Source organism: Planococcus salinarum (assembly GCF_007004625.1).
Classification (GTDB): domain Bacteria; phylum Bacillota; class Bacilli; order Bacillales_A; family Planococcaceae; genus Planococcus; species Planococcus salinarum.
In genome coordinates this window covers 1-57,671 of the sequence record NZ_VIFV01000014.1, presented here as the reverse complement: position 1 = coordinate 57,671, position 57,671 = coordinate 1, and the positions used below count along the sequence as shown (strand labels likewise).

The following is a 57,671-nucleotide window of genomic DNA, read 5'->3' as shown; positions in this document are numbered from 1 at the left end:
AGCATATCTTTATCTCCGGTAATGATCGTAAAGTCCACTTCATCTTCCCATTGTTTCGTGAAGGATCCGATAAAATCATCGGCTTCAATTCCCTTTTCTCCAAAATTGCGCCAGCCCAATTGTTCGGAAACACTTTTCGCCAGATCAAATTGATGCAGCATATCTTCAGGCGGTGCCGGCCGATTCGCTTTATAGCCATCAAACAAATCAGTTCGGAACGTATGGGCCCCCATATCCCAGCATACTGCCATATGAGTCGGTTTCATCATTGTTTTGGCAGCAAGGACGTGTCGCGTAAACCCTTGCACTCCGTTGGTCGCGAGCCCTTCTGATGTCCTGAAGTACTGGCCGACTGCGGAAGTCGCGAAGAAGGAACGAAACAGTAAAGCCATGCCGTCAACCAATAATACATGTGGTCTTTCCATAAAACAATTTCCTCCATTCATTTATTCCCATAATCCATTATACGCTCTTCAAACATAAAAAACTGCACTTCCATGGCCGGATTATAATCCGGCTGTGGAAGCGCAGTTCAAGTCTGCGGTTTTATCGTTTCCGTTTTATTGCTTTGTATTCAAGGTTCATCGCTTTGTAGAAAGCACCCATCATGAGGAGCATAATGATTGAAAACGGGAATGCCGCAATGATCAGTACGGTTTGCAGTGTATTCAAACCACCCGTGGACAAGAGAATCACAGCTATTGAAGACTGGGCAACTCCCCAAGTCAATTTCACTGCATTCTGCGGATGAAGTGAGCCATTCGTTGTCTGCATGCCGAGAACAAATGTCGCTGAATCCGCTGAAGTGATGAAGAAAGTAGTAATCAATAATACAGCTACGACCGACATCAGAATGCCGAGCGGCAATTGTGAGAACGTGGCAAACAGTGTTTCTTCAGGCATCAGTCCTGACATATCAAAACCGCCGTCCTGTACGTCGATTGCAGTCGTACCAAAAGCCGAAAACCAAAAGAAGCTTACTAATGTCGGAAGCATCAGAACACCGAATAGGAACTGGCGGATTGTCCGACCTTTCGAAATACGGGCGATGAATATACCGACGAATGGCGCCCATGATATCCACCATGCCCAATAGAAGATGGTCCAGCCATCGATCCAGGCACGATTTTCACCATCGATCGGCGCCGTACGGAAACTCATTCTGACCAGATTCTGGAGATAAGTTCCGAGCGTGTCCGTAAACATATTGAATATAAGCAAAGTCGGTCCCAAAATGATGACCAATACCAGCAAGAGTACTGCAAGAACCATATTGGTATTGGATAAATATTTAATCCCTTTGCTTAACCCAGTCCAAGCTGAAAACATGAATAGTACTGTTACTACACCAATGATGACGAGCTGTGTAACAAAACTGCCCGCCGTAATGCCGTCAAACATATAAGCAAGACCACCATTGATTTGAATTGCACCAAATCCAAGTGTGGTCGCTACGCCTACGACTGTCGCAAAAACAGCGATAACATCAACAAACGTTCCCCAGACACCTTTCATCCGGTCTCCGAAAAGAGGTTTCAGGGTCGCTGAAATCAGCCCAGGCTCTCCTTTACGGAATTGCGAATAAGCCAGTGCCATTGCGACTACTGCGTATATGGCCCAGGCATGTATGCCCCAATGGAAAAAACTGACGCGCATGGACTCACGGAATGCCTCCGCTGTTCCTGGTTCAGCTGTTGCCGGGTCAACCGCATAATGCGAAAGCGGTTCAGCCGCTCCCCAGAATACGAGCCCAATTCCCATGCCTGCAGAAAATAACATGGCAATCCATGTAGCAAAAGAAAATTCCGGTTTATCCGTGTCTTTGCCCAGTCTTACCTGCCCCATTGGACTTATGAGGAAAAACAGACAGAATAGTACCATGACAGATACGATCAATAGATAATACCAGCCAAACGAGTTGGTCAGGAACGTTCTCATACTGTCTGTAATTGACGCGAAGCTATCCGGAGCCAGCGCACCATAGCCTACAGCCAAGGCGACAAGCGCAAGCGCTATCCAGAAAACATTTGTTACCTTTTTCATGCAAAGTCCCCCTTTTTCATTTTCTGTTCACAAGATTTCATCTTGACTTCAAAATCAGCATGCACAGAGTTACGGATTCAATCAACAATATTCAAGACTACGGAAAATAGATGGTGAAGTCAAGTCTGCCCTCTAATCTCTTCTAAAATATGTATGCGAAAAGACCACTTTATATAATACCCTGTCCCCGTTTCAATAAAACAAAACTGGAATTCGAAGCTATTTAAAAGACAGACTTTTCTCCTGGTTTTTTCTAATATTGTCGCTACACTTTCAGGCAAGCCGGACATTATTCCATGTTTTCATGTGCTCAAAGGAGCAGGTAAATCCCATTGGAATTCAAGTCATTTTTTTGCTGAACCTCAATTATTCTGTCATCACCTTTCAAAAAAACTCTAAATGGTAACCACCGTAACGCTGCTAGGTTTGTAATTATCCAGTTGCATAGCAGACAATACTATTATAGCGATTTATTTTTATGATCTCCACTTCCGATTCCTGTAAACCTATTGCAATTGGTTTCGGAGAATCACTATCAGCTGTTATTATTGAATAACCAGATTATCCTAACACCTTTAAAAGTCGGACTTTCAGAAAAATTATCCAAAAAGACACAGCCACATCATTTTCGGACGCGGCCGTGTCTTTTGTTTGTAACAGAAACATTCAGGCATCCATTTCCATCGATTTTTTATAAGCCTGCAAATAGCCGATTTCAGCAGGACTTCCCATCTGCGGTGCGCCCATCGCCCGGTGCCAATGCGGATAAATCGGTGCAGGTCGCGCAACTGACTCGATTTTGTCATGCTCTTCCTTCGTCAATTGAATATCAAATGACGCAATATTTTCTCTCAGCTGCTCTTCATTTCGTGCTGCGATTACAATCGGTCCGACGTTCGGACGGTCCTTGACCCAGGTGTAAGCGATTTGCGGCACGGAGGCATTGTGATTCTTCGCTACTTCCTCCAGCGCGTCAATCACCCGGTAAAGCCGCTCCTGGTCCATCACCCATGGCTCCGGCCATCCACCACCCTGACGCGTATCTTCCGGCGCTTCCTTACCTCTTCCGATTTTCCCGTTCAGCAAGCCTTCACCAAGCGGGCTCCAGATCATTGAACCGACACCAAGCTCGGTACCTGCCGGCAGAAGTTCGTACTCCGCTTCCCGCGCTTCCGGCGTATAGTAAATTTGTTGCGTGATCGGCGGAATAAAACCCGCCTGTTTTGCGTACGTGTGTGTCTTAGCAAGCGCCCAGCCACTGTAATTCGAAACGCCCCAATGGCGGATCTTCCCTGATTTCACCAGTCCGTCCATCGTTTCGACCGTTTCTTCGACCGGAGTCTGCCCATCCCATAGATGCACAAAATATAAATCGAGATAATCCGTGTCAAGACGCTCCAATGACTGATCAATGGAAGTCAGGATGTTATTGCGTGAAGCTCCCTGGCCATTTGGATTTTCACTGAGGGGAAAACCTGTCTTCGATGTGACCAGCACTTCATCACGCCGGCCTTTGATCGCTGCACCAAGTACTTTTTCCGCGTCACCTTTTGAATAAAGATTTGCTGTATCAAACATATTGATACCGGCTTCCAGAGCTATATCCACCATCCGGCGCGCTTCATCTTCCTTCACATTGCCCGCTGCTTCAAAACCGTTTGTTCCACTGAAAGGGATGGTTCCCAATATATACTTAGGAACCCGGAGACCTGAGTTGCCAAGATAAATATATTCCATCGAATCCTCCTCAAAAATTATTTTTGCTAATTGATGACAGTAGTAATCTACCCGGCATTTTCATCATCGAAACGGGACAAAACATCTTGGCATTCTCCGGTCACATAAGAAAACAAACAAAAAACGCCAAAACCCGATTAAAGGTTTTGGCGTTCTTATGTAGCTCCATAAAATCTATGGAGACGGCGGGAGTCGAACCCGCGTCCAGAAACTCAGCTACTTGAGCATCTACGCGTGTAGCTTACTTATTAGTCAAGGTTTTATAAGTTAGGGGGTATTACGTTGATACGAACTCGGTTCAATAACATCCAAAATCATTTTGCTATTATATAGTAGGTAAATTCAAAGTAGCTTAGAAATATTAATCAATAATATATATTACTCTTAGTTACTGTCGTTCTAAGAAGGAACTATAATCATATATTGCTTCTCTTGTTCTAGAGAGAAGCATTTTTGAAGAAATTGTTTTTAGTATATCTTCCTGATAGCTTGAGTCCCTCTTAAAATAGTTACTTACGCTAGATACTTCATTAGCTGCTAGTAGAACCCCATACCTTTCTTCAATTATTACTGTCAATTCTACTAATAGTTCTTTTATTTTCTTATCCAAATCATCTTCTTTATAATTCGAGATAAACTTTCCGTATTCAAAAGTCGATTCACTAAGTATGCTAGGATCATCAACAGCATCTCTAATATTATCGATATCTTGATTTTGAATACGATATAAAATTCCAAGCACAGCTATTAAAATGAAATTACCATTCTTTAGAATGTCCTTCGCTGTCCCTTCCAACAAACCTTCTTCTTTCTTCATTTCATCAGTAATTCGTTTAAATCGACTATAGAGGTCAATTAAATCAATAATGAAATTCAACTTGTCTGGTGAGCGCGAATAGTTCTTTTTGAAAATTGAAGCATATACATTAGCGCTTTCAAACAATACTTTTTTATTAGATCGTGCCGTACCCGGTCTCTGCATTACAAACGCAAGAATTAATTGACCAAACTCTTCATTCTTTATTCTTACTTTGTTGCTTTTTGGTTTCTCTCCTCGCTTTATTTGAAAATCGATCCCATGTGTATTTAAATCCCTTCTTAAAGTCAGCATTTCTGGTGTGTTAGCTTTCAGATCACTAGCTTTAATTGGTTTTTGAGAATTTGTAGTCTCGGCAATTTTAGTAAAGAATTGGTTAATATCAGAAGGCTTTGCTTGTTTTTGATAAACCACTTTACAGGGGATATAAAATTCTTGACTATTTGAGCCTTTATATTCTCCAAGTCGGTTTGTGGTTTGGCCGCCATTTACAATTGAAAAGTCATAGAGAGAAATTTTATTTCCATCAACCGAAAAATCTTCTGCAGCTATAATCAATCCATTATTGTAAAACCAAAAGTTCTCTCTATCATTATCTAGAGTTTCATTTATACCTTTATCAACCAATTTATGTGAAATGTACTTTCTAATGTTCATGTCAAATAAGCCCTTATCTTTAAATAATTCATACATTTCAATAAGTGACTTAGAACTTAAGTTTATCATCACACCGTAGTTTTCTTGAGATTCAAATTCCAAAACATTATTAGGCTTATCAAGGGCAGCTTTATATTCCCTTACTTTGGTGGTAGTATCTTGAATATTTGCAATCTGTGTATTTATTAATGGCTCGTCTGTGATTTTTATTAAATCTTCCAAATCGCTAATTGAGGAATTTTTTAGTTTCCGTTCGAAATTCTTTTCATCAAAATTACCAACGTAAATTACATGATATTCAATTTGTCCATTATCAGGTAGTCGATCTAAGTTCTCTCTCAGAACTCTTTTTAATTTGCTGCTATAAGCTCCGGTATTATGATTTCTAAAAGCTTCTACTGTTGTATCCATCTTTCTTATTGCATCAAGAATTTCATCTGATGATAAACTTGAAGTTTTGCACTGGATGAGTGATAAAATCTCTTCCTCATCATCATAAAAAACTAAATCAATACCCCCATCATTTGTTCCATTAGTAAGGTGATCATCGATATTACTAGTAATAGCCGAAAGTTCTTTTTCCTTATAGAAAATATATTGTAAAGCAAGTATTTCAAAAGCATCTTCATTTTTCAGTTTTTTATTTTCAAGCTCAAAGTGTTTAATAATACGATTTTGCTCATTCTGATAATTCCCCATTTTTTCCCCTCCACTATATTATTATTTTAATCTAATTATTCAAAATGTGTAATCTCAATATTATAAATTTCAAATTAAAAGCGCAGTAAAAAACAAAAAGCCTCTAAAATGATCATGTGATCGAACACATTAATGGCCTCAATGTTTTATTCTTGTATTAAGAAAGGAGTGCGGCAGATGAAAAATATAAAAATCGAATTCGGTGTCAATTTAAGAAACGCCAGAAAAGCTTTAAATCAAGGAGAAGGAAAGAGCCAAGTAGATTTTGCGGCAGATGTTGATCTTACTAGACCAACAATTTCAAGATTTGAAAATGGTTTCGGTAATCCTACATTGACTCAAATTGAAAAACTAGCAAATGCGCTAAACATTGAGCCTGCAGATTTATTAAAAAGAGATTGAGGGGAGATTTTAAATGGATATTTTTCGCCAAGCTGAACTAATCGAAGATGTTTTTTGTAAAGCTTTATCGACAAATGACGACAGCGGCAGACACGGTGTTTTGATTCCTGTATTTGCATATCATCTGTTCCCTTCATTCACTACTTTTGATCCTGCCGTCCAAATTAATTATGAAGAGCCTATTACTACCATATGGCCTCAAATGAATGCACGGGATATCAAAGCAAGCAAGTGGAAACATTACCATCGATATCCCGAAAGAAGGATGACTTCTTTACAACCGGAACTATTGAATAGCAAACCTGCTGGAAGCATGCTTGTAGTAGGAAAATACAAGAATCGTTCCGAATATGAATGTTTAGTTATCACGCCAGATAACCCTCAATATATGGAAATCGGATCTAAATTCTTGCTTGATAATGAAAATGAAGAGCGGCATTTCACTGGAGCAGCAATTATTCCAATTGAAGAATTTTTAAAGGATGAAAAAGAAATTACTCCATTAGACGAACTGATGGAACTTTTTGAAAATGTTAGCGCTCAAGGCTTTATTGAAAATAAAAAAGATGGCGATACTGGTATCGGTTTCACATTTGAAACACTTCTCGGTATTAAGTCCAACTCCAGTAAGACCCCAGACTATAAAGGAATCGAAATTAAATGTTCCCGATCCAAAAAATCTAAAGAGAAAAGAACTTCACCTAGCGGAAAACAAACTTTATTCTCGCTTATTCCAAATTGGGATACTGTGAGCAGCCGCCGAGGCCTCATAGAAAGGTATGGAGTCGATGATCCATTGAAAAATCGTACCAGCATATACTGCACTATAAAAATCCTTCCTAACTCTTATGGATGGAATTTAGAAATTGATGAAGAAAGTCATATTATTTATGTTTGCAATAGAGGGCAGCGTGTTGTTTATTATACAATGGACGATTTACGCGATGCCCTTGAAAGCAAACATAGAGAAAGTGTGTTCATTACAGCGGAAACAAGACTTAATGGAAATAATAAAGAAGAGTTTCATTATGATTCTCTTACCCATTGCAGAGAAGTCCTATTTTCCGAATATCTTGCATTGATAAGGGAAAATTTAGCTGGCCTCGATTTTGCCATCCATATGAAAGATGGAAAAGTTCGAGACCACGGATTTTTGTGGAGAATGGACAGTAAAAAGTACTTGCTTCGTTTATTCAAGTACGTACAAGAAATCAAATAGTTTCACTTTATACCAGAGTACTAGCCATAGTATTCTGGTTTTCTTGTCTTAAAGCAACTAATACTTGTTGGGCAACAGCTTTTGCAAGCAAAGGAGGAACTGCATTTCCTACTTGAGTATATTGAGGGACTTCTACCCTTCTTCTAGGACCGCCAGTAGTTCTTTTCCCTCTGAAAAGCAAACTATCGTCGAAAGACTGCAGTCTAGCTAACTCCCTTACTGTAGGAATCCGATTTTCAAACGGAACAATAAAGTCATCCGGTAAAGTAAGTACTGTTGGTGCTGGTGAGTTTCTATCATACCTGTACCTATTTCCTTTTTTAGAAGTAAAAATCTTAACAACACTCGGACTCGCTGATGCATTTTGCAAAGCTTGAGCTAAGCTAGTCAAATCTTCATATTCTTCTTGTGCATTAAAGCACTCCATTAGTAAATCTGGATAGTTGAAAAGAGCATCTTCTATACCCTCATTTAAAATCCTTAATGTTAATGCAGTAGTATTTTCACCTTCACGATATAAACTAAATCGCTGAGATACAGCTAGACTATGCCTAGCTATTTCATGATTTTGAAAAGGTCCAATTTGTTCTATAGGTTGCCCGAATTCAATACCATGTCTATCAGCTCTTAAAATTCTCGGTGTTCTTCCCGCAATAGAATTGAGTTGATAATTTGTAATTTCATACCTTTGATCTTGTGAAAGAACTAAATCGGAAATTGCATCTTGCACATTTACTATTTCTCTAGGTGTATCGGTGAAATCCGGATATTGAATAGGGGTTTGATCATTTCTATAAGCCATAAAAATTGCTCTTTTACGTCTTTGAGGTACACCAAAGTTACTAGCATCTAAAACTTGAACTGGAAGCACTGTATATCCTATGGCCGTTAGCTCACCTTCGAGTATGGCTGTAACTAATGTCTCTTCTGGATAAGTTTCTTCTGTTACACCTACAAAACCATCTAATCTTGTATTCAAAAATCCCTGTACATTTTCCATTATTACGTATTTAGGTTGTACTTCATCTATAACACGAATATACTCCCTGAATAGCATATTACGGGGATCATTCCTTGTTCTTCTTCCCGCTAAACTAAAACCTTGGCAAGGTGGTCCTCCAAAAATAGCATCAATTTCTGGCACTTCATGTCCCTGAAAAATTTGGAGATTTTGAATAGAATTAAATATGAAATCACCATTTAACTGAGAAATATCAGTTCTATGGAAAAAAGTGTTATGTCCTTGGTGCAATCCTAATTGTTCATGCCTATGCGTATATGTGTTTTCAACATCCTCACTTATATCGCTTGAAAATAAAATATGAAATCCAGCTTGGATTAATCCTTCGCTCATTCCCCCTGCACCACAAAATAAATCGATTGCGTATGGCATCTGAATAGCCTCCTTATTGATTCTTACTATATCTCATTATATATAGAAAAGCCTGTAAAAGTCCAGGGTTTTCTTTGAGTTAAATTTATATTATACACTCATCCTAAACCTAAAAGCCAAAAGCAGTTTTCTTACCTCCTGTTCTTTCACAGTCTTTTAGCATTTTCAATAAATAGTATGGTATCTGCTATTACATAGTCGAAATCTTCTTTTATTTCGTGTTCCCATATTCTTTTAATATTCCATCCTTTACTTTCATAGTATTCATTAACAAGTTTATCTCTCTCTCTGTTACGCATTAGTTTTTCTTTCCAAAAATCAGGATTACTTTTTGGAAGATGACCATGTATATCACAAAAATGCCAAAAGCAAGAATCTACAAAAATAACGACCTTATACTTTTTTATAGAAATATCAGGTTTTCCCATTAAAGACTTTTCATTCTTCCTAAATCGTATTCCGGCCTTCCATAGTTCTTTTGAAACCATATTCTCAAGCTTAGATTGTGACTTTACCGATCTCATTATATTTCTTCTTCCTTCTTCAGAGAACTTCATATCTCACCTCTAAAAATGATTTTCTAAACTATTCTAGTTCTCATTATAATACCAATCACAGAACAAATGTTCCAATAATACACATGGCAAAGATTATTATTGAGAGTGGATTAAGAAATCCTTCCCCTAAATCATTCGAATCTTTCAATAACGGATTAATAATATATTGACACTGTTTAGTTGTTGTTGTATATTAACAACAACAACTAAAATTGGAGGCGATTACTTGAAAACTGTTCGGTTAAATTTATCAGAAACAGAGTATAGCAATGTCTATGATCTTGCCTTAGAAAAAGGGTTCGCTAGTATTCCTGAATATTTAAGATACCTATTATTTAATGAAAAACCTGAAACATTGGTTGACTTTGAAGAACTTATAGCTATTTTTGAAAGTGCAATAAAAACTAGAAAAGATAATAATGAATTTAGGGTTCGTGACTGTTATGATAAGCAAATGTGGTCAAATATAGGTATCACAGAAAGAAGAACATTAGGTCGAATGATTATTCGAAAAGTAGAAAAAGGCGGCTGGTTACCTATTGTTGCAACATCTAAAGATTCCGGAAATGCTCAATGGTACATGAAAAGGGGGGAATAATTTTGAAGCACACATATATACGGCTACTACCTGAAGAAATCCAATCAAAAATTTGTAATGATGTCTATAAAGCACTTTATGAAGAAGGGTTTAGAGGAGAAGAGTTAGAGGAATCAATTGATACTGCAATGGCAAGTAAACTTTTTGACTTAGAAGATACAATAGACATTTCAAAGTATATTACAAATAATGCTTAAACTAAGAACTACGAAAATATGTCTTGTACCTACATTGACCGTAATTGGTTTTGAGCAAATAAAAGATAGATTTTATTAAGATTACTATAAATTGTATTTTGATATTGTAGTGATTGAATTTCAGTTTCAATCACTACGCTGCATTAAACATTGTAAAAGTCATAGTCAGAGAATTATTCTTCTGATACTCCTACGCCCCCACTTTTAAACTTCTCTTTAGCAATTTTATACTGGTACTCAGCTTCTGCACTTCCCCATGCTGCAGTGTATTCCTTGTGAATCCACCTTGTACAATAATTCTTTACAGTTGTGTTATTTATTTTAAAGTGGACAAAATATAATATCTCCTTTTCATGTAATACTTTTAGATAGTCTATTACCGACTTCCGATTTATCTTGGTATTCCTTGCCACAGTATCGATAGAGACATACGACATTGGTTTATTACTTATGGTGTAATATATATAACCAACCATATTAAGGTATACTGCAAATATTTTGGGTTTATAATCACTTTTCAACATTACTATTTTTTGTATATCCTTGTAATGGATTTTAGCAAAGTTAAATTCTTCATCTTTACCAGTTGGTTTAATGAAATAGTTATTAGCATGCTTTAAATCATCAGACATTTCTCCATTTATACTTTCATAAATTTCTATATGTCCCGTCTGTTGTAATCTCAATAAAGAGGCTTTTGTTCTTAATTTCGTTGAACTCTGTCCAGTACTCATACCAAGAAATTTCATTAAATGATTAACTCCTGTGTATGCAAACCCTTGGAAATTATTAGCCATAGACTTGATTACAGCTAAATAATATATGTCTACTTCACCATTTTTCCCTAAATGTTTAGTTTCTATCAGTGACTTAGACAGCTTGATAAATGATTCTTCCTTCTCTAGCTGTATTGATGTTTTTACTTTTGTTTCCATGATTATATTCTCCTTCTTCTCTTTTAATTATTTTGAGTAATATTCAAATATTGTTTTCGGTTCAAAAGGAGGCATCGCCGACCTTTTGGCCGCTACATTTCATCTATTATAAATTCTTCTATCTGTTATTCTTCTATCTATTCCTTATTGAAAATCACTAGAATGACTAGAAAAATACTGTAAGATCGCAAGTTTAGGGGTCACTTGTTTTTAGGGTGTAGTATTATTAATAGATACTAAAATTTAGGTGTAGTTTGTCTAGAAAACGGTAAACTACACCTATTTTTTGATACCTATTTGCAAGAACAGATTAGATAGATGATTGGTCAAGACACTTTAGTTTGACTTCAGTAAAATGAGCATTGCCAATGGAGGTAATTACTTTATCAAAAAGACCTTCTTTTATCTGCGAAGAATACTTTTCCAAAAGCATTGGTCCCAAAGTTTTCCTTGGCATCCCCTTTAAGACCTCTATTAAGATCTTAATCCCTTTAGCCACATTACATGCCTTACATAATATCCAAGCATTGTCTTCGATACTTCCGGTATTAGGACGACAGATGTATTGTGGTAACTTATGGTCTACCTGTAAGTTGGTAGTACTTTTACAGATTTGGCAGTAGTGTCCGTATTTCTTAAAAGTTGCTTGCTTTTGGTCACTTGTAAAGTCACCGCCGTTAGCGCGCCTTTTCTTTTCTCGGTTATTGTTACACTCCCTGCAAGCACTAGTTAATCCATCGGTTTTACTTCTGTCCTTGCTAAACAGATCCTCTGTTTTACTTTTTTTACACTTACTGCATGTTTTCAACATACTTTTCGAGCAGGGATTAAACCCTCTCTCTCACACATATATAATCTTTCTACTCTTTCCTCTCTTTCTATATTTAAATTTATTGCTACCCGAATGTTAAACCACGCAAAAAAAGGAGAGAATTAAACACTCCCCCCGTTTGAATGCACACTTGTCCCTTTGCAATTAACAGACATAAATAAGCCGTTAAATATTAATACAAAAATATGGAAACAAGCATGCCCCCAAATGAGGCGGTAGCATTTAATTCTCTCCTATCATAATTAAGCGTTCAAATAAAATTATTTATTTAATATTATCACTTTAGGAAACATTAGACAATAGCATTTTTATATACCAAATACCTATTTCTTAACACAAAGACAACTTATTTTCAAAAACGCTTTGCTGTTAATGACTTAAAATCACAAGTATTGATTCTTTCTCGTAAATAACAAGAGAAATTCAAAGGTAATTAACTTTTCAATAGAAGAAAAAGTTATCTTTATCCTTTTCGTATCGGAAAAAATAGTACTTAATGTAGTGTGGATGAACGCACCTCGGTAACTGCGCATTGAAAGGCGGGCTAAATATGTCGGATTCACCCCCCTCTCTATGCCTATTTAAAATTTAGAGTAGATCTTTGAATAAAAGATTTCAACTGATAATGTTAACAATAATTCCGTAAGCTACTTACGACTTCATCAATATCTAAATGTAAATATTTTGTTGTTATAGCTAAATCGGAATGCCCTAAAGCTTTACTTATTAGAGCTATGTTCGCTCCCTTGTTTAGTAGATTTTTTGCATACCCCCTACGGATAGCATGTGCATTAATATTTTCAATTCCAAATCTCTTAGAGTATTTATTTAGTTGCTTAGAAATTGCACAATTTGATGATTTACTTGTGTTCATAGGCAAGCCGTTCTGTGTAATAAAAATATTTTTGTTTTCTCGGCCGTAATACGGTCTAATATTATCATTCAAATGAATTAAATCTTTAAACATCTTTGCAAGATCTTGAGAAATTGGTAACTTAAGAAATTGATGATTTTTGAGAGTAGATCCATCTAAATTAAGAGTCAAATTATTAAAGTCAATATGATTTTCTTTTAACTCCCCGAGTGTTCGAATACGAATACCCGTGCTGTACATTGTGAGAATAGCAACGCTATCTCTAAAACCAACAAAAGTTGTCTGATCAATTAAACTAAGTAAGGTATCAACGTCATCTTCATTAGTACCTTTCTTAACTTGCTTATCAATCTTAATATGAACTGAACTCCAAAACTTTTTCTTGAACCATCCATTATTGTAAAACTTGCTCAATACCGCCTTGATAGACTTCAATCTTATTAGTTTTGTTTGCTGCGTTACTTGTAATGAACTCAGGTAGTTATATATCGTATCTATAGTAATATCTTCCACATATTTTAATTCATTATATTCTACAAACTGCTTGAAAATATAACGATAGCTTTCAATAGTGCGTTCTCGGTTTCCTGCTACTTGCATTTGTTGAAACACTATTTCCAGTGCATCAACAATTTGCATACCTTCTTTATCTTTATCATCTACTTTTGTTGATCTTCTTACGGTTTCCATATTTGCTGCGAACATACCATGTTTTCTTCCATTAGACATAACAATTCCTCCTAATCTATGAATTAGAAGTTATCGAACTGAGTCCCCAATTATGTTCAGGCATGAAAATAGGGATATTGCAAAGGAGTTTAACTCCCGTACAATATCCCTAACTTCCTTAAAACCTTGATACCACTGAATGTAGCTCCATAAAATCTATGGAGACGGCGGGAGTCGAACCCGCGTCCAGAAACTCAGCTACTTGAGCATCTACGCGTGTAGCTTACTTATTAGAGTTTCATGCACCGATCTGCCAATAAGCGGGCGTCCCGGGCACTAACTTGAGAATCTCTTACAGACAGTTCAAGTGGCGCTGTCTGTCGTATCCCACTAAAGTTGAGCTCTACATAGCCACATGGGCGATGGATACATAGAGCAGATCCGAGCTTACGCTGCGAATGCTAGGTTTTGGTTTGTTTTGCCAGTTGTTATAGTTACGTTGGTGACGAAGCCGATCCTCCGACGCGCAACCCAAGCCCTGATCATCCCTGTCGAATCCGTAACGTCCCCTCATTATAAGAAGACACGGGAAGAGTATGACTCTAGCGTGCTTGTGTTATAAACCAATTATAAGACAAAGATGGTCAGACTTCAAGCTTAACGACTGCGTTCTTTCATCGCACGGTCAATTTCCCGCTTGGCGTCTTTTCTCTTCAGATCTTCGCGCTTATCGTAGTTCTTCTTCCCTTTACCGACACCGATCAGCACTTTGGCGAAACCATCCTTCAAGTACATCTTCAACGGAACAATCGTAACTCCCTGTTCTTTTGTGTGAGACTCGAGCTCCCGGATCTGCTTTTTATGCAGCAGCAATTTGCGTGAACGTGTTGGATCGTGATTAAAGATATTTCCTTGGTCATAAGGGCTGATATGCATGTTGGAAATCCATGCTTCACCGTTTCGGATGCGGACGAATGCATCTTTCAATTGCACTTTGCCGTTCCGGGCAGATTTAATTTCTGTGCCCTGAAGCACAATGCCTGCTTCCATTGTTTCTTCAATAAAGTAATCAAAACCGGCTTTTTTGTTCTGGGCAATTACCTTGCCTGATCCTTTTGCCATCTATTCCACCTCATATTAGTTGAAAGGAGCGGCCGGAGCCGCCCCCTGCTCATTACTTTTTGCGCTTTGTTTTCTTAGCAGCGCCTTCATAAAACTTCTTCTTTGGATTCTTCCCTTTGCGTGTTGGTCCGCCGCCGTCTTTCTTTTTGCCGTCGCGTCCCACTTTGCCGCCGCTGTCTTTTTTTGCAGCGCTGATGACTTTTGGTGCGTCTTTACGGGTACGGCGCACATTCTGCGTCATGCCGACTATTTCAAAATCAATTGCCGATTCTTCCGGTTTCACACCGATGACTTTGATTTCCACTTCGTCGCCGATACGGAACTGGCGGTTGCTGCGTTCGCCGATCATCATCATCTGGCGGTCGTCGAAACGGTAGAAATCATCGGTCATGTTGGAAACATGGACAAGGCCTTCAATCGTGTTCGGCAATTCCACAAACAAACCGAAATTAGTGACCGAAGAGATGATTCCTGTAAATTCTTCGCCGATCTTATCTGCCATGAATTGCGTTTTCTTCAATGCATCCGTGTCGCGTTCCGCTTCCACTGCACGTCTTTCGCGTTCAGATGTGTGGGTTGCAATATCGTCCATGTTGGCGTCCCAATGTCTCAACGTCGCTTCGGAAAGATCTTTTTCAATCAGATACGTGCGGATTAACCGGTGGATAATCAAATCTGGATAACGACGTATCGGTGACGTGAAGTGGGTATAGAATTCAGTCGACAGCCCGAAATGCCCCAGGCTTTCAGAAGAATATTTCGCCTGCTGCATGGAGCGCAGCATCATTGTTGAAACAACCGGCTCTTCCGGTTTGCCGGCCACCGATTCCACGATTTCCTGCAATGCCCGCGGATGAACCTGGCTGCCGGTTCCTTTCACCACGATACCAAAATTTGTGACGAATTCAAAGAATCGCTGCAGTTTTTCCGGTTTCGGATCTTCGTGTATGCGATAAAGCGCCGGCACTTCCATGTGATGGAAATGTTCAGCAATAGTCTCGTTGGCCGCCAGCATGAATTCCTCGATCAGCCGCTCAGAAACTGTCCGTTCCCGGACGACCACATCTGTGGGAGTTCCCTCTTCATCCACCAGGACTTTCGATTCCTTGAAATCAAAGTCAATGGCGCCGCGGCGCATGCGTTTATTGCGCAGAATATCTGCAAGGTCCTTCATCAATTCGAACATGGGTACAAGTTCACTGTATTGCTCTTTCAGTGCCTGATTGTCCTGTTCCAAAATTTCATACACGTCTGTATAAGTCATACGGGCGGAAGTCCGTATCACGCTCTGGAAAATTTCATGCGAGATGACTTCCCCCTGGTCGTTGAAAATCATTTCACAGGATAGCGTCAAACGATCTACCTGTGGATTCAAAGAACAGATCCCGTTCGACAGACGGTGTGGAATCATCGGAATAACGCGGTCCGTCAAATAAACGCTTGTCGCACGGTCGTACGCTTCCCGGTCCATTTCCGATCCTTCCGTAACATAATGGCTAACATCTGCAATGTGGACGCCGAGTTTATAGGTGCCGTCTTCCAGTTTCAACACCTGAACAGCATCGTCCAGATCTTTTGCATCCGCTCCATCAATGGTAACAATCTGTTCCTCGCGGAGATCCCTTCTGTTATCCAGATCCTTCGCTTCAATTTCTTCCGGAACCGCATTTGCTTCATCAAGCACGGTCTGCGGAAATTCGATTTCAATGCCGTATTTATGGATGATCGACAGAATATCGACGCCTGGGTCGTTTTTATGCCCCAGAATCTGCTTGACCATACCGGTTGCCGACTTGCGGCCCTCCGGCCATCCGGTAATTTCCACTACCACTTTATGGCCGTCAATCGCGCCGAGCGTATCATCTTTGGCAATAAAAATATCCATGTTCATCTTTTTATCATCGGAAACGACAAAGCCAAAGCCGCGGTTGTCCTGGAACGTGCCGACAACCTGTGTCGTACCGCGTTCGAGAATACGGATGATAGCACCTTCACGGCGGTCGCCGCCGGATGATTCTGCAATCCTCACCATTACTTTATCTCCATTAATGGCGCCGTTCACTTCCGTCGGAGGGATGAAGATATCATCATGTCCCGGTTCATCGTATGCCACAAATCCAAAACCGCGCGGATGGCCGATAAACTTGCCGCTCATCAGGTTCATACGCTCCGGCACTCCGTAGCGGTTGGCACGCGAACGCACCAGCAATCCTTTTTCTTCCAATTTAACTAAAGTCTTCACCAATTCTTTAAATTCATCAGCATCTTCAAAACCGAATTGTTCTTCGATTTCCTGAACCGTCAAAGGTTTGTATGCATCTTCCCTCATAAACGACAGTAAGCGCTGATCCAACGATATCTCATTATTACTCATTTCAATTCCTCCTTCTGGCAATCTCACACGCTCCAATCGAGCGATTCGAGAAATTCCAATACATCTTCATGCAATTGTTCTTTTTCTTTATCAAGGGTGATTACATGCCCTGATTTTTCGTACCATTTAATCCTTTTATCAAACGATTCCACAGTATCATAAATAATATTCGCGGAATTCGTATCGATGACATTATCCAGAGAACCCTGCACGACGAATGTCGGGGCATACACATGATCCGCATGCTCCCGTACGTCCTGCACCAATTCACGCAGGTCTGAGAGTGACGGCATGCCATGTTCCCGAAGGTCCTTTATTTCTTCTTCTATAACATCGTCTTCTTTTCCTTCAAGCTTTTTATAATTGCGGGCATAATGAATGACACCTTCGAACAACAGATCGGTCGATTTCATGATCATCGGCGAACACATCGTCACGACGCCCTTCACAGGAAATGTATACCCTGCTTTCAAAGATAATACGCCGCCGAGCGATAATCCGCCGATTGCGATTTCCGTATACCCTTCATCTTTCAGCTTCTGATAAGCCTGTTCTACATCTCGCCACCAGCCCTCCGGTCCGCTTTCAACCAGCTGTTCTGGATCGACGCCGTGGCCTTCCAAATGCGGTGCGAGTGAAGTGTAGCCCTTCTTCTCCAGAAAGCGCCCCAGCATCCGCACATCAGCGGAGTTGCCGGTAAACCCATGCAGCAACAGAACCGCTCGCGGTCCCGCCTTGAAGAAAAATGGCTTTGGTGGTGAAACTCTCATGCAAATCCCTCCATAAATTAATATCACTATGATTTCCGTTCCAGGTGGACGCTTTCCGCGGGAGTGGCCTGAGCCTCCTCAGTCGCATTCGCTCCTTGTGGGGTCTCAGGACTCACTCTATTCCCGCAGGAAACGGTTTGCGCTTGCGCAAATCGTTTGCGACGAAGCAGCATAGCGATGCAGGAGCACCTCTTTGCCCTTCGCCACCTTCCACTACAATCAGTAATTTTAAATGGTTTATTCAAGTTTTGAATTTTTTCAATTAAAACTTTGCTTAGATATGAAGCATAACAGCGCAGACGCCTGCGGAACCAGCGCAGTGCTGAGATCCACTCGGGCGAAGTGAAACGAGACCGAGTTAGCTCAGCGCAAGCCCGCGGCAAGCAAGCTGTTATGCGAAATATCGGTTTCCAACAACTTCTAAATTACCACTATAAAAGAAAACGCCCAACCAGTGTATTGGTCAGGCGATTTAATCATCCACTTTATACTTTCGTTACGGCGATAGCCAAAATAAAGAATAAGGCAGCAAGTACAATCGTTACACGATGAAGGACAAGATCAAGTCCCCGAGCTTTTTGCTTGCCGAAAAGTTGCTCAGCTCCACCGGAGATGGCTCCTGAAAGACCAGCACTTTTCCCTGATTGTAATAATACGACAACGATTAATGCGAGCGATACGATGACGAGTAAAGTCATTAACAACGTATGCATAAATTCCACCTCCTGAATAAAACCTTCACAACAAGAATAAGTTTACCAAAAATTGCGACCTGTGACAATAGCAATAGAAAAAAGAGGCATTGCCTCTTTTTTTCTATTTATTCAGGTTGTAGAAAGTTTTCACGCCGAGGTATTTAGCCGTGTCGTGCAATTGGTCCTCGATGCGCAGCAACTGGTTGTATTTTGCAACGCGGTCTGTCCGTGATGGTGCACCCGTTTTGATCTGGCCGGCGTTCGTTGCAACTGCGATGTCCGCAATTGTTACGTCTTCCGATTCACCTGAACGGTGGCTGATTACGGCTGTATAGCCTGCGCGCTTCGCCATTTCGATGGCATCGAACGTTTCAGTCAATGTGCCGATCTGGTTCACTTTGATCAGGATTGAATTGCCGATGCCCTGCTCGATTCCCTGCGCCAATTTTTTCGTGTTGGTAACGAACAAATCATCTCCAACCAATTGAACGCGGTCGCCAAGACGCTCCGTCAATAATTTAAAGCCGTCCCAGTCATTTTCATCCAATCCGTCTTCAATCGAAACGATCGGGTATTTATTGGCAAGCTCTTCGTACCAGTCGACCATCTCGGCAGACGTTTTGACTGTGTTGTCACCAGCGAGCGTGTAAACCCCTTTTTCTTTATCGTAAATTTCAGAAGCCGCCACATCCATTGCGAGCAGTATATCTTCTCCTGCTTTGTAGCCGGCTTTCTCGATGGCAATCATGATGGTCTCAAGCGCCTCTTCGTTTGAACCGAGGTTCGGTGCAAACCCGCCTTCATCTCCAACAGATGTATTGTAACCTTTTTCTTTCAATACTGTTTTCAGGCTGTGGAAAATCTCAGTTCCCATACGCAGCGCATGGCGGAACGTTTCTGCTCCCACCGGCATTATCATGAATTCCTGGATATCCACGTTGTTGTCGGCATGTTCACCGCCGTTCAGGATATTCATCATTGGGACCGGTAATTGCTTGGCGTTGAATCCACCCAGGTATTGATAAAGCGGGAGGTCCAAGTAATCTGCAGCTGCATGAGCTACTGCCATCGAAACCCCAAGAATCGCATTTGCGCCGAGGCGGCCTTTGTTTTCGGTACCGTCAAGCTCAATCAGTGCCTGATCGATTGAAACCTGGTCCAAAACGGAGTAGTTTTCTTCGAGCTCTTCAGCGATTTCATTGTTTACGAAATCAACGGCTTTCAATACACCTTTGCCCATATAACGGTTTTTGTCGCCGTCACGGAGTTCCACTGCTTCGTGTTCGCCCGTTGAGGCACCGGATGGAACGATTGCGCGGCCAAAAGCTCCGCTTTCAGTAAATACTTCCACTTCGACAGTTGGATTTCCCCGTGAGTCAAGAACTTCGCGTGCTAAAATATCTGTAATGATTGGCAATTAAAACAGCTCCCTTTAAAATAGTGATTTTCCGGTCATTTCAGCCGGTTGTTCGATGTTCAGTAACTTCAATAAAGTCGGCGCCAAATCGGCGAGAACGCCTCCCGGCCGCAGTTGTACACCGGATTGGGTGACGATAACCGGAACTTGGTTAGTCGTATGTGCCGTCATTGGAAGACCCTCTGTCGTCAGCACTTCGTCCGAATTTCCGTGATCGGCAGTTATGATGGCTGTACCGCCCTTTGCGTGCAAGGCATCGACAATTCTGCCCAAACACTCATCCACCGTTTCAATTGCCCGAATCGTAGGCTCCAGCAATCCACTGTGCCCAACCATATCAGGGTTCGCGAAATTGAGGATAATTGCATCATGAGCTTCCGCTTCAATCTGTTCAATCAGTCTATCCGTGACTTCATAGGCACTCATTTCCGGTTGAAGGTCATACGTTGCGACTTTCGGCGAATCGACAAGAATCCGTTCTTCTCCTGGAAAAACGCTTTCCCTACCACCGCTCATAAAGAAAGTGACATGAGGATATTTTTCGGTTTCCGCTATTCGTAATTGCGTCAATCCATTGGCCGAAATCACTTTTCCGACTGTATTTTCAAGGTTCACGGTCTCGAAGGCGATCCGTGTCGGCAATACATCACTATAAATAGTGAACGATACGAAAGTGAGATTGAATGGATGGTTCGCACTTAATGGAAAACTTTGGAACCCTGTGGTCAATAGGGCCGATGTCAGTTGGATGGCCCGGTCCGGCCGGAAATTGAAAAAAATCAGAGAGTCTTCGGACTTAATCGTTGCAACCGGCTCCCCATTTTCTTCTATATAAAACGGCACCACGAATTCATCCATCACGCCCTGATCATAAGACTCGATGACTCCTTCACTTGCAGTAGAGGCATTTAATCCAATTCCGTCCACTAATACGCGATATGCACTTTCCGCCCGGTCCCAGCGTTTGTCGCGGTCCATGGCGTAATAACGGCCGCTGATCGACGCAAATTTGCCGATGCCGATTTCCGCCATTTTCTCTTCCGTTTTTTCTATATATTGCAGCGCAGTTTGCGGTCCGACGTCCCGGCCATCCAAAAAGCCATGGACGTATACTTGATTCAGTCCGTGCTGTTTTGCCAATTCCAATAATGCAAACAAATGTTCATAATGGCTATGAACGCCGCCATCCGATAATAAGCCCATCAAATGCAGATCTGAACCATTCGCTTTGGCTTTGGCAATAGCTTCAAGAAAAGCGGGGTTCTGAAAAAAGTCGCCGTCCCGAATTGCTTTGTTGATCCGGGTGAGGTTCTGGTAGACAACTCGCCCTGCACCGATATTTAAATGGCCGACCTCTGAATTCCCCATTTGGCCCTCTGGCAGGCCGACCGCTTCACCGGATGCAGTCAGCAATTCATGGGGATAACTGTTCCAGAATTTATCAAAATTCGGTTTATTCGCCTGGGCAACAGCATTGCCGAAAGTTTCCTTCCGGCAGCCGAAGCCGTCCAGAATGATCAAAGCCACAGGATGTTCTGTGTTATGCATTTGCACCAGCCTCCAATAATTTAAGGAACGACTCTGCTTCGAGGCTTGCTCCTCCCACCAAAGCACCGTCAATATGCTCCATATTCATAAGTTCTTCAATATTCGCCGGCTTAACACTCCCGCCGTATTGGATACGGATCGCATCTGCAGTTTCCGAATTAAATAATGATGAAATTTTCTTTCTGATGAGGCCGCAAACTTCATTGGCATCATCTGCTGTTGCGGTCTTTCCTGTTCCGATTGCCCAGATAGGCTCATAGGCAATGACAAGCCCGGCCGCCTGATCGGCAGATAACTGCGCAACCCCTTTTTCCACTTGTGCTTCCACAACGCTGCCTGTTTCCCCGTTTTCACGCTGTTCGAGAGTTTCTCCTACACATAATATAGGTACCAGACCATTTCCAAATGCAGATACTACTTTTTTATTTGCAGACTGATCCGTTTCATTGAAATATTGGCGGCGTTCGGAATGGCCGATGATAACATATTCAACGCCCAGATCTTTTAATTGAGTGGGACTGATTTCCCCTGTAAAAGCTCCTTCTTTTTCCTCGTGCATCGTTTGTGCGCCAATTCTCAGGTCGGTGTTTTCAGCAGTTTTCACTAATGACTGAAGGAATAAGGCAGGTGCACAAATAACAGCATCCACTTTTTCAGCTGACGGCAAAGCTGTTTTCACTTCCTCCACAAAGGATGTTGCTTCTGAAGCATTCTTATACATTTTCCAGTTTCCTGCAATAATCGGTTTTCTCAAAAAGACACTCCCTTTCTAATAATGGTCCCAGTTGGCAGACAGTTTTTATTTTTTATCGGTCAATGCGCTCACACCCGGCAATTCCTTGCCTTCCATGAATTCCAGCGAAGCTCCGCCGCCGGTTGATATATGGTCCATTTTATCTGCCACTTCGAACTTTTCTACAGCGGCAGCGGAATCTCCGCCGCCGATGATCGTATAGGCCTCTGTGACAGCCATGGCCTGAGCAACTGAACGTGTTCCATTCGCGAATGGCTCCATTTCAAAAACGCCCATCGGCCCATTCCAAATGACCAATGCCGAATTTTTGATAACGTCTTCATATAAATCGGCTGTTTCAGGTCCGATATCCAGTCCCATCCAGTCCGAAGGGATTTCTTCGATTTTCACGTGTTTGGTCTCAGCATCTTTTGAAAACTCGCTGGCAACAGTTGCATCCACCGGAAGATAGAATTTCACGCCTTTTTCTTCTGCTTTTCTGAGAAAGGTTCTCGCCAATTCTAATTTATCTTCCTCTACCAGTGAGTTGCCGATTTCATGGCCCTGTGCCTTGATGAAAGTATAGGACAAGCCACCGCCGATCAACAGATTGTCCACTTTGTCGAGCAGATGATCGATAACGCCGATTTTGTCCTTCACCTTGGCTCCGCCGATAATGGCTGTAAATGGCCGTTTGGGTTCTGACAGTGCTGATCCTAAAACCTCCAGTTCCTTCTCCAGAAGAAGCCCGGAAACAGATGGAAGATATTTTGCAATGCCTGCTGTAGAAGCATGTGCACGATGCGCCGCTCCAAAGGCATCATTGACAAATACATCTGCAAGGTCCGCAAAAGCTTTTGCCAGTTTTTCATCATTCTTTTCTTCTCCGGCGTGGAAGCGGACATTTTCCAGCAGAAGGATGTCGCTTTCCTGCATTTGGTTTATTTCGTTTTCAACCTTTTCGCCGATGGATTCCTCCAGGCTTTTTACATCTTTATGTAGCAATTCGCTTAAACGGGCTCCTGCCGCAGCAAGCCTCATTTCTTCATTGACCTCACCTTTTGGGCGCCCCAAATGGCTGGCCAATATCACTTTTGCTCCGTTGCCGATCAAATATTCAATAGTCGGAACAGCTGCACGGATCCGTGTATCATCCGTTACTTCACCGTTTTTCATCGGTACGTTGAAATCGACTCGGCAAAATACGCGCTTCCCTTTCAAATCCAAATCTTTCATGGTCATTTTCTGCAGCATGAAAATACCTCCTATTTGTATTCAAAAAAATAAGGGGCGGGGTAAATTCCCCACCCCTTTTACCCTCTTTTATTATAGAGGTTCATTGGTAATTAAGCTATGATTTTGGGATTAAAGCCCCTTGCTGTGCATGTGCAGAGCCAAGTCGATGCAACGGCCTGAGTAACCGGATTCGTTATCATACCAAGCCAGTACTTTAACCATGTTTCCTCCAAGTGCCATTGTCGACAATCCATCAACAGTTGACGATGCAGTATTGCCGTTATAGTCTTTGGAAACTAATGGAAGGTCACTGTATTCCAGGTAACCTTTCAATTCATTTTCAGTAGCAGCTTTCAGTGCAGCATTCACATCTTCAACAGATGCTTCAGTTTCCAATTCAGCAACCAGATCGATAAGCGAAACGTTTGATGTTGGAACGCGGATTGCCATTCCGTCAAGTCTGCCTTCCAGCTCCGGCAATACTTTCGTTACGGCTTTAGCCGCACCAGTCGTAGTCGGAATCATGGATTCTGCAGCTGCACGCGCACGACGGTAATCTTTATGCGGAGAATCCAAAAGAATTTGGTCATTTGTATATGAATGAATAGTTGTCATCATTGCATGCTTGATGCCGAATTTATCATTCAATACTTTGGAAATTCCTGCAAGGCCGTTTGTTGTACAAGATGCGTTTGATACTACGTCATGCTCTTCCGGGTTGTATGTGTCATGGTTAACACCCATAACCAATGTCTTCATGCCGTTTTTACCTGGCGCTGAAACGATTACTTTTTTCGCTCCGGCTTCAATGTGTTTCGTAGCAGAAGGAGTATCTGTGAACAATCCTGTGGATTCGATCACGATGTCTACGCCCAGTTCTCCCCATGGAAGATTAGAAGGGTCTTTTTCAGAGAATACACGGATTGACTTGCCGTCAACAATAATATTGTCGCCTTCAGAAGAAACTTCAGCATCCAGAATTCCGTGGATGGAGTCGTATTTCAATAGATGCGCAAGCATAGCCGCATCCGTCAAATCGTTTACTGCAACTACTTCCACTTCCGGGTTTGTCAATGATTCTCGGTATACAATACGGCCAATACGGCCAAAGCCGTTAATCGCTAATTTTAAAGTCATATTAATTTCCTCCTAAGTTTTCTGTAAGTTCGAGTATTTCTCTTGCTGCCCCTTCGTCAGTGACAAGCACCGTCCGCTGGGGGGCATTTTTGAAATAGGAAAGAATCGCCATCGCTTTCGATTGTCCACCGGCAACTGCGATGATGGCCGGAGCTTTTTGTACTTGTTCCAATTGGATTCCCGCAGAACGAATGCGGTAAACTACATTGCCGTCTGCATCGAAATAATATCCGAAGGCTTCGCCAACAGCTCCGCCTTCATTGATCTGTGCAACTTCCTCGGTTGTTGACTGTCGCCGAACCGCCATTTCTTTTGCATTGCCGATTCCGTGCACCACCAAATCGGTTTGTTCATATAAATCCATCATTTCCCTGATGAGCGGTTCTTTCATCATCATGGTATAAGCTTCTTCACTTAAATGGTCCGGAAGATAAAGCGTCTTGAATGCGCCGCCGGTTTTTTCTGCAAAAGCCGAGGCAATTGTATTCGCCTGGTGCAGAACATCTTCCCCGAGGCCGCCCCGTGCAGCAATAAACTTCAATGCTGGATAGGGTTTTTCACTTTTGAGTTCTTTGGCAATAGCAGCCATTGTGCTCCCTCCGGTCACTGCGACCTTCGGTTGATCCGTAAAATAAGACTCAAGAAGCCTTGCAGCTTCTTTCCCGATCTGATTTTTTACAGAGACTGCTTTATCAGAATCCAGAGGAACAACGATCACATCCGAAATTCCCAGTCGCTCTTTAAGCCTTTCCGCGAGATCAGCTATACCCGTCAGTTTATGCATAAAGGATTTTAATGAATCAAGCACTTCTTCCCCCTGGCTGGTGATCACCATGCCGGCAGTTTTCATCTCGATTAATCGCTGGTCACGCAAAAGGTCCGTCTCTTTTCGGATATCGCGTTCCGTCATTCCGGAAAATTCACTTAATGTCCTCCGGCCAATCGGTTGTTCCTGGTTTATAGACTGCAGGATCTGGTAACGTTTTTTCAGGAGTTCGGACATTTCCGGCAACAGTTTGTTCTGTGCTGAAGATAGTGCATCCATACATTCACTCCGTTTCCAGTCGGACAAAATATATCCCACTAATTATTTTTCTGTCCCACTAAATTCATTCTACCCAATATTCAGTATTAATGCAATAAAAAAGAAGCGTCAGAAATTCAACGCTTCCAAAATATCGGCATAACCGATATTACCGTATAAAAGTATCTTGCCTTCCTGCTCCAAAACCGGAATCATCAGCATGTATTTCTCATGCACCCGATCATCTTCTTCTATATTAACTTCTTTATAATCAAGCGGAAAGTCTTCCTGTACGAGATTCAGCATCAGTTTCGCCTCTTCGCAAAGCGGGCAATTCGGTCGGGTGTAAAGTGTCAGCATGGTTGGCCTTCTTTCTTATTGGATTACTTTAATCAGCGATATTCCGCAAAACAGCTTCGAAGGCATTAGCCGACGCCTGCGAGGATGATGCCTTTGCGACGAAGTGCGCAGCACTGCAGGAGCACGATTAGATATTTGTGCTCCTGCATCGCTGCGCTAGCTTCGTCGGCATGCGCCTGCTCCCCATGGCGTCTTCGCTGTTTTGCTCCATATCTCTAGAGATCTCTCTAGCGCCGGCGCGGCTCCGGAGCAGGCGAATGCCGACGGAGCAAAGATGAGTGCTCTTCTCGGCTTATTGCGGGAGGCAAGGTTCGCCATACGAAGATGGCGCATCCTTTGCGACGAGCAGTGCGCAGGAGCATAATCTTTGCACTGTCCAAAGCGCCGAAGCGAGGGATAAACACTTTTCAATAATAGATTCTATTATTGAGCTAAATGATATTATCGTAAAAAAGAAAACCCGCTCCGCCATAAATGGCAAAGCGGGTTGAGTCATTATGCCCTCGGAGGGGATCGAACCCCCATTACAAGAATCGGAATCTTGGGTGTTATCCATTACACTACGAGGGCGTTTCTATCTCAGCGACTTTACAAGTATACAAAATATAACGGTGTATATCAAGTTGAATTTTTAATTCGTTACATTTGACCTTCATTGACCATGATGTGTATGATAATACTACAGCTGAAATGATTTTCAGTAATGAATTCCATCACTTACACAAGGAGGATTTTCTATGAATTTAATTCCAACAGTAATTGAACAGACGAGCCGAGGCGAACGTGCCTATGATATTTACTCACGTTTGTTGAAAGACCGTGTCATTATGCTCGGCAGTGGCATTGACGATAATGTGGCAAACTCGATCGTTGCACAGCTTCTATTTCTGGAAGCGGAAGATCCTGAAAAAGATATTTCCATTTACATTAACAGCCCAGGCGGCAGCATCACAGCCGGTATGGCAATTTACGATACGATGCAATTCATCCGTCCGGATGTTCAGACAATCTGCATCGGCATGGCCGCTTCAATGGGAGCATTCCTTCTTGCAGCCGGCACAAAAGGAAAACGCTATGCACTTCCGAACGCTGAAGTCATGATTCACCAGCCACTTGGCGGTGCACAGGGCCAGGCTACTGAAATCGAGATTGCAGCAAAACGCATTCTTCACCTTCGTGAAAAATTGAATCAGATTTTGGCTGATCGCACCGGACAAACTCTTGAGGTCGTTTCGAAAGATACAGACCGCGACAATTTCATGACAGCGGAACGTGCTTTGGAATACGGTTTGATCGATCAGATCATCACGCGCAGCAAATTGCCTCAACATAAAAAAGAAGACATCTAAAGAAAAGCGACAGTGAGAGATAGCCCAAACTCGTTTGGGTCTATCTCTTGCGACGAAGCAGCGCAGCGATGCAGGGACAGAGACATGAGCAGCATTTTCCCTGAAGAGCTGGACCGCTGGTGTCTGGACCATAGAACGACAAACCCCGCAGCATTGAGCTGCGGGGTTTTCTTATGCTTCTTTTTCGATTAACGCTGACAAGGCTTCCACTGCGGATTGCTCGTCTGAACCATCTGCAGATATGGTTACAGCCGTTCCTTTGCTGATTGCCAGGCTCATGATACCCATGATGCTTTTTGCGTTCACTTTCTTTTCCTCTTTTTCAAGGTAGACATCCGAAGTGAAACGATTCGCCTCTTGAACGAATAAAGCAGCCTGTCTGGCCTGTAAGCCTGATTTCAATTGAACATTCACTTGTTTTTCAACCATGCATATCCTCCTCAGAAAATTGACTGTACTATAGTTTATAAAAGAACCACGGCAGTTAACCGCCGATCGTTTCGCCTTTTCTTAATGATTCAGCGATTTCGTCAATCTTCCGAAGGCGGTGATTGACCCCGGATTTGCTGACCTTTCCGGTTGAAACCATTTCACCGAGCTCCTTCAGTGTAACATCCTGAAACTCGACGCGCAGCCTGGCAATTTCACGCAGGCGGTCAGGAAGCTGTTCAACTCCAATTACCGAGTCGATAAACCGGATATTCTCAACCTGGCGCAATGCCGCATCAATGGTTTTATTGAGATTGGCGGTTTCGCAATTGACCAGGCGATTTACGCTGTTCCGCATATCCCGGATAATCCGCACATCTTCAAATTTCAATAGTGCAGAATGGGCGCCTGCGATGCTGAGAAAATCAGAGATTTTTTCCGCTTCTTTCAAGTAAGTCACAAAACCTTTTTTGCGCTCAATCGTTTTGCTGTTCAGATTGAAATGATTCATCAATTCAGTCAGTGAATCTGCATGGTCCCGGTCCGACGAATAGACTTCAAGGTGATAGGATGACGTTTCCGGATTGTTGACCGAGCCTCCAGCCAGGAATGCTCCACGCAAGTATGCGCGTTTGCAGCAAGTTTTATCGATCAAAGCCTTGTCGATTTCCTGCTGGAATTGGAAACCTTCCGTAATAATCATCAAATCTTCGAGAATATGCTTGGAACCGTCTCTTAGCCTGCATATATAGACGTTGTTCTTTTTTAACCGCATTTTTTTCCTTACGAGCAATTCAATAGGGTACGGCGGGTAAAAGCGTTTTAGAAGTGTATAGATTCTGCGGGCAATTGCGGCGTTCTCTGTCTGTATGTCGACGCTCAATTGCCTGCTGGAAAAAGATAAAGTTCCATTCATCCGGATCAAAGCGGACAATTCGGCTTTCCCACAGCATTCATCCACTTCAACCTGCGTCATTTCCTTTTTTGTTTCCGAAGCGAAAGACAATTCCGTTCCCCCTTTCAAGCATTCAGAAGTACCGAAGCTTTATTTCTTCTTTTATCTGGCCGCCGGCATATTGAAAAAGCCAATCTGCAACTTTTCCCGGTTCATGCCGAATAGCGTTTTCAAATATATTGGCAATGTCTTCCCTGTATATATCCAGGCCGAACTCCGTGAGGCGTTCTTCATCATACGCTACTGGCCATGCTTTTTCCTGCTTATACAGTTCGACGACAGTGGATGGCATTTCAGCTTTATCGAGCAGTACTGCATCGAGAAATGGCTCTCCGACATGATCGTATAAGGCTTTTATATGGTCGGATGCCGTATACATATAAGTTTCTCCAGCTTGCGTCATCAAATTGCAAATATATATCTTTTTCGCTTTGGCTGCCAACAATTCTTTTTTTATATCCTTAACCAGCAGATTCGGCAGAATGCTGGTGTAAAGCGAACCCGGACCGATGACTATGATATCTGCCTGGCGAATGGCCGTTACAGTATCCGGCAGGGTTTTGACATCGACGGGTTCGATGAATACACGCTTAATCGGCTGCAGATAGGCCGGGATTTTCGATTCTCCGCTGACAATTGTCCCATCTTCGAATTCAGCGTTCAGCGTGACAATCTGGTTTGCAGCAGGAATCACAGTGCCGTGGACATTCATCACTCGGCTCATTTCCCTCACTGCATGTGAAAAATCACCAGTCAGATCCGTCAGTGCCGCCAGCATAAGATTTCCCAATGAATGGCCGCCCAGGTCGATTGACTTGCTGAAGCGGTATTGGAACATTTCTTCCACTAATGGTTCTGCATCGGATAATGCCGCCATGACATTCCGTATATCCCCGGGCGGCGGTATATTGAGATCATTGCGGAGCCTACCGGAACTTCCACCATCATCCGCCACAGTAACGATGGCCGTCAGATCCAGAGGGAGTTTCTTCAACCCCCGCAAAAGAGTGGACAGTCCCGTGCCCCCGCCAATAATGACGAGTTTTTTTCGTTGGCCTTTATTTTCCATGCGCTCAGCCCTTTCTTGTTTTAACATCCCGATGAGTAATGATGGTTTTATTATTTTCAGCAAAAAGCTTGCCATAATACTCAGCTAAGGTGACTGAACGATGCTGGCCGCCGGTACAGCCGAACGCGATGACCAATTGGGCCTTACCTTCGTTTTTATACCGGGGAATCATATATTGCAAAAGGTCTGTCAATTTCTCGATGAGCACCTGCGTTTCATTCCATTGCAGCACATAACTTGATACAGGTTCATCAAGTCCGGAAAGGGGGTTCAGTTCTTCTATATAGTAGGGATTCGGCAAGAATCGGACATCAAATACCAGATCGGCATCAATGGGTATGCCGTGCTTAAAGCCGAATGACACAACATTCACAGTAAAAACGTTGCTCGTTTGTGTGGAAAAATCCGAGATGATCTTTTCTTTAAGTTCTTTGGGGCTGATTTGAGATGTATTGTAAATATATTTTGCGCGTCCTTGAAGATCGATCAGCATATCCCGCTCTTTTTTGATGCCTCCCAAAACCAGACCGCCTGGCGATAGAGGATGTGACCGGCGGGTTTCTTTATAGCGGCTTACCAGCGTTTGATTGTCCGCATCCAAAAACAGGATGGTAATCGATACTTTCGGCTCTTTTGACAGATTATCAATGGCATCAACCAGGCTGTCGAAAAAGTCACCACCCCGCAAATCCATAACTGCGGCCACGCGTTTCATCGATTTCCCTGAATCACGCATCAGTTTGATGAATGTCAGCAATAGAGCTGGGGGCAGGTTGTCGATGGTAAAAAAGCCGAGATCCTCAAAGCTTTGGATTGCCACCGTCTTCCCGGCACCAGACATTCCAGTAATTACGACCAACTCTGTTTCTTCTGTTTTATTGTCCATGCTGTCGATTCACCTCTTCTGTAGAAATTTGTATCTTCTCCTCCAGCAACTGGAATTCCATCGTGTAATGGAAGGTTCCGTACTGGACTCCCGGCTGGCTTGCTGCAAACAGAAGGTTGGTCCGGTCGCCTTCCGCCATCGGCAAAGTTGCCAAACTTTCGACGGGATGCCATTCCAGCAGCCCTTCGCGGGTTTCAACAAAAGGAGTTCCTTTTAAATCATTGGCAACGAATGTGAAAAGCATCCATTCATCAACCGGTTCCCCTTCGTCTTCAATCATCATTGTGTAGATCCCTTTTAGGTGTGTACCCACGGGTTCTGTATTCGTTTCTTCGATAAATTCCCGTATTGCCGCCTCGTATATCGATTCCCCGGCTTCCATTTTTCCGCCTGGTGCTACATACCAACCGCGTCGGGGTTTTTTTAATAATAAAACCTGGCCATCTTTGATAACTAATAAATTCGCGATTCGCTGCACACTCGACACTCCGTATCTATTTTAAACTTTCTCCATTATACAACTTTCCTGGTGTGTCATGCAAAAAAAGAAAAGGAATACTAAACAGACTGTGGAAAAAATATTCACTTCATAAACCATTACGCTGTAGGTGGACGCTTTCCGCGGGGAGCGGCCTAAGCCTCCTCAGTCGCTTCGAAAACCCTGTGCTCCTGCAGCGCTTCACGCTTCGTCGCAAAGGTTCGACCGAATGATGTTCGGTCAAACCTTCCCTGCGGGGTCTCAGGACTCGCTCTTGCTCCCGCAGGAAAGACATTGGCCGAAGCTTGAGAGGCCAAGTCTTTGCGATGCAGGAGCACCTCTTTGCACTTCGCCACCTTTCGCTTCATTCTGGAACCACGTAGAATCTAAGTGCTTACTTTATTTAAGGGATATTGTATTTAAATCATTCTCTTTTAAGAAAGTAAATTAGGATATGGAGCAAAATAGCGAAGACTCCCAAGGGAAAAGAAACGGAGTTGACTTTCCAACTCCGTTTCGAGCGAAGTACTGAGATCCACTCAGGCGAAGGGTAACGAGCCTGAGTTAGCTCAGTGCAAGCCCCTAGGAAAGCGAAGCTGTTTTGCGGAATATCGCTTGCTACAGATTGTTAGTTTATTTTTTATAAGGAGACAAAAAAAGAGGCTGCCTCCCGAATGATTCGGAAAACAGCCTTTCAAAGATTCTATAAAAAGGGGGTCAATTTACTATTCTTATTATACCTCTTATGCATGTCAAAAGTATTACAGGCACATTAAGATAGCATTAAATTAAACGCTTTGACCGATTCTTTCCACCAGTTCTTCAATATAATGCTGTGCAGCCTGAGCTGCAATGCTTCCATCACCTGTAGCAGTTACAACCTGGCGCAATGTTTTATCCCGCAGGTCGCCTGCAGCGTAAATGCCGGGAACCGATGTTTCCATTTTTTCGTTCGTTACAACATAGCCTTCGTTGTTCAGAATACCCAAGTCGGCAAACGGCTTCGTTAGCGGAAGCATGCCGATGTAGATGAATACACCATCGATTTCTTTTTCGGTTTCAGTGCCATCTTTTGTGGACACCAGGGTAACACCGGCCACTTTGCCATTTTCGCCTTTGATTTCTTTCACCGTATGGCTCCAGATAAAGTCGATCTTGTCATTGGCAAAAGCACGGTCCTGAAGAATTTTCTGCGCACGCAGTTCATCTCTTCTGTGGACGATTGTCACTTTATCAGCAAAGCGGGTCAAATAGACGCCTTCTTCAACAGCGGAATCTCCTCCACCGACCACGACCAAATCTTTCTGTTTAAAGAATGCTCCATCACAAACAGCGCAATAGCTGACGCCGCGGCCGCCCAGTTCTGTTTCGCCCGGAATGCCCATTTTTTTGTACTCGGCACCCGTGGTCAATATAACTGCTCTTGCCTTATACTCTTTCGAACCGGCCGTAACCGTTTTATACTCATCGCCGTCCACGATTCCCTTTACATCGCCATAAGCATATTCTGCACCGAATTTTTTTGCATGATCAAACATTTTTGTAGAAAGATCGGGTCCGAGGATGTGATCGAATCCCGGATAATTTTCAATTTCTTCTGTGTTGGCCATCTGGCCTCCCGGAATTCCCCGCTCAATCATCAATGTGGATAAATTGGCACGCGAGGTATATACAGCCGCAGTCATGCCCGCTGGTCCGGCACCTATTATTATTACGTCATAAATTTTATCAGCTTCTGTCATATGTGTATCCTCCTAACCTTCAATAGCTAAATCGTATAAGATTACACTGCAGTCATCAACTTTTATGCTTATGATTCAAATAATGGAAGAAATTCGATCAATTCTCTTATATATTTCGTCAAAGTTGCCGATGCTATTCCAAATTTTTCAGCCGTCGCCTTTTTGGTGATGCTGCTGTCTCTGGATGATTTGACCATGTAATCAACTGCAGCAGCCAGGGCAGCAGGATTTTTGAATGAATAGTTTCTTTGAAATGCATTGTCCACCAGCATAAACCACATTTGAAAAGCGTACGAACCCTGTTGGGTCACCATGTCCTCTTTTTCATAAAGGATCTCTGTCGCTTTCATCGCCCGCAGAAATGCACGTTCTTCAGAAACTGTTTCTTTGAAAGGGTGCCCGAGTGCATAGCCGAGCAAAAAAGTTTCGATTACCGTAGGCTGCTCACTTTCCAGCCATTTCGGATGGGAAATGATTTCCTGTTTATGTGAGGATTTTCCGAGGAGGAACAAGCCGAATAAGCGTTCACTCCTGTGGGGGTGATCCAATTTTTCGACAAGATAATCACGGTCATGCTCAAGTGCATCGGTGTGCGGCATCGTAACGTTTTCCTGCCAAGGTTCATAGCCTTCCTTGCCGGGGTCCATCGCAGTCAACTGCTTCCATGCCTGTCTGGCAACCTCTTCATGGTTTGAATGGTAAGCGGAATGGGACAACCAGAAGTAAAATGCCGGATCCCCATCGAATCCCCTTTTTTGCAGGCTTCTCAGCCAACGATAGGCTTCCTTATACTTGCCGACAAGCGCAAATGTCGCACCCAATTTATAGCGGTGTTCGAAGACATAGGGCTGGATCTTTTTCAAAAGGGCCAGAATATCATCAAGTTCATCGTTTTTTTCATAGTAATGGAAGACCGCCAAATTGCACAAAGCATGCAAATTCCCTGTGTTTCTTCTTAACACATCATGCAGCAGAGCTTTTGCCATTTCCGTTTCACCGATGTAAAAATAGGCGAGCGCCAAATTGTTATGGGCTCCCCAAAACTCCGGCTTGTCTGCGACCAGATCTTCCAGCATACTGATTGCATCCTTGAAATTCCCCTGCTCCATCAAACGCCGGGCCTTCTCCTGCAGGTAGTAGTATTCGCTGTCCTGCGCTTCGCCTTCGTCGTCAAGAAGCTGCCAATCTTCCTGCTCCGCAAAATCGATGATTTCCATCGCCTCTTCCGCATATTTGCCGTGAACATCGGTTTCAACGTACTTCTTGGCATATTTCCGCGCATCAAGAAATAAGCCCATATGTGCATGTACTTCTGACAGGAAGAACAGGATGTCCGTCTCTTCCGGATCCAGCTCCTGGGCTGTCCGGAGAACTCCCATCGCCTGTTCAAATTCCTGCATCTCCATCAGTACTATGCCAAATTGCATCATGATCAGCGGATCTTTCGGACTCAATTCCGACGCCCGCTGCAGATACTTATGGGCTTTGGGATAATTTTCACGCTGTAATTCCTTCAGCGCTTTCTTGTAATAATATTCACCTGTAGGGATGAATGACAGTACATTCTCATAATTGTTTTTCTTTTTATTCTCCAAAATTAGCCTCCGAAAAAGTAAAAGGATCGGCAATGGCCGTCCTCGACTTTAATATCCTGTAATTATAGCATATCCGGTGCTCATTTACTTGCAGTTTTTGTCTGGTGGCGCTCCTTCAGAACCGCCATGACCTGATTCAGATCAACGTCCTGTTCCTGCAGCAGCACCATCACGTGATAAAATAAATCGGCTGTTTCCATCGACAGTTCCTGTGCATCACGGTTCTTTGCAGCAATGATGACTTCCGCTGCTTCTTCCCCGATTTTCTTACAGATTTTATCCACGCCTTCTTCAAACAGATAGCTGGTGTATGCGCCTTCCGGCATCTCGCTGTGGCGGCTTCGGATCAGCAATTTCAATTCTTCGAGCATGTCTCCAGATGAACGGTTTTGCTCTCCGTATATCGTTTCGCTGAAGCAGGATTGCGTGCCCTTGTGACAGGCAGGCCCGTTCGGAATCACTTCATAGATGACTGCATCGCCGTCGCAATCGACCTGAACGGAAATTACCTTTTGTGTATTGCCGCTTGTTGCGCCCTTGTTCCATAATTCCTGGCGGCTTCTTGAAAAAAGCCATGTCTCGCCGTCAGCCATTGTTTTCTGAAGCGCTTCTTCATTGGCGTAAGCCAGCGTAAGCACCTGCTTCGATCCACTGTCCTGTATTATGACAGGAACGAGTCCGTCCTTGTCGTATTTCAGCTCTTTCATCGAACGTTCACTCCTTCGGTCCGCAGATAATCTTTGACTTCTGCAATACTTGTGTCTTTATAATGGAAAATTGATGCGGCAAGAGCTGCGTCTGCATCCACTTTACTAAATACGTCCTGGAAATCTTCCTTGTTGCCGGCGCCGCCGCTCGCGATTACCGGAACTTCAACGGCATCCCTCACCGCTTTTGTAAGAGCCAAATCAAATCCGTCCTTCGACCCGTCCTTATCCATGCTGGTCAGGAGCAATTCCCCAGCACCAAGTTCGACGCTGCGCTTAGCCCATTCCACCGCATCCCAACTGGTTTTATTGCGCCCGCCGTGCGTATAGACATCCCAACTCTCACCGTTCCATTTGGCATCGATGGCCACGACGATGCATTGTGAGCCGAAAAAGTCCGCACCTTCTTTGATCAATTCCGGCCGGTCTAATGCAGCAGTATTCAAAGAAACCTTATCCGCTCCGGCACGGAGCATCCGCTTCATATCATCAAGAGTCCGGATGCCTCCGCCTACTGTAAAGGGAATTGACAATTCACTGGCGACTATTTTGACCACTTCAACCATCGTTTCCTTACCCTCGTGCGATGCGGAAATATCCAGAAAAACCAGTTCATCAGCCCTTTGTTCATCATAAAAACGCGCCAGTTCAACCGGATCGCCGGCGTCCTTCAACGACACGAAACTGACGCCTTTGACGACCCGGCCTTCTTTAACATCAAGACAGGGAATAATGCGTTTTGTCAGCATGATAAAGCCTCCTCCAGCGAAAAGCGATTTTCGTACAATGCTTTGCCGATGATAACCCCGGAAATGGCACTTGTGCCAGCTGCAGCTTTGACGTTCCGGACATCTTCAAGCGAGCCGATGCCTCCCGATACGATTACTTCCGCGGTTCCCTCTTCCACCAACTGGCGATTGGCTTCGATATTCGGGCCTGCCAAAGTTCCATCAGTTGCAATATCCGTGTAGATAAAATGCTTCGCACCTTTCGATACAAAAAATCGTGCAACTTCAGCAGCAGGCTGTACAGAGGTTTCTGTCCAGCCTTCGGTTGCTGCCATACCATCTTTGGCATCAATGCCGATTACAATCCGGTCTGCCCCGAACTCTTCGAGAAAACCGACCACCTTATCCGGTTCCCGAATTGCAAGGCTGCCGATGATGACACGCGAAACGCCATTCTCAAGGTAATGGGCGATATCTTCCCGTGAGCGGATGCCCCCGCCGATCTGCACCTTCAATCCGAGTTTTGCCGCATCGATGACAGCTCCGTCGTTGATGCGCCGTCCGTCCTTTGCACCGTCCAGGTCGACCATATGCAGCCACTCGGCTCCCGCGTCAGCGAATTTTTTCGCCATTTCCACCGGTGAATCCCCATAAACTGTTTCCTGGGCGTAATCTCCCTGGAAAAGCCTGACGCATTTGCCGCCCCTGAGGTCAATTGCCGGATATATTTGAAATTTGCTCATTGCTTTTCCTCCTGACGTTCGCTATCCATTGTTCCAGTAAATAATGGCCAAAATCACCCGATTTTTCAGGATGGAACTGCATGCCGGTGACCAGCCCTTTGCCGACCACCCCCGGAACCTGAATATTGCTGTATTCCGCTTCTGCGAAAATTTCTTCCGGATCCGCTTCGGTTACATAAAACGAATGCACAAAATATACATGGGTATCACTTTGGAGACTTTCCAGCCAATACGGCATCTTGCCAAATTGGAGGCGATTCCAGCCCATATGCGGAATACGGTAAGTGCCTTTTTCAAAACGGCGTACTTTTCCCTTCAATAAACCAAGGCCTTTTGTCATTCTTATTTCTGAACTGTCTTCATATAATAACTGCATGCCCAGACAGATTCCCAACAACGGGATCCCTTGTTCCGGCAATGAGCGAATAAATCCCGATAATCCCTTGGCGTCAAGCAGTGTCATTGCATCAGGAAAAGCTCCGACACCCGGCAAAAGAATTGCTTCTGCTTCCAGCAGCGTCTCGGGATCATCTGACAGAATCACTGTGCAGTCCAATTTCTTCAGTGCCTGCTCCACACTGAACAGGTTGCCCATGCCATAATCTATGATGCCGACAATCATGTCAACAGCCCCTTCGTCGAAGGCACGCCTTTAACGCGCGGGTCGATTGCTGTAGCTTCATCAAGTGCGCGTGCCAATGCCTTGAAAACTGCTTCGATGATGTGGTGGGTGTTTTTTCCATAATGAACAATGACATGGACATTCATGCGTGATTCAAGGGCGAATTTCCATAGAAATTCATAGACCAGCTCCGTATCAAAAGTACCGACCTTGGCGTTCGGTATCTCTCCCCGAAATTCCAGGTGTGGACGGTTTGAACAGTCGATTACGACTTGTGCAAGCGCGTCATCCATCGGCACGAAGGCATTGCCGTAACGGCGTATGCCTTTCTTATCGCCCAGCGCTTCCCGAACTGCCTGCCCCAATACAATACCGATATCTTCGGTCGTATGGTGGTCATCGATATGTGTATCGCCTTCCGCTTTGATGTCCCCGTCAAATAACCCGTGTTTGATGAACAAATCGAGCATATGGTCCATGAATGGCACACCCGTATCAATCTGCGCGTTTCCTTCACCGTCCAGAGAGAACGACACATTCACTCTGGTTTCATTCGTATTCCGTTCCAATTCGGCTTTTCTCATTTTCGACTCTCCTTTTCCCATTGCCTCGATTCCACTGCGCGTGCATGCGCCTCCAGGCCTTCAAGCCTTGCCAACCGGGCAATCTTCGCTTTATTCTCCTGCCATGCCTGCTCACTGTAATGGATGATGCTTGTTCTTTTCAAAAAGTCATAGACCGATAAAGCGCTCGAGAACCTTGCTGTGCTGTTGGTCGGCAGAACATGATTCGCGCCGGCAAAATAGTCACCGACAGGTTCCGAAGAATAGCGCCCAATAAAAATTGCGCCGGCATGTTTTATCTTTTCCGCATCCCGCTCAGCATTTCTCGTCATGATTTCAAGATGTTCCGGCGCCAGTTGATTGGCCGCGTTGATCAGTTCGTCGATGCTGTCCCCCAGATAGATGGTACCAAAGCCGTCTATGGCCGCCCTGGCAATCGATTGCCTCGGCAATTCCTGTAACTGCTTTTCCACTTCCAGAGAGACTGCTTCCGCCAAATCCTCGTCATCCGTCAACAGCACAGAACTCGCCATCGGATCATGTTCTGCCTGAGAAAGCAGATCTGCTGCAATTTCATCCGCATATGCACTGGAGTCTGCAATGATTGCAATTTCACTCGGACCGGCAATCATATCGATCGCCACGTCTCCATTGACTTCACTTTTCGCCAGCGCCACGAAGATATTGCCCGGACCTGTTATTTTGTCGACAGGTGCAATCGATTCCGTACCATATGCCAGTGCGGCAATTGCCTGGGCTCCTCCGGATTTGTAAATTTCATCGATCCCCAGGATATCAGCCGCCACCAGCACACCGTCAGACAAAGAGCCGTCTGCAGCCGGCGGAGAAATCACTACGATACGGGATACGCCTGCTGCCTGTGCGGGTATGACATTCATCAAAACTGAAGAGGGATACGCCGCCGTACCGCCCGGCACATACAAACCTGCTGAATCAATGGCGGTCACCCGCTGCCCGACATAGGAACCATTTGCATGATTGACCTGATAACCATCCTGTTTCTGATTTTCATGATACTGCCGTATATTGTCTGCCGCTTCTCTCAAATCGCTCAGTAATTGGGGATCAAAACGCTTGACCGCCTGCTCTACTTCTTGACGGCTGACCCGCAAATCAGTCAGCTCAGCTCTGTCCCATTTTTTTGCAAAACGGATCAGCGCTGCGTCGCCCTCTTGGCGAACTGTCCGGATTATATCTTTGACGGCCAGAATTTGTTCTTCTGTTGAATTACCGCCTGTTCTCCTAATTGAGATGGCGGATGATAATCGGGTGATTTCCATATTTTCGCCTACTTTCTCAATCGCTCCACGATTTCCTCGATCCGCTGTTGTTTCAAGCGAAAACTTACCGGGTTGGCAATGAGCCGTGAAGTGATGTCCACAATTTTATCGTATTCAACCAATCCATTTTCTTTCAGGGTCTTGCCTGTTGATACTATGTCCACAATGCGTTCCGCCAATCCGATCATGGGCGCAAGCTCTATGGACCCATTAAGCTCGATGATTTCCACCTGTTCACCGCGGCTGCGGAAAAACTGAGAAGCCACTTCCGGATATTTCGTCGCAATTCGCGGTGTCATTATGTCAATTTTCGTATCCGGCAGTCCGGCAGTCGCGATGTAGCAGCGACTGATATTGAGATCCAATAATTCATGGATATCCCTCGTTTGCTCCAGCAGGACATCTTTTCCTGCAATGCCGATGTCGGCTACACCGTGTTCGACATATACCGGCACATCCATCGGTTTCGCCAGAATAAATCGGAAGCCTTCGTTCGGGGCTTCCACAATCAGTTTACGGGAATCATCCAATTCCTCAGGCAAATCAAAACCTGCCTGCACCAGTAATTCATATGCTTCTTCAAAAATCCGGCCTTTCGGCATTGCGATTGTTAACTTATCCATTTTCTTCACCATCCAGTCGAATCACCTTGCTGAAAAGCGAGCTGAATTCGTTTTGAGCTTTTACCGCGGGAGCAAATTGTAGAGTTACCGTCAAACCAGACTCCCTCATCTTCTTCGCCTCCGCTTGCGCTTTTTCCTCATTTTCTTCATTAAACAGAATCAATGCTTGCTGCAATTGTTCCGTTTCTGCCGGCATTGCTTCAAGGAGCCGGTCGACACGCAGGCCAAAACCTGTGGCACCGACATGCAATCCAAACTGCTTCATCAATCCGTCGTAGCGCCCTCCATTGCCTAATGGAAAACCACTGCCTTCCCCATAAATCTCAAACACCATGCCGGTGTAATAAGTCATATGGCTGGTAAAGGAAAGATCATATGTGACAAATTCCTCGAGGCCATTGCGGTCCAAAATCGCTTTCAGCTTGAACATATCTTCGTATAACGAAAGCTGGATCTCATCGGTTTCATCGATCCAGTCTTTCCATTCTTCAAGGCGGGTTGCGTTCATCATCTTTTGAAGAGCCTTTTTGGCATCAGGACGGATTGCAAGACTTTCAATCAGATTTTCATATGCCACCTTGTTTTTTGCCACCATTTCGGAGCGTAGTTTTTCAATAACTGCTTCCTCCAGCCCATATCCGCGCAGTACCTGCTGGAGAAGCTGGGTATGGCCAATTACAATTCTGCCGGACTCCACACGAAGTTTACGGAGAATTTCAGTAGCCAGAAGAATGACCTCCGCATCTGCATAGAGGGATTCATCGCCGATCAGTTCGACGCCCATCTGTTCAAATTCTGCCGGTCGTCCGCCTTCCCGTAACTGTGCCCGGAAGACGTTTGAATAATAGCCGAGCCTCACCGGCATTTTTTCTTTCAGCAATTTTGAAGCGGCAACCCTTGCTATCGGAGAAGTCATATCCGGTCGCAGAACAAGCGTCTGTCCCTGATTGTCCAATAGCTTAAAAAGTTGGTTATCTGCAATAGCTGAGATTTTGCCGATTGTCTCGTAATATTCCAGACTTGGTGTCTGGAGCATTTCGTAGCCGTATTGCTCCATTATTTGTATACCCGCTGCGCTGAGCTTAGACTTTCTTTTTACGATTGAAGGAAAATCATCCCGCATGCCCAGTGGTTTTTCGAACATCTGAATCAACATAAAATCACTTCCTATTTATGGATATTTTACTTTAGTTCGCTAATGTAATAAAGTAATATTATTTTATCGCATTTCCCAGGCGAAGGTCAAGAATAAGGAAAAAATCCCGAAAGCTATTGCCCTCGGGATCCTTCTTGGCGCTCCGCCATTTGTGCTGCTGTGTAAATAACCTGCATCGGGTTGCCCCCGACAAATGCTCCAGCCGGCACGTCCTTATGGACAAGCGTTGCAGCTGATACGATTGCCCCGTCTCCAATGCTGATACCCGGCAGGATTGTAGTGTTCGCTCCGATCATGACCCGGTCGCCGATGACGACATCACCCAGTCTGTATTCTTCAATGAGATATTCATGTGCCAGGATAGTGGTATTGTATCCGATCACTGAATTTTTTCCGACTGAAATGCGCTCGGGAAACATGACATCAAGCATAACCATCAAAGCGAACGACGAATGCTCTCCGATTTTCATGCCGAGAAAATTTTTATAGAGCCAATTTTTCATGGGCAGAAACGGTGTGTAACGGGCTGTCTGGATGACGGTGAAGTTTTTTGCAACTTTCCAAAAAGGTACCGTCTTGTATACGTGCCACAATGAATTCGGACCGGTCACATAATGGTGCTCTGTTCTTCTCATACCTTTTCCACTTTCACCAAATCCAACAGGTCGCTGATGTGCTGCAGCATATAATCCGGGTTGAACGTAGAGAGGAATTCTTCGCCTTTGGCCGACCAGGCGACTCCTGCCGTCCGGACACCCGCATTCTTCCCACCTTCTATATCATGGGAATTGTCACCGATCATCAATGATTCTGAAGCACTCGATGCTAATTCCGTCAGCGCTTTTAGTATCGGTTCCGGGTTCGGCTTCGGATGTTCGACATCATCCAGGCTGATAACTGTATCAAACAATTCCGACACACCCATGAGACGTAGGCCATGAAGGATAGTCGTTCTTTTTTTTGTGGATACAATGGCCATCTTCATGCCTCTGTTCTTGAGAAGATATAGTGTTTCTTCCACACCGTCATAAACCGAAACCATCTCATCGTGAAGTGCCAGGTTCAGCTCACGGTATTCTTTGATCAGTTCTTCCGTTCTTGAAGGGGCAATGGATTCGAACGTCTGTTTTAACGAGGGGCCGATAAACTCCATAATGTCTTCTCTTCCATAGCTGTTGGGAAAATGCCTGTCGAGCACCGTTGAAAATGTATGGATGATCAATTCATTGGTATTCAACAGTGTTCCATCAAAATCAAATAAGAGCGTCGTTATGTTTTTATTCATGCAGAGAGCACTTCCTTCCGGTTTTCTTCGGATCTGCGCCATAGATAGGAGATGAATATTGTCAATACCAGCGCAGTAACGATGCGTATTGCCAATAATGGCCATATCGGGATGCCCAGTGGGATGAAAATCAGGGTATCCTCAACAACCGCGTGGCAGGCTACAAGGAAAATAAAGGCAAGCGTCGCATCTTTTTTGCTGACACCGTCTTCCTGCACTGCCTGAATCATTACGCCCGCTCCCATCGCCAGCCCGAAGATCAAGCCGGATGCCAATGTCAGCGAAGCGTTTTTCTGAACCCCAAGCAGGCGCGTCAGTGGACCCATCATATCGGAAATCCGGTTCAGGTATTTCGTATCCTTTAAAATCTGGATGGCCAGCATCAGCGGTATGACGATCATGGCCAGCTGAAGAACACCAAAACCGGCTTTTTCCAGTCCAAGCAGAAAGATCGCCAGCCAGCCTTCCGGTGCAGCAGCCACTTCCGGAGTAAATCCGTACTGTGCGATTTCACTGCCGCCCGACCACACCAGATTGATGATGATGCCGGACAATGCCGCCAGCCCGAAACGGACGACCAGCACCACCCAAAGCTTCACGCCAACTTTCAGCGCTACACCCGTCTCAATAAACATGTTATGCGAAAATGACAGCATAACTGCCAGTATGAACACTTCTTTGACTGTCAATTCGAGCGACAGAATGCCGGCGATTCCGGCATAGAGATTTAACGCATTCCCTAAAACCAGAGGGATTGCCGCATCCCCGCTCAAGCCGAATATCCCCATGACCGGAGCCAGCAGGTCAATTATGAAAGGCAAAACCGGCGTAAATTGCAGCATCGTTACCAAAAGTGTAATCGGAAAAATGATTCTCCCTAAAGACCAGGTGGTTTTGAGGCCTGCTTTCAGGCCATTTTTCAAAGTCGACATTCTTTTATCTCTTCTTTCTATTTGGGAAATACACAAGAGGTTTTATTTCTTTTTTTGTTTCTTTTTTTGTTTCGTCGGTTTGTCCAGATATCTCGGTGGATTCTTTATTGTTGTCCGACGATAGATGATCAGCGTAACAGCGATGATGATCGCAAGGATTGAAACCAGTTGGGCAGCCCGCAGATCTCCCACTACATAAAGGCTGTCTGTCCGCATTCCTTCGATGAAATACCGGCCGACGGAATACCATATCATATAGAAGAAAAACATTTCTCCGCGTACCAGGTTAACTTTGCGCAACAAGAGCAAAATGATGATGCCGACAAGGCTCCAAAGGGATTCATACAGGAAAGTCGGATGATAATAGGCACCGTCTATGTACATATGATTGATAATCCAGTCCGGTATGAAAAGATTTTCGAGAAACGCTCTCGACACTTCTCCGCCATGCGCTTCCTGATTAATGAAATTCCCCCATCGTCCAACTGCCTGGCCGATCAGGATACTCGGCGCCAGAATGTCCGCCACTTTTAAAAATGGTGTATTGCGTCTTTTTGTAAAGATATAGGCCACAATCACAGACATGATCAGCGCTCCGTGGATCGCCAATCCTCCGTTCCAGATTGCAAAGATCTCGCCCGGGTTATCTTTATAATTATCCCACTCAAACATCACATAATAGATTCTTGCCCCGACAATTGCGAGCGGTACTGCCCAGATCAGCAGATCCGTCAAAAATTCCGGATGTAATCCCCTTTTGACCATTTCCTGCTGGCCCACTAAAAAAGCGATTACGATTCCGGTTGCAATAATTACGCCGTACCAATGAACATCAATTGGTCCCAGGCTGAATGCAATCGGATCAATTGACCCTAAAACTGAAATCATTTCTGCACCTTCCATTCCTTTAGTTTGAATCCATAGAGATTACATCGTCCAGGCGTTTCGAAAACTCTTCGGCTGCATTGACGCCCATCCGTTTCAAGCGGTAATTCATGGCAGCAACTTCAATTATAACCGATAAGTTTCGCCCCGGGCGGACCGGAATGGTCAACTTCGTTAAGTCCGTGTCAATGATCCGCATTTTTTCTTCTTCCAATCCCAGTCGATCATACGTCTTCTCGGCATCCCACAGTTCCAGATCGATGACCAATGAAATCCGTTTGAAAGTCCGGACCGCACTCGCACCAAACAATGTCATGATGTCGATAATGCCGACACCCCGAATTTCAAGCAGGTGCTCGATCAATTTTGGTGGATGTCCGACCAGTGTATTCTCCCCTTCCTGATGGATTTCCACGCAATCATCGGCAACAAGGCGATGCCCTTTTTTGACCAGTTCCAATGCCGTCTCACTTTTACCGACGCCGCTTTTTCCTGTTATCAATACGCCGACGCCATAAATATCAACCAGCACACCATGAATTGCTGTAGTCGGCGCCAGTTGACTTTCCAGATAATTTGTCAGCAGACTCGAAAAACGGGTCGTTGACATTTTGGTGCTCATAACCGGGACGTGTCGTCTAGCAGACGCATCGATCAATTCCTGCGGTACTTTCTCGTCATGTGAGACGATGATGGCTGGTGTATCATCGGTACATAACTTCATCATTCGATCTTTCCGGTCTGCGGCATCCAGCATCGCGAAAAATGAAAGTTCGGTCTTTCCAAGCAACTGCACCCGGTTTGCCGGATAATGGGTGAAATAACCTGCCATTTCGAGTCCCGGTCTTGAAATATCGCTGATCGGTATATGACGGCCAATTCCTTCTTCGCCGCTGATCAAGTTCAGTTCAAATGTTTCCATCACCTGTTTTGTTGTTACCTGCCCCATCTTTTTCCCTCATTCCTCATTTGCGAAAACCCTGGAATATCTTGCTTTCCGCTTGTTTTGAAGCATTAATGTTATTATTTTAACATGGAAATTTTCAAATTAAAGCAAATGCAACCTCTTTTCCTTCCCATTCCCCGACAGCCAGGTTTATTGATAAGAACTCTCCTGCAAAAAATCACTGGCTGACGGAAGGATATTATCATTACACACAAATATCCTGTGGTCTATCTGCTAAAATAAAACTAAGAGAAATTACCCGATCCTGCAGTGTTTGATGCCAACACCAATAAAACTGAAAAGAGGGATTTTGGATGTACGAGCAAAAAACAAAAGAAACTGATGCTGATGTCATTGAATTCATAGAGAATGTCGACAACCCTAAAAAGCGTGAAGATGCCTATCGTTTACTCGAAATCTTCGAGACTGCATCCGGTTATCAGGCGAAGATGTGGGGAGCCAGCATCATCGGTTTCGGTTCCTACCATTATATTTACCCGACTGGCCATGAAGGAGACGCTCCGCTGGTCGGATTTTCGCCGCGCAAAGCAAAAATCAGCCTGTATTTCGCGACGGGAGACCAGGCACGGCAGGAATTGCTGAATGATTTCGGCAAACACACTTCCGGCAAGGGCTGCGTCTATATCAATAAAGTCGATGACATTGATGAGGCTGTCCTGATTAAACTCATCCATCGATCAATCAGTTTTTTGCAGGAACTCTATCCCGCTAAACCCGAATGAACAGCAAGCAGTTTCCCTGCTTGCTTTTTTTAACTATTCTTTCATCTTCATCTTTTTTCTCTACATGCGATATGGTACAATTTTACATATAGAGGAAATTCTATTGTATGCAATAGACATTGGGGGAAGCAACATGGAATTAAATCCGTTTTTATCCGTTTGGACGCAGCCGAAAGAAACTGTCCGACAATTTATCAAGCACAATAAACTTGGCTATTCGATGCTTCTCGTCAGCATTGCGGGAATCGGCGGGGTCCTGACAACTTTACAGGATTCCGGTTGGTTCCAGGATCTATCCCTTCCGCTGTGGGTTATTGGGATATTAATTGCCGGAGTCTTCAGCGGATTTCTCAATATGGGCCTGAATTCACTTCTGTATACGGGCATTGGAAAATTATATGGCGGCCATGGCAAGGTGCGCGACATGGCGATTGCCATCGGACCTACAATGGTTCCCCAGATTTTTGTATTGCCGGTAGTGGTAATCTATGTACTGCTTTATGGGGAGCGTTTCTTTGCAGCTCCCGCCGAATTCAGTTTAACTTCGATACCATTAGGTGCGTATTTGCTGTTAACATTGCTGATTGCAATTGCTGCTGTCTGGTCGCTTTTTATTGCTTCAAAAGCCATCGGTGTGGTGCACGGCTTCTCCAGCATGCGTGGCTTTGCGGTGATCATGACACTGGTCGGCATTATGATTGTGCTTTCGATCCTTGTCGGAATCGGCCTTTTCATGTTTCTGATCTGATGCCAATCATTGAACCAAAAAAAGCGGGCGCAATTTATGCGCCTGCTTTTTCATATCTAAAAAATTTTTTCACTTCTCTAATCACTTCGCTTTAGACGGACGCTTTCCGCGGGGAGCGGCCTAAGCCTCCTCGTCCGCTTCGCTACCTGCGGGGTCTTAGGACACGCTCTAGTTCCCGCAGGAGTCGCCGTCTGACGCTTCATTCCAGTTCTCTTTAGAATTGGAGTGTCTTCTTTTAAAAAAACAAATAAGAATAAGCCTCTTTTAGAAGACATTCTGAGATATGGAGCAAAACAGCGAAGACGCCCAGGGGACCAATCGAAGTGCTGAGATCCACTCGGGCGAAGTGAAACGAGCACGAGTTAGCTCAGCGCGAGCCCCCAGGCAAGCGAAGCTGTTTTGCGGAATATCGGTTTACTTGTATCTCTTTCAACAAGCAAAAGCGGACGCAATTTATGCGCCCGCTTTTGTTTGTTTTATTCTACTGTCAGGTAGCGTACCAGGACTGAGCCTGTTTTTGTTTCGCCGTAAACGAGCATTGGTGCCGCAGTCGCTATACCGTCCTCTTTCGAAAAGCGGACAGTTTTCTGCATGAATTGTCCCTGTTCATGGACATGGTCAACATCGGATAATAATACGTCCATTTTGCCGAGATTGGAAGATACCTGCCCTTTCAAAGGCAGATGGGTAGGGATGTATAATTCCACATTCCCCGCCAGCGTCTTCGCTTCCACTTTCCGTGCTTCTTTGCAGCGGGAAGTGACAACAACATTGCCATTCAGCGATTTCGTCTCGATCGTTTGAATATCGCCATCCACATAAATGCGGCCGTTTAATGTTTCGGTTTCGAGCACTTTCCCTTTAACGTCCTGCACCTGAATCGCACCATTTGCAGTTTCCAGTTCCGCATCATCGAATTCACTGTTCTTCAATTCGATTTTGCCGTTTGCTGTTTTCACTTTCAACAGCGACGCATCAATGCGTTTCATCACAAAGCCACCATTGAACAGGCGTACAGTCACCTGATCGAATTGTTTTGCAGGAACATAGAGAACCACGTTCACCTGCGTTGTTTTCAACTCACTGATGATGCGAAGTTTATTGTCATCAGCGATAAAGATGAACTTGTCCATGAAATCGCGGTGTGCCTGTTCAGCCGATTCTGCGCGGTAAGCTTTCACCGTGCATTCAGCGCGCAGCGTGTCGTCCTGGGAAGGATAGATTTCAAGCTGTCCGTTTGCGATATCCGCAATCACAGAAGTGACCTCGACTCCTTCTTCCGTAAAGCTCTCATTGAAGTGATAGGCTTCACCGAACGGAGAATCGAATTCCATCGTTTTTAATTTGCCGACTGAGCTCTGCATGAATTGCATCATCCGGTCGCCAAAGTCATTGATATCGTTTGAAACGTTTTTCGAAAAATCTCTTGATACGTTTTTCGAGATTTTCTTGACCATATCTTCGGGTCTGAAGAATCCGCGTTTTCCGCGTTTGTCACGGCGGGCATTATCTTCCCGATAAGAGGAATCCCGCGATGAACCGCCCCCACCATCAATCGCCTTCAATAGCTCCACTGCTTCACGCGCCGTAATCGTTCCTTTTTCCACCATATCCAATATGCGATCTTTTTCACTTTGCATGTATTGCGGCCTCCTCATCGTTCGTTTATAAAAAAATTATTCTAATTATTGATACGTTCGGTGCTTTAAAAAGTTTCATTTGACTGCTTTTTTTCTGCGGCTTGCCTTGCTCACTTTCGCTTCCATTCTTGCCCGGTCGCGTTCAAGAATCGGCTTCAGGTAGTTCCCGGTATACGAATTTTCGACTTCCGCGATTTCTTCAGGCGTTCCTGTGGCCAGAATCGTACCGCCTTTGTCGCCGCCTTCCGGTCCGAGATCGATAAGATAGTCAGCCGTTTTGATGACATCCAGATTATGTTCAATAGTCAGAACGGTATCTCCGTTGTCCACAATACGCTGGAGCACTTTCAGCAGACGGGAAATGTCATCCGCGTGCAAACCGGTAGTCGGTTCGTCGAGTATATAGAAAGACTTGCCGTCAGAACGTTTATGAAGTTCAGAAGCCAATTTGACCCGCTGCGCCTCACCGCCGGATAAGGTTGTCGCCGGCTGTCCCATCGTAACATAGCCGAGACCGACATCCACAATCGTCTTCAGTTTCCGGTTGATCTTCGGAACATTTTCGAAAAATGCATGGGCATCTTCCACGGTCATCGCCAGAACATCGGCAATGTTCTTGTCTTTGTATTTCACTTCCAATGTTTCCCGGTTGTAGCGCTTGCCGTGGCAAACTTCACAAGGCACGTAGACATCCGGCAGGAAGTGCATTTCTATTTTAATAATACCATCTCCGCGGCAGGCTTCACAGCGACCGCCCTTAACATTGAAACTGAACCGCCCTTTTTGGTATCCACGCACTTTTGCTTCATTTGTTTTGGCGTAAACATCACGGATGTCATCAAAGACGCCGGTATAGGTGGCCGGATTGGACCGCGGTGTGCGCCCAATCGGTGACTGGTCGATTTCAATGACTTTTTCAAGCTTTTCGTATCCTGTTACCGACACGGCTTTGCCCGGTTTAATCTTGGCACGGTTCAATTTGCTGGCGAGCGTCTTATAAAGAATCTCATTGACGAGCGTACTTTTCCCTGAACCTGACACACCAGTCACTGCCGTGAATATGCCGATTGGAATATCGACATCCACACCTTTCAGGTTGTTTTCGCTTGCGCCACGGATCGAGATGGCGCGTTCATCGCGTGCTCTCCGTTCCGCCGGCAGGGGAATGAATTTCTTGCCGCTTAAGTATTGTCCGGTCAGCGATTTTTTGTTTTTCATCACTTTTTCCGGTGTGCCGGCTGCGATGATTTCGCCGCCGTGCACTCCTGCCCCCGGTCCGATGTCAATGAGGTAATCAGCAGCAAGCATCGTGTCTTCATCGTGTTCGACCACGATGAGCGTGTTGCCGATATCGCGCATCCCCTTCAGTGTATTGATCAGCCGGTCATTATCCCGCTGATGGAGCCCGATTGATGGCTCATCCAAAATATAGAGGACGCCTGAAAGACGCGAACCAATTTGGGTAGCGAGACGAATCCGTTGCGCTTCACCACCCGACATCGTTCCGGATGCCCGGTTCAGCGTCAGGTAATCGAGACCTACATTGATGAGGAATCCCAGTCTTTCTTTAATTTCCCGCAGAATCAGCAAAGAAATTTGCATATCTTTTTCCGACAGTTCGAGATTTTTGAAGAAGTCATCCGCTTCCACAATCGAAAATTCCGAAACTTTCCCGATGTGTAGTCCGTTGACTTTCACTGCCAGTGATTCCGGTTTAAGGCGGTGGCCATGGCACGTGGGGCACGACTGCTCCGCCATATATTTTTCCATCTGGTCCCGCGTATAATCCGAAGAAGTTTCCCGGTAGCGACGGTCGACATTCGAAAGAACCCCTTCGAAATTGATATGATTGTCGCGTATTTGGCCGTATTCATTTTGGTAACGGAATCGGATTTTTTCAGTTCCGGCACCCTTTAGAATCATATTTACATGTTCTTCAGGCAATTCGCTGAGTGGGGCGTCCATGTCGATCTTAAAATGTTTGCACAGGGCTTTCAATAATTGCGGATAATATTGAGAGCTGGTGGGTTTCCACGGAGCGACGGCGTGCTCGTTCAATGACAGGCTCCAATCGGGAATCACCAGATCAGGATCCACTTCCAGCTTATGGCCGAGGCCATCACATTCAGGACATGCCCCAAACGGCGAGTTGAACGAGAACATACGGGGTTCCAATTCGCCGATGGAGAATCCGCAGATCGGGCAGGCATGATGTTCGCTGAACAACAGCTCTTCCTGTTCCATGACATCGACCAGCACTCTTCCATCGCTCAAGCGCAGGGCCGATTCGAGTGAATCACTGAGCCTCGGCGCAATCCCCTCTTTCATGACGATACGGTCAATGACCACTTCGATTGAATGTTTTTTGTTTTTATCCAATTCAATATTGTCATCCAGATCGATCAGTTCCCCATTGACCCTTACACGGACATACCCTTGTTTCTTGATATCTTCAAACAACTTGGCGTGTGTCCCTTTTCTGCCCGAGACAAGCGGTGCCAGAATCTGCATTTTAGTGCGTTCCGGATAAACGACCAGCCGGTCCACCATCTGTTCGATCGTCTGGGAGGAAATTTCAATGCCGTGGTTTGGGCAGATCGCTTTGCCGACCCTTGCGTACATCAGACGCATATAATCATAAATCTCCGTAACTGTCGCAACAGTTGAACGCGGGTTTTTACTCGTCGTTTTCTGGTCGATTGAAATCGCCGGTGACAATCCTTCGATCAAATCTACATCGGGCTTGTCCATTTGCCCGAGAAACTGGCGGGCATAGGAAGACAGCGACTCTACATAGCGGCGCTGCCCTTCCGCATAAATCGTATCAAAAGCAAGTGAAGATTTGCCCGAACCCGATAAACCGGTCATGACCACCAGTTTATCCCGTGGTATCGTAATATCAATATTTTTCAAATTATGCGCTCGCGCACCCTGAATCTTGATTTCCTGGTTTCTCAAAATCGATCATCCTTCCGCTTTCAGTTCAAGCACAGTATCCCGCAGTTCTGCTGCCCGTTCGAAATCGAGCGCTTTTGCGGCTTCTTTCATTTCTGTCTCCAATAATGCAATCAGTTTCAGGCGATCTTCTTTTTTGAGCTTTTTGCCTGCTGTCGCTTTTGAAACATATTCTTCCGCTTCTTCCGACGCCACAGTGGCGCGGATGACATCGCGGATTTTCTTTTGTATAGTCATCGGCGTGATGCCATGTTCTTCATTGTATGCAGCCTGGATCGTGCGCCGGCGCGTTGTTTCATCCATCGCCTTTTGCATCGAATCCGTTATTCTGTCAGCGTACATGATAACTTGTCCATTTGCATTCCGTGCGGCTCGGCCCATTGTCTGGATAAGGGCGCGTTCGGAACGCAGGAAGCCTTCCTTATCAGCATCCAGGATCGTCACGAGTGAAACTTCCGGAATATCCAGGCCTTCACGCAGCAAGTTGATGCCGACAAGCACGTCATAGACGCCCATACGCAATTCGCGGATAATTTCAATCCGCTCGAGCGTCTTGATTTCGGAGTGGAGGTAATTCACTTTCACTCCCGCTTCTTTTAGATAAGCGGTCAGGTCTTCCGACATTTTTTTGGTCAATGTCGTCACCAGCACCCGCTCATTCCGTTCTGCGCGCTGGCGGATTTCGTCCATGAGATCATCTATTTGCCCTTCGATTGGACGGATTTCAATGGTTGGATCCAGTAAACCTGTCGGCCGGATGATCTGTTCGATCATTTCCGGTGTATGTTCCAGTTCATAGGGTCCCGGCGTCGCCGAAACAAATACCGCCTGGTCGATATGCTCTTCGAATTCCGTGAAAGTCAGCGGACGGTTGTCCATTGCTGAAGGCAGACGGAAACCATGGTCAACCAGCACTTTCTTTCTTGCCTGGTCGCCATTGAACATGCCGCGAACCTGCGGCAGTGTCACATGGCTTTCATCAACCACCAAGAGGAAATCATCCGGAAAATAATCAATGAGCGTGTAAGGTTGGGCACCTGCCGGGCGCAGGGTGAGGTGGCGGGAGTAGTTTTCGATTCCTGAACAAAATCCCATTTCCCTCATCATTTCGAGATCATAGCGCGTTCTCTGTTCTAAGCGCTGCGCTTCCAGCAGCTTGTCTTCAGCGCGCATTTCTTTTAACCGCTCTTCCAGTTCCGCTTCGATATTTTCAATCGCTTTGACCATTTTCTCTTCGCGCGTCACAAAGTGGGAAGCCGGAAAAATGGCGGCATGGTCCCGCTCGCCGATGATTTCACCGGTCAATGCGTCCACTTCGCGGATCCGGTCAATTTCGTCTCCGAAAAATTCTACACGCAGACATCTCTCGTCCCGAGACGCCGGAAAGATTTCCACGACATCCCCGCGTACCCGGAAAGTGCCTCGGATAAAATTAATGTCATTTCGTTCATATTGAACATCCACGAGTTTTCGCAGGAGCTGATTGCGTTCAATTTCCATCCCTTTACGCAACGAAACCACCAGTTCCCGGTACTCTTTTGGGGAACCGAGTCCGTAAATGCAGGAAACGGAGGCGATAACAATTACATCATCACGCTCAAAAAGCGAAGATGTGGCAGAATGGCGAAGCTTATCGATTTCGTCATTGATGCTTGCATCTTTTTCTATATAAGTGTCGGATTGCGGTACGTATGCTTCCGGCTGATAATAATCGTAATAGCTGACAAAGTACTCCACCGCATTGTCCGGAAAAAATTCTTTGAACTCACTGTAAAGCTGTCCGGCCAGGGTTTTGTTGTGGGCCATAACGAGAGTGGGTTTCTTTACTTGCTGAATGACATTCGACATTGTGTAGGTCTTCCCCGTACCGGTGGCACCCAGCAGGGTCTGGAACCGTTTGCCGTTGATGATTCCTTCCGTCAGTTCGGCGATTGCCTGTGGCTGATCCCCGGCGGGTTCGTATGGAGCTTGCAGATTGAATTCCTGTTTCATGTATAGGCCTCCCGATTTTCAATACCTTTATTTTATCATATGCCCTAAAATTCCACTAACAAAAAGCGAACGTATGTTTTTCGCGGAATTATTTCATGGAAAGAAAAAAAGAACCGCTCCGGAGAGCGGTTCTTTTCTATCAGGATTCTTCAGATTTTAAAGCCTGCAGTTGCTGGCTGTATCGATTGAATGCATTGCGGTCATTAGTGTCCAGGGCTTCATCAATAAGATCCATGAGCTGTTCTTCCTGTTGCGAGCGGTGTACATGCTTGAGGAAAAGATCCAGATAAATCTCATTCAGTAATTTCTCTGCTTCGGAAATTTTCTTTGTTTGAGCCATCGCCTTCATGAAATCAGCATAAGAATAATAGTTTTCCATTCTACCTCACCCCGAATGCTTTTCATTAGTATACATGAAAAATAAAAAAAGAACAATAATTATTTAGAAAATTCAAACGATATTTTAAAAAATTATTTCTAAGATTAAAAACATTGTATATTTTCCAATTATTATTATAATAGGAAGAGTAAAGTAAATTATGGGGGTGTTTTAGCATGGGTCGAAAGAATTATAATCCATTCTCTTATATTATATGCAACAATACATACGCACTCATTCCTCACATCGATGGCTCACGCCTGGTGACGCGGGTGCTCGAAGACCGCAGCGAATTTCTTGTGGAGCAAACCGCCTACAAGACCATCACCGGTTCCTGCTCCTTTTACCGGGGTTCGCTTGAAAGTGCCACACTCTATGCCCAAAAAGCGATAGGAGTGAAGCACAAGCCCCCCATCATCATCGGGGAATATTATGGAAATCCGCTGATTTTCTTTCCCACCCATTCACCGAAAAACAAAGAGTCGGTATGGTTCAATTACGACGCCATCGATTTGATTGAGAGTGATGAAAGTGGAGGAAGTGTCGTCTATCTTGGTAATGGCCAATCCGTCTGCCTGGATGTCTCTGCCATCGCCCTGAGAAACCAGCACTCCTTTGCCGGTTCATTGCGCCGTTATTTCAAAAAAGCGCAGAATCAGCATAAGCAGCAATTGACTTACGTGACAAAGCGCCCGATGCCTATCCGCACAAGGCATCTTTCTGATTAGTTTTTCACCTCTGCCATGGACAGATAGATGCGGATCAGTTCTTCCACCCGGTTACGCAGACGCAGGTTCAAATAGCGCCGGTGGTCTTCATATCCGCCATGATAAAATACATATTCGGTGAAGGTGTCGTCTCCTGCGTTCCGCAGCACTTTCATCTGACGCCTCCGCATATGTATTTTAGTTTCCTTCAATTCCTTCTGCACCTGGCTGATTGCCCCTTCCACCAACTCGAAATAAGGACGCTTCAGTTTGAAGGAACCGCTTTCGAACAGGATCCTGTCGCGCTCCAGTACAGTCAGAACCATGGGCAAATAAATCATTTTTTCAAAATTAACAATCTCATCCTGCGGAATCAAAGGCATATCCTCACCACCTTCACAACTTAGCCCCGATACAGCCCACTGCTATGTGGCTTCGGCAATAAAACATACAAAAAGGAACACTTGTTCTTATTTATAATTGTACTCGCTATTTTCAGAATTGCAATATGCTAAAGAAAAAACCTCTGCGCAAGATGCGCAGAGGTTTTATTTTATGGAACGGTATACGAACAATGATGCCACAAAGGCGCCGGAAGAAACCCATAGATACGGTTCATTTGAAAACCAGACGGCAATAGAGATGCCGGTAAATGACAGGATGCTGAAAATGCCGGCGAACATTCTGCTTTGCAGATCACGCCGATATTCCCGCATACGGCCATCACGGTTTTCCAGATAATTGCGCATCCGTTCAGGTTCTTCAAGATAATTGATGACTTTTTGGGGGAAAACGCGCAACGGTCCGGTCGAATTGAGGACCCAGCGCAATACGTCCCCTCTTCCGAAAACTTTCTGCCCTTCTTTCTGCGAGGAAGCCCATTCCAAAATACGCGGCCGGGCCAGCGCCATCAGGTCAACTTTCGGATTCAGGATATGGAGCACACCGACAAAAATTGAAACAGCGCGGCCAAAAAATGCGAACTCTGAAGGCAGTTGGACAGGTTGGGTGCGGACAATCGTTTGAAGGTCCTTCATCAGCCTTTCAACGACAAAACTGTCCATTTCCATAAATTCATCCGACTCATATGCAGTAACAAGCCGCGCTATGGCATCTTTCAGCACTTCACGGTCAGCATGGGGCAAGAGGAAGCGCAGATCCTCCAGACCATCCAGCACCTGATCGTAATTTTTAAAGATGATGCCTTCGGCTATTCGCAGAATTGCTTGCGAATCCGATTTCCGGATAACTCCGGTCATACCGAAATCAATCAGGACAATCGTCCCGTCTTTTTTCAGAAGGATATTGCCGCCATGCGGATCGGCATGGAATTGCCCGCCGTAGAGGACCTGCTCGAGAAACAGGATGAACAGGCGCTCCGAAATTTCAAAACGGTCAATATCGTGTTTCTCAATAAATGCAAGATCTGTAATCCGCGCACCTTCAATCCAGTCCATGACAAGCACGTGACGGGTCGACAGATCTTCAAAATAGCGCGGAAACTGGATGCCATCCATTTCATCAAAACGTTCGGCGAAGCTGCGGCCATTTACCAGTTCCTGCTGGAAATTCAACTCTGCACCGATGGTTTCGGTCATTTCCAGATATAGTTTCGTGAAATCAATCTGTTTGCTGAAATTGGTGAACTTGCGAGCCAGCCAGATGACAATGCGCACTGCCTGGAAATCTGCACGGAGGATCCGGCCGGTTCCGGGACGCTGCACTTTAATGGCCACCTCAGTCCCGTCTTTCAGCACGCCTTTATAAACTTCTCCTATGGAAGCGGAAGCAATGGCCTCTTCCGAAAGATGCTGCAAATAAGTGCTTTGCGGTGTATTCCATTCCCGCTCCAGAACTGCGACGATTTGTTCGCGTTCCACTGAAGGCACTCTGTCGGTCAGCCCTTCCAGTTCGGCCAGGAAACTTGGAGGCATGATGTCTGCCCGGGTCGACAGGAACTGCCCCAGTTTGATCATCAGTCCGCCCAGTTGGAGAGCGAGAATTTTATATTCCTTGGCCATTTCGGTAACAAGTTTGTTCCACTTTTCTTCAACCAGTGGATTCCAATTGCCGCGGTGACGCTTTTGGAAGAACGTTGCCCGCATAAAAAATTTCACGGCCATAAAAACGATTCGAATAACACGAATAAAAGTAATCTGATTCATAAGCGGGGTCCCTCCTTGAGTTCATTATAGGCACTGATAGCGGAATAGTCCAAAAAGTGGTATGTTTTTAAAGGATGGTAATCAGTCAAAGGGGGATAAAAATGGACACAATTCATTATGAACAAAGAGGGAATCTGGCATTCATTACATTGAACCGCCCGGATGCAATGAATGCATTCAATTACGATATGTTAGCGGAACTCGGCCAGGTGGTTGAGTCGATCCGCATCAATCCGGATATCCGCGTTGTGGTTTTTACCGGCGCTGGCGAAAAGGCATTCAGTGTCGGAGCGGATTTAAAGGAACGGAAAACATTGACAGACCAGCACGTGAAACGAAATATCTATAAAATTGGCGAAGTTTTTTCCACAATCGAGAATCTTCCGCAGCCGACGATCGCCATGATCAACGGCTTTGCTTTCGGTGGCGGCATGGAACTTGCTCTTGCCTGCGATTTTCGGATCGTCTCGGACAATACACTGCTTGGCCTGACCGAAACCAGTCTTGCCATCATCCCTGGCGCTGGTGGAACGCAGCGACTGCCTCGGCTGATTGGTGAAGCGAAAGCGCTGGAACTGATATTGACCGCGCGCCGCCTGAAACCTGCAGAAGCGCTGGACTATGGTTTGGTCACCCGCGTTGCGCCACCGGAAGAATTGGCGCAAGTGACCGGTGAATTTGCCGATATGATGCTTGCAAATGGTCCGATTGCTCTGCAGCAGGCCAAATTCGCCATTAAGAACGGCATGAATGCAGACCTGCAGACAGGGCTGCATATTGAAAGAAAAGCGTACGAATTGACGATTCCAACCGAAGACCGCGTCGAAGCGCTGCTTGCTTTCGGTGAAAAACGCAAACCGGTCTTTAAAGGAAAATAATCGGTGAATTGAAAGAGGCCATCTGACATTCAGATGGCCTCTTTTGACTGTCGAGAAACTACTGACTTCTCCAATCATTTCGCTCTAGGCGGATGCTTTCTTATGCGCAGTCAAGTATTTTTCTCATATTTTATCTCAAAAGTTGATAAAATAAGGCGATGGAACGGTTGCTTTCTGTTCCGGTGCGCGCTTTCCGCGGGCTCACGCCCAAGCCTCCTCGCTCACTCCGTTCCCTGCGGGGTCTCGGTCGACTCACTAATCCGCAGGAGTCGCGCACCTGCACGCCAAGCAACTTGGATATCCCTGAAAATGAGCATGCTTAAAAAACCTGGCGGTTCCTTTTTTTTCACCAGGTCGTCTGTGTTATAGTGAAAGAGAAATGGATCTACGAAGCCTTGCCGGATTCGTAATGAAAGAGAAGTCCG

Annotated in this window: 55 protein-coding genes, 1 tRNA gene and 1 other RNA gene (1 of these 57 running past the window's edge); 9 read left to right on the top strand and 48 right to left on the bottom strand. The window is 44.7% G+C overall.

Annotated features, from left to right (window positions below; genetic code table 11):
• The 4 genes from DIJ65_RS09930 to DIJ65_RS09915 form a co-directional block, all read right to left on the bottom strand.
• On the bottom strand, positions 1 to 425 hold the 5' portion of the coding sequence (locus tag DIJ65_RS09930; RefSeq protein ID WP_117301783.1) for a 5'-3' exonuclease. The gene continues 451 nt to the left of window position 1, outside the view; 425 of the gene's 876 nt are visible here — the first part of the coding sequence; its start codon is at positions 423 to 425; its stop codon lies off the left edge, out of view.
• A 121-nt stretch (positions 426 to 546) separates the two neighbouring features.
• On the bottom strand, positions 547 to 2,043 hold the full coding sequence (locus DIJ65_RS09925; RefSeq protein WP_117301784.1) for a glycine betaine uptake BCCT transporter: 1,497 nt from the start codon (positions 2,041 to 2,043) through the stop codon (positions 547 to 549).
• 666 nt (positions 2,044 to 2,709) lie between these two features.
• Positions 2,710 to 3,780: an aldo/keto reductase gene (locus DIJ65_RS09920; RefSeq protein ID WP_117301786.1), complete on the bottom strand. Its 1,071-nt coding sequence runs from the start codon at positions 3,778 to 3,780 to the stop codon at positions 2,710 to 2,712.
• Between the two features lie 388 nt (positions 3,781 to 4,168).
• On the bottom strand, positions 4,169 to 5,953 hold the full coding sequence (locus DIJ65_RS09915; protein ID WP_117301787.1) for an AIPR family protein: 1,785 nt from the start codon (positions 5,951 to 5,953) through the stop codon (positions 4,169 to 4,171).
• A 177-nt stretch (positions 5,954 to 6,130) separates the two neighbouring features.
• Here DIJ65_RS09915 and DIJ65_RS09910 point away from each other — a divergent pair, with 177 nt between their 5' ends.
• Positions 6,131 to 6,355: a helix-turn-helix domain-containing protein gene (locus DIJ65_RS09910; protein WP_185959538.1), complete on the top strand. Its 225-nt coding sequence runs from the start codon at positions 6,131 to 6,133 to the stop codon at positions 6,353 to 6,355.
• A 13-nt stretch (positions 6,356 to 6,368) separates the two neighbouring features.
• Entirely contained in the window at positions 6,369 to 7,574 is a 1,206-nt protein-coding gene (locus tag DIJ65_RS09905; protein ID WP_117301791.1) for an MvaI/BcnI family restriction endonuclease, read from the top strand.
• 7 nt (positions 7,575 to 7,581) lie between these two features.
• Here the strand turns inward: DIJ65_RS09905 and DIJ65_RS09900 are convergent, their stop codons facing one another.
• Positions 7,582 to 8,967 (bottom strand): DNA cytosine methyltransferase, encoded by a 1,386-nt coding sequence (locus tag DIJ65_RS09900; protein ID WP_117301792.1) that lies wholly within the window; start codon positions 8,965 to 8,967, stop codon positions 7,582 to 7,584.
• Positions 8,968 to 9,113: 146 nt separating this feature from the next.
• Positions 9,114 to 9,524, bottom strand: a complete 411-nt coding sequence (locus tag DIJ65_RS09895) for a very short patch repair endonuclease (protein ID WP_117301794.1) — start codon at positions 9,522 to 9,524, stop codon at positions 9,114 to 9,116.
• 226 nt (positions 9,525 to 9,750) lie between these two features.
• On the opposite strand from DIJ65_RS09895, the gene DIJ65_RS09890 reads away from it, so the two are divergent.
• Together DIJ65_RS09890 and DIJ65_RS09885 are read left to right on the top strand one after the other, a co-directional pair.
• Positions 9,751 to 10,122, top strand: coding sequence for a DUF1413 domain-containing protein (locus DIJ65_RS09890; RefSeq protein WP_185959537.1), 372 nt, complete (start codon positions 9,751 to 9,753; stop codon positions 10,120 to 10,122).
• A gap of 2 nt (positions 10,123 to 10,124) precedes the next feature.
• Positions 10,125 to 10,319 (top strand): hypothetical protein, encoded by a 195-nt coding sequence (locus DIJ65_RS09885; protein WP_117301797.1) that lies wholly within the window; start codon positions 10,125 to 10,127, stop codon positions 10,317 to 10,319.
• Between the two features lie 173 nt (positions 10,320 to 10,492).
• Here DIJ65_RS09885 and DIJ65_RS09880 read toward each other — a convergent pair whose 3' ends face one another.
• The 15 genes from DIJ65_RS09880 to DIJ65_RS09810 all read right to left on the bottom strand — a co-directional run bounded on the left by DIJ65_RS09880 (position 10,493) and on the right by DIJ65_RS09810 (position 26,615).
• Positions 10,493 to 11,254 carry a hypothetical protein gene (locus tag DIJ65_RS09880; RefSeq protein WP_117301799.1) on the bottom strand — a complete coding sequence of 254 codons (762 nt, stop codon included), beginning with the start codon at positions 11,252 to 11,254 and terminating at the stop codon, positions 10,493 to 10,495.
• A 1,460-nt stretch (positions 11,255 to 12,714) separates the two neighbouring features.
• Complete coding sequence (locus DIJ65_RS09875; RefSeq protein ID WP_117301802.1) at positions 12,715 to 13,689, bottom strand: tyrosine-type recombinase/integrase; 975 nt, start codon at positions 13,687 to 13,689, stop codon at positions 12,715 to 12,717.
• A gap of 156 nt (positions 13,690 to 13,845) precedes the next feature.
• Positions 13,846 to 14,199, bottom strand: a transfer-messenger RNA (tmRNA) gene (gene ssrA / locus DIJ65_RS09870).
• Positions 14,200 to 14,286: 87 nt separating this feature from the next.
• The gene (smpB, locus tag DIJ65_RS09865) at positions 14,287 to 14,751 is read right to left on the bottom strand and encodes an SsrA-binding protein SmpB (RefSeq protein WP_117301804.1); all 465 of its coding nucleotides are present in this window, start codon (positions 14,749 to 14,751) and stop codon (positions 14,287 to 14,289) included.
• A gap of 52 nt (positions 14,752 to 14,803) precedes the next feature.
• A complete protein-coding gene (gene rnr, locus DIJ65_RS09860) occupies positions 14,804 to 17,125 on the bottom strand; it encodes a ribonuclease R (protein WP_117301806.1) in 2,322 nt (773 codons plus the stop codon).
• Between the two features lie 23 nt (positions 17,126 to 17,148).
• The gene (locus tag DIJ65_RS09855; protein ID WP_117301807.1) at positions 17,149 to 17,895 is read right to left on the bottom strand and encodes an alpha/beta hydrolase; all 747 of its coding nucleotides are present in this window, start codon (positions 17,893 to 17,895) and stop codon (positions 17,149 to 17,151) included.
• A 485-nt stretch (positions 17,896 to 18,380) separates the two neighbouring features.
• Entirely contained in the window at positions 18,381 to 18,608 is a 228-nt protein-coding gene (secG, locus tag DIJ65_RS09850) for a preprotein translocase subunit SecG (protein ID WP_008429540.1), read from the bottom strand.
• A 103-nt stretch (positions 18,609 to 18,711) separates the two neighbouring features.
• Positions 18,712 to 20,007: a phosphopyruvate hydratase gene (eno, locus tag DIJ65_RS09845; RefSeq protein ID WP_117301809.1), complete on the bottom strand. Its 1,296-nt coding sequence runs from the start codon at positions 20,005 to 20,007 to the stop codon at positions 18,712 to 18,714.
• A 15-nt stretch (positions 20,008 to 20,022) separates the two neighbouring features.
• On the bottom strand, positions 20,023 to 21,555 hold the full coding sequence (gpmI, locus tag DIJ65_RS09840) for a 2,3-bisphosphoglycerate-independent phosphoglycerate mutase (RefSeq protein WP_117301811.1): 1,533 nt from the start codon (positions 21,553 to 21,555) through the stop codon (positions 20,023 to 20,025).
• Positions 21,548 to 22,309: a triose-phosphate isomerase gene (gene tpiA / locus DIJ65_RS09835; protein ID WP_117301812.1), complete on the bottom strand. Its 762-nt coding sequence runs from the start codon at positions 22,307 to 22,309 to the stop codon at positions 21,548 to 21,550. Before tpiA ends, gpmI begins: the two co-directional genes overlap by 8 nt.
• A gap of 45 nt (positions 22,310 to 22,354) precedes the next feature.
• Positions 22,355 to 23,542 (bottom strand): phosphoglycerate kinase, encoded by a 1,188-nt coding sequence (locus tag DIJ65_RS09830; RefSeq protein ID WP_117301814.1) that lies wholly within the window; start codon positions 23,540 to 23,542, stop codon positions 22,355 to 22,357.
• Between the two features lie 111 nt (positions 23,543 to 23,653).
• Positions 23,654 to 24,661 (bottom strand): type I glyceraldehyde-3-phosphate dehydrogenase, encoded by a 1,008-nt coding sequence (gene gap / locus DIJ65_RS09825; protein WP_117301815.1) that lies wholly within the window; start codon positions 24,659 to 24,661, stop codon positions 23,654 to 23,656.
• A 1-nt stretch (position 24,662) separates the two neighbouring features.
• Complete coding sequence (locus DIJ65_RS09820) at positions 24,663 to 25,706, bottom strand: sugar-binding transcriptional regulator (RefSeq protein WP_117301817.1); 1,044 nt, start codon at positions 25,704 to 25,706, stop codon at positions 24,663 to 24,665.
• Positions 25,707 to 25,814: 108 nt separating this feature from the next.
• Positions 25,815 to 26,045 (bottom strand): glutaredoxin family protein, encoded by a 231-nt coding sequence (locus DIJ65_RS09815; RefSeq protein WP_117301818.1) that lies wholly within the window; start codon positions 26,043 to 26,045, stop codon positions 25,815 to 25,817.
• 498 nt (positions 26,046 to 26,543) lie between these two features.
• Positions 26,544 to 26,615: transfer RNA gene (locus DIJ65_RS09810), tRNA-Arg, on the bottom strand.
• Positions 26,616 to 26,782: 167 nt separating this feature from the next.
• Between DIJ65_RS09810 and clpP the strand changes: the two genes are divergently transcribed.
• Positions 26,783 to 27,394, top strand: coding sequence for an ATP-dependent Clp endopeptidase proteolytic subunit ClpP (gene clpP / locus DIJ65_RS09805; protein WP_117301822.1), 612 nt, complete (start codon positions 26,783 to 26,785; stop codon positions 27,392 to 27,394).
• Positions 27,395 to 27,565: 171 nt separating this feature from the next.
• On the opposite strand, the gene DIJ65_RS09800 is transcribed toward clpP, so the two are convergent.
• The 20 genes from DIJ65_RS09800 to hprK all read right to left on the bottom strand — a co-directional run bounded on the left by DIJ65_RS09800 (position 27,566) and on the right by hprK (position 45,042).
• Complete coding sequence (locus DIJ65_RS09800; protein ID WP_117301823.1) at positions 27,566 to 27,823, bottom strand: HPr family phosphocarrier protein; 258 nt, start codon at positions 27,821 to 27,823, stop codon at positions 27,566 to 27,568.
• Between the two features lie 55 nt (positions 27,824 to 27,878).
• Entirely contained in the window at positions 27,879 to 28,829 is a 951-nt protein-coding gene (whiA, locus tag DIJ65_RS09795; protein ID WP_117301825.1) for a DNA-binding protein WhiA, read from the bottom strand.
• Between the two features lie 22 nt (positions 28,830 to 28,851).
• Entirely contained in the window at positions 28,852 to 29,847 is a 996-nt protein-coding gene (locus DIJ65_RS09790; protein WP_117301827.1) for a gluconeogenesis factor YvcK family protein, read from the bottom strand.
• A 4-nt stretch (positions 29,848 to 29,851) separates the two neighbouring features.
• Positions 29,852 to 30,733, bottom strand: coding sequence for an RNase adapter RapZ (gene rapZ, locus DIJ65_RS09785; protein WP_117301828.1), 882 nt, complete (start codon positions 30,731 to 30,733; stop codon positions 29,852 to 29,854).
• The gene (locus DIJ65_RS09780; RefSeq protein ID WP_117301830.1) at positions 30,723 to 31,211 is read right to left on the bottom strand and encodes an NUDIX domain-containing protein; all 489 of its coding nucleotides are present in this window, start codon (positions 31,209 to 31,211) and stop codon (positions 30,723 to 30,725) included. The genes rapZ and DIJ65_RS09780 overlap by 11 nt, the downstream gene beginning before the upstream one ends.
• Before the next feature lie 788 nt (positions 31,212 to 31,999).
• Positions 32,000 to 32,953: a thioredoxin-disulfide reductase gene (trxB, locus tag DIJ65_RS09775; RefSeq protein WP_117301833.1), complete on the bottom strand. Its 954-nt coding sequence runs from the start codon at positions 32,951 to 32,953 to the stop codon at positions 32,000 to 32,002.
• 68 nt (positions 32,954 to 33,021) lie between these two features.
• On the bottom strand, positions 33,022 to 34,548 hold the full coding sequence (locus DIJ65_RS09770) for a tetratricopeptide repeat protein (RefSeq protein ID WP_117301835.1): 1,527 nt from the start codon (positions 34,546 to 34,548) through the stop codon (positions 33,022 to 33,024).
• A gap of 80 nt (positions 34,549 to 34,628) precedes the next feature.
• On the bottom strand, positions 34,629 to 35,255 hold the full coding sequence (gene hisIE, locus DIJ65_RS09765) for a bifunctional phosphoribosyl-AMP cyclohydrolase/phosphoribosyl-ATP diphosphatase HisIE (RefSeq protein ID WP_117301837.1): 627 nt from the start codon (positions 35,253 to 35,255) through the stop codon (positions 34,629 to 34,631).
• Positions 35,252 to 36,004: an imidazole glycerol phosphate synthase subunit HisF gene (hisF, locus tag DIJ65_RS09760; RefSeq protein ID WP_071152205.1), complete on the bottom strand. Its 753-nt coding sequence runs from the start codon at positions 36,002 to 36,004 to the stop codon at positions 35,252 to 35,254. Before hisF ends, hisIE begins: the two co-directional genes overlap by 4 nt.
• The gene (gene hisA, locus DIJ65_RS09755; RefSeq protein ID WP_117301839.1) at positions 35,998 to 36,726 is read right to left on the bottom strand and encodes a 1-(5-phosphoribosyl)-5-[(5-phosphoribosylamino)methylideneamino]imidazole-4-carboxamide isomerase; all 729 of its coding nucleotides are present in this window, start codon (positions 36,724 to 36,726) and stop codon (positions 35,998 to 36,000) included. Before hisA ends, hisF begins: the two co-directional genes overlap by 7 nt.
• Positions 36,695 to 37,348, bottom strand: a complete 654-nt coding sequence (gene hisH, locus DIJ65_RS09750) for an imidazole glycerol phosphate synthase subunit HisH (RefSeq protein ID WP_071152206.1) — start codon at positions 37,346 to 37,348, stop codon at positions 36,695 to 36,697. The genes hisA and hisH overlap by 32 nt, the downstream gene beginning before the upstream one ends.
• Positions 37,345 to 37,932, bottom strand: coding sequence for an imidazoleglycerol-phosphate dehydratase HisB (hisB, locus tag DIJ65_RS09745; protein ID WP_071152207.1), 588 nt, complete (start codon positions 37,930 to 37,932; stop codon positions 37,345 to 37,347). The genes hisH and hisB overlap by 4 nt, the downstream gene beginning before the upstream one ends.
• Positions 37,929 to 39,212, bottom strand: coding sequence for a histidinol dehydrogenase (gene hisD / locus DIJ65_RS09740; protein WP_117301840.1), 1,284 nt, complete (start codon positions 39,210 to 39,212; stop codon positions 37,929 to 37,931). Before hisD ends, hisB begins: the two co-directional genes overlap by 4 nt.
• 8 nt (positions 39,213 to 39,220) lie before the next feature.
• Complete coding sequence (hisG, locus tag DIJ65_RS09735; RefSeq protein WP_117301873.1) at positions 39,221 to 39,835, bottom strand: ATP phosphoribosyltransferase; 615 nt, start codon at positions 39,833 to 39,835, stop codon at positions 39,221 to 39,223.
• The gene (hisZ, locus tag DIJ65_RS09730; protein WP_117301842.1) at positions 39,828 to 40,991 is read right to left on the bottom strand and encodes an ATP phosphoribosyltransferase regulatory subunit; all 1,164 of its coding nucleotides are present in this window, start codon (positions 40,989 to 40,991) and stop codon (positions 39,828 to 39,830) included. The genes hisG and hisZ overlap by 8 nt, the downstream gene beginning before the upstream one ends.
• A gap of 113 nt (positions 40,992 to 41,104) precedes the next feature.
• The gene (locus tag DIJ65_RS09725) at positions 41,105 to 41,626 is read right to left on the bottom strand and encodes an acyltransferase (protein WP_117301843.1); all 522 of its coding nucleotides are present in this window, start codon (positions 41,624 to 41,626) and stop codon (positions 41,105 to 41,107) included.
• On the bottom strand, positions 41,623 to 42,276 hold the full coding sequence (ppaX, locus tag DIJ65_RS09720) for a pyrophosphatase PpaX (protein WP_117301845.1): 654 nt from the start codon (positions 42,274 to 42,276) through the stop codon (positions 41,623 to 41,625). The genes DIJ65_RS09725 and ppaX overlap by 4 nt, the downstream gene beginning before the upstream one ends.
• Positions 42,273 to 43,208 carry a nucleoside recognition domain-containing protein gene (locus DIJ65_RS09715; protein WP_117301847.1) on the bottom strand — a complete coding sequence of 312 codons (936 nt, stop codon included), beginning with the start codon at positions 43,206 to 43,208 and terminating at the stop codon, positions 42,273 to 42,275. The genes ppaX and DIJ65_RS09715 overlap by 4 nt, the downstream gene beginning before the upstream one ends.
• 42 nt (positions 43,209 to 43,250) lie before the next feature.
• On the bottom strand, positions 43,251 to 44,096 hold the full coding sequence (gene lgt / locus DIJ65_RS09710; RefSeq protein WP_117301848.1) for a prolipoprotein diacylglyceryl transferase: 846 nt from the start codon (positions 44,094 to 44,096) through the stop codon (positions 43,251 to 43,253).
• 19 nt (positions 44,097 to 44,115) lie between these two features.
• Positions 44,116 to 45,042: an HPr(Ser) kinase/phosphatase gene (gene hprK, locus DIJ65_RS09705; protein WP_117301850.1), complete on the bottom strand. Its 927-nt coding sequence runs from the start codon at positions 45,040 to 45,042 to the stop codon at positions 44,116 to 44,118.
• A 311-nt stretch (positions 45,043 to 45,353) separates the two neighbouring features.
• Between hprK and DIJ65_RS09700 the strand changes: the two genes are divergently transcribed.
• Together DIJ65_RS09700 and DIJ65_RS09695 are read left to right on the top strand one after the other, a co-directional pair.
• Positions 45,354 to 45,782 (top strand): DUF1801 domain-containing protein, encoded by a 429-nt coding sequence (locus tag DIJ65_RS09700; protein ID WP_117301852.1) that lies wholly within the window; start codon positions 45,354 to 45,356, stop codon positions 45,780 to 45,782.
• Between the two features lie 133 nt (positions 45,783 to 45,915).
• Positions 45,916 to 46,530, top strand: a complete 615-nt coding sequence (locus tag DIJ65_RS09695) for a YIP1 family protein (protein WP_185959536.1) — start codon at positions 45,916 to 45,918, stop codon at positions 46,528 to 46,530.
• Positions 46,531 to 47,006: 476 nt separating this feature from the next.
• Here the strand turns inward: DIJ65_RS09695 and DIJ65_RS09690 are convergent, their stop codons facing one another.
• From DIJ65_RS09690 to DIJ65_RS09675, 4 genes are all read right to left on the bottom strand, one after another.
• Positions 47,007 to 48,170 carry a DUF4097 family beta strand repeat-containing protein gene (locus DIJ65_RS09690; RefSeq protein WP_117301856.1) on the bottom strand — a complete coding sequence of 388 codons (1,164 nt, stop codon included), beginning with the start codon at positions 48,168 to 48,170 and terminating at the stop codon, positions 47,007 to 47,009.
• Positions 48,171 to 48,245: 75 nt separating this feature from the next.
• Positions 48,246 to 51,128 (bottom strand): excinuclease ABC subunit UvrA, encoded by a 2,883-nt coding sequence (gene uvrA, locus DIJ65_RS09685; protein ID WP_117301858.1) that lies wholly within the window; start codon positions 51,126 to 51,128, stop codon positions 48,246 to 48,248.
• Positions 51,129 to 51,134: 6 nt separating this feature from the next.
• Positions 51,135 to 53,117, bottom strand: coding sequence for an excinuclease ABC subunit UvrB (uvrB, locus tag DIJ65_RS09680; protein WP_117301860.1), 1,983 nt, complete (start codon positions 53,115 to 53,117; stop codon positions 51,135 to 51,137).
• A 139-nt stretch (positions 53,118 to 53,256) separates the two neighbouring features.
• Entirely contained in the window at positions 53,257 to 53,496 is a 240-nt protein-coding gene (locus DIJ65_RS09675) for an IDEAL domain-containing protein (RefSeq protein ID WP_117301862.1), read from the bottom strand.
• Between the two features lie 176 nt (positions 53,497 to 53,672).
• Here DIJ65_RS09675 and DIJ65_RS09670 point away from each other — a divergent pair, with 176 nt between their 5' ends.
• Positions 53,673 to 54,224: a competence protein ComK gene (locus DIJ65_RS09670; RefSeq protein ID WP_117301864.1), complete on the top strand. Its 552-nt coding sequence runs from the start codon at positions 53,673 to 53,675 to the stop codon at positions 54,222 to 54,224.
• On the opposite strand, the gene DIJ65_RS09665 is transcribed toward DIJ65_RS09670, so the two are convergent.
• Together DIJ65_RS09665 and DIJ65_RS09660 are read right to left on the bottom strand one after the other, a co-directional pair.
• Positions 54,221 to 54,586 (bottom strand): YhjD family protein, encoded by a 366-nt coding sequence (locus tag DIJ65_RS09665; RefSeq protein WP_117301866.1) that lies wholly within the window; start codon positions 54,584 to 54,586, stop codon positions 54,221 to 54,223. The genes DIJ65_RS09670 and DIJ65_RS09665 overlap by 4 nt on opposite strands.
• A 165-nt stretch (positions 54,587 to 54,751) precedes the next feature.
• Positions 54,752 to 56,368, bottom strand: coding sequence for an ABC1 kinase family protein (locus tag DIJ65_RS09660; protein WP_117301867.1), 1,617 nt, complete (start codon positions 56,366 to 56,368; stop codon positions 54,752 to 54,754).
• A gap of 101 nt (positions 56,369 to 56,469) precedes the next feature.
• Between DIJ65_RS09660 and DIJ65_RS09655 the strand changes: the two genes are divergently transcribed.
• Entirely contained in the window at positions 56,470 to 57,246 is a 777-nt protein-coding gene (locus tag DIJ65_RS09655) for an enoyl-CoA hydratase-related protein (RefSeq protein WP_117301869.1), read from the top strand.
• A gap of 221 nt (positions 57,247 to 57,467) precedes the next feature.
• On the opposite strand, the gene DIJ65_RS16405 is transcribed toward DIJ65_RS09655, so the two are convergent.
• Positions 57,468 to 57,671, bottom strand: a 204-nt coding sequence (locus DIJ65_RS16405; RefSeq protein ID WP_221930620.1) for a hypothetical protein, incomplete at its 5' end; no start/stop codon positions are given.

What these genes read in the sequence shown, in the direction of transcription:
- DIJ65_RS09925 (WP_117301784.1), bottom strand. Translation starts at nt 2,043, where the DNA reads ATGAAAAAGGTAACAAATGTTTTCTGGATAGCGCTTGCGCTTGTCGCC.
- DIJ65_RS09920 (WP_117301786.1), bottom strand. Translation starts at nt 3,780, where the DNA reads ATGGAATATATTTATCTTGGCAACTCAGGTCTCCGGGTTCCTAAGTAT.
- DIJ65_RS09915 (WP_117301787.1), bottom strand. Translation starts at nt 5,953, where the DNA reads ATGGGGAATTATCAGAATGAGCAAAATCGTATTATTAAACACTTTGAG.
- DIJ65_RS09910 (WP_185959538.1), top strand. Translation starts at nt 6,131, where the DNA reads ATGAAAAATATAAAAATCGAATTCGGTGTCAATTTAAGAAACGCCAGA.
- DIJ65_RS09905 (WP_117301791.1), top strand. Translation starts at nt 6,369, where the DNA reads ATGGATATTTTTCGCCAAGCTGAACTAATCGAAGATGTTTTTTGTAAA.
- DIJ65_RS09900 (WP_117301792.1), bottom strand. Translation starts at nt 8,967, where the DNA reads ATGCCATACGCAATCGATTTATTTTGTGGTGCAGGGGGAATGAGCGAA.
- DIJ65_RS09895 (WP_117301794.1), bottom strand. Translation starts at nt 9,524, where the DNA reads ATGAAGTTCTCTGAAGAAGGAAGAAGAAATATAATGAGATCGGTAAAG.
- DIJ65_RS09880 (WP_117301799.1), bottom strand. Translation starts at nt 11,254, where the DNA reads ATGGAAACAAAAGTAAAAACATCAATACAGCTAGAGAAGGAAGAATCA.
- DIJ65_RS09875 (WP_117301802.1), bottom strand. Translation starts at nt 13,689, where the DNA reads ATGTCTAATGGAAGAAAACATGGTATGTTCGCAGCAAATATGGAAACC.
- smpB (WP_117301804.1), bottom strand. Translation starts at nt 14,751, where the DNA reads ATGGCAAAAGGATCAGGCAAGGTAATTGCCCAGAACAAAAAAGCCGGT.
- rnr (WP_117301806.1), bottom strand. Translation starts at nt 17,125, where the DNA reads ATGAGTAATAATGAGATATCGTTGGATCAGCGCTTACTGTCGTTTATG.
- DIJ65_RS09855 (WP_117301807.1), bottom strand. Translation starts at nt 17,895, where the DNA reads ATGAGAGTTTCACCACCAAAGCCATTTTTCTTCAAGGCGGGACCGCGA.
- secG (WP_008429540.1), bottom strand. Translation starts at nt 18,608, where the DNA reads ATGCATACGTTGTTAATGACTTTACTCGTCATCGTATCGCTCGCATTA.
- gpmI (WP_117301811.1), bottom strand. Translation starts at nt 21,555, where the DNA reads ATGCATAACACAGAACATCCTGTGGCTTTGATCATTCTGGACGGCTTC.
- DIJ65_RS09830 (WP_117301814.1), bottom strand. Translation starts at nt 23,542, where the DNA reads ATGCTGCAGAAAATGACCATGAAAGATTTGGATTTGAAAGGGAAGCGC.
- gap (WP_117301815.1), bottom strand. Translation starts at nt 24,661, where the DNA reads ATGACTTTAAAATTAGCGATTAACGGCTTTGGCCGTATTGGCCGTATT.
- DIJ65_RS09820 (WP_117301817.1), bottom strand. Translation starts at nt 25,706, where the DNA reads ATGGATGCACTATCTTCAGCACAGAACAAACTGTTGCCGGAAATGTCC.
- DIJ65_RS09815 (WP_117301818.1), bottom strand. Translation starts at nt 26,045, where the DNA reads ATGCTGACACTTTACACCCGACCGAATTGCCCGCTTTGCGAAGAGGCG.
- clpP (WP_117301822.1), top strand. Translation starts at nt 26,783, where the DNA reads ATGAATTTAATTCCAACAGTAATTGAACAGACGAGCCGAGGCGAACGT.
- DIJ65_RS09800 (WP_117301823.1), bottom strand. Translation starts at nt 27,823, where the DNA reads ATGGTTGAAAAACAAGTGAATGTTCAATTGAAATCAGGCTTACAGGCC.
- DIJ65_RS09790 (WP_117301827.1), bottom strand. Translation starts at nt 29,847, where the DNA reads ATGGAAAATAAAGGCCAACGAAAAAAACTCGTCATTATTGGCGGGGGC.
- rapZ (WP_117301828.1), bottom strand. Translation starts at nt 30,733, where the DNA reads ATGGACAATAAAACAGAAGAAACAGAGTTGGTCGTAATTACTGGAATG.
- trxB (WP_117301833.1), bottom strand. Translation starts at nt 32,953, where the DNA reads ATGACAGAAGCTGATAAAATTTATGACGTAATAATAATAGGTGCCGGA.
- hisIE (WP_117301837.1), bottom strand. Translation starts at nt 35,255, where the DNA reads ATGAAAGAGCTGAAATACGACAAGGACGGACTCGTTCCTGTCATAATA.
- hisF (WP_071152205.1), bottom strand. Translation starts at nt 36,004, where the DNA reads ATGCTGACAAAACGCATTATTCCCTGTCTTGATGTTAAAGAAGGCCGG.
- hisA (WP_117301839.1), bottom strand. Translation starts at nt 36,726, where the DNA reads ATGAGCAAATTTCAAATATATCCGGCAATTGACCTCAGGGGCGGCAAA.
- hisH (WP_071152206.1), bottom strand. Translation starts at nt 37,348, where the DNA reads ATGATTGTCGGCATCATAGATTATGGCATGGGCAACCTGTTCAGTGTG.
- hisB (WP_071152207.1), bottom strand. Translation starts at nt 37,932, where the DNA reads ATGAGAAAAGCCGAATTGGAACGGAATACGAATGAAACCAGAGTGAAT.
- hisD (WP_117301840.1), bottom strand. Translation starts at nt 39,212, where the DNA reads ATGGAAATCACCCGATTATCATCCGCCATCTCAATTAGGAGAACAGGC.
- hisG (WP_117301873.1), bottom strand. Translation starts at nt 39,835, where the DNA reads ATGGATAAGTTAACAATCGCAATGCCGAAAGGCCGGATTTTTGAAGAA.
- hisZ (WP_117301842.1), bottom strand. Translation starts at nt 40,991, where the DNA reads ATGTTGATTCAGATGTTCGAAAAACCACTGGGCATGCGGGATGATTTT.
- DIJ65_RS09725 (WP_117301843.1), bottom strand. Translation starts at nt 41,626, where the DNA reads ATGAGAAGAACAGAGCACCATTATGTGACCGGTCCGAATTCATTGTGG.
- ppaX (WP_117301845.1), bottom strand. Translation starts at nt 42,276, where the DNA reads ATGAATAAAAACATAACGACGCTCTTATTTGATTTTGATGGAACACTG.
- DIJ65_RS09715 (WP_117301847.1), bottom strand. Translation starts at nt 43,208, where the DNA reads ATGTCGACTTTGAAAAATGGCCTGAAAGCAGGCCTCAAAACCACCTGG.
- lgt (WP_117301848.1), bottom strand. Translation starts at nt 44,096, where the DNA reads ATGATTTCAGTTTTAGGGTCAATTGATCCGATTGCATTCAGCCTGGGA.
- hprK (WP_117301850.1), bottom strand. Translation starts at nt 45,042, where the DNA reads ATGGGGCAGGTAACAACAAAACAGGTGATGGAAACATTTGAACTGAAC.
- DIJ65_RS09700 (WP_117301852.1), top strand. Translation starts at nt 45,354, where the DNA reads ATGTACGAGCAAAAAACAAAAGAAACTGATGCTGATGTCATTGAATTC.
- DIJ65_RS09695 (WP_185959536.1), top strand. Translation starts at nt 45,916, where the DNA reads ATGGAATTAAATCCGTTTTTATCCGTTTGGACGCAGCCGAAAGAAACT.
- DIJ65_RS09690 (WP_117301856.1), bottom strand. Translation starts at nt 48,170, where the DNA reads ATGCAAAGTGAAAAAGATCGCATATTGGATATGGTGGAAAAAGGAACG.
- uvrB (WP_117301860.1), bottom strand. Translation starts at nt 53,117, where the DNA reads ATGAAACAGGAATTCAATCTGCAAGCTCCATACGAACCCGCCGGGGAT.
- DIJ65_RS09675 (WP_117301862.1), bottom strand. Translation starts at nt 53,496, where the DNA reads ATGGAAAACTATTATTCTTATGCTGATTTCATGAAGGCGATGGCTCAA.
- DIJ65_RS09670 (WP_117301864.1), top strand. Translation starts at nt 53,673, where the DNA reads ATGGGTCGAAAGAATTATAATCCATTCTCTTATATTATATGCAACAAT.
- DIJ65_RS09665 (WP_117301866.1), bottom strand. Translation starts at nt 54,586, where the DNA reads ATGCCTTTGATTCCGCAGGATGAGATTGTTAATTTTGAAAAAATGATT.
- DIJ65_RS09660 (WP_117301867.1), bottom strand. Translation starts at nt 56,368, where the DNA reads ATGAATCAGATTACTTTTATTCGTGTTATTCGAATCGTTTTTATGGCC.
- DIJ65_RS09655 (WP_117301869.1), top strand. Translation starts at nt 56,470, where the DNA reads ATGGACACAATTCATTATGAACAAAGAGGGAATCTGGCATTCATTACA.